Consider the following 57,671-nt stretch of genomic DNA (forward strand, 5'->3'; position numbering starts at 1 on the left):
TATGCGCCCGAGCGCTACACGACCTATGGCCGCCAGGTGCTGCTGGGCCTGAACTACCGCCTGTGAGGACATGACCATGCGACTCACGACAGCGGCACTGGCCGCACTCGTCCTGTTCTCCGGTTGCGGAGGCGCCGGCGGCGGCGCGGCTGTGCCGCCGGCCGCGGCCCCGGTCCCGCCGGCCGCCACGACGCCGCCACCCACGGCGCACCCGGTCGAGCCGGGACCCGCGGTGCCGATCACGCAAGCGGTGCAGATGATCCACGCGCAGGGCGCGAAATGGGTCACGGCCGACGGCACCGAGATCCACCTGAAGGGCGCCAACCTCGGCAACTGGCTGATCAACGAATTCTGGATGATGGGGCAGGGGGCGAACGGCATCGACACGCAATGCCGGCTGGAGGCCGTCCTCGACAAGCGCTTCGGCTATGCGGAGCGCGACCGCCTGTTCAAGGTGTTCCGCGACAACTGGATGAAGCCGGCCGACTGGGACCAGCTCGCGCAGTTCGGCGTGAACGTGGTGCGCCTGCCGTTCATCCACACGCTCGTGGAAGACGAGCAGCATCCGGGGAGTCTGCGCGCCGATGCGTGGCACTACCTGGACGACGCGATTGCCCAGGCGGAGCGGCGCGGCATCTACGTGATCCTCGACCTGCACGGCGCGGCCGGCGGCCAGGCCGGGGAGAAGGAGCAGCACGACGGCTGCACCGGTCCGGCCGAACTGTGGACGACGCCGGCCTACCAGGACCGCACCGTGTGGCTGTGGCAGCAGGTGGCGGCGCGCTACAAGGACCGTCCGGCGGTGGCGGGCTACAGCCTGCTGAACGAGCCGTGGGGTACCGATCCGGCGACGCTGGCCGCCTTCATCGGCAAGGTGTACACGGCGGTGCGTGCCGTGGACCCGAACCACGTCGCCATCCTGCCGGGCCACAGCAGCGGCATCGGCGCGTACGGCGACCCGGCCGCGAAGGGCATGACGAACGTGGCGTTCGAGATGCATTTCTATCCGGGCCTGTTCGGCTGGGGTTCGATCGGCCCGGCCGTGCACCGCGACTGGCTGCTCTGCAATGCGGCGCGGACGACCGGCGTGTGCGAATGGGACAAGCGCATCCAGGGCCTCGAGACGCCGCTCCTCGTCGGCGAGACGCAGCCGTGGGCCAGCATGGGCCTGGAGACGGGCGCACAGGTGACGCGCGCCACCTTCGACACGTACGCCAGGCTCGGCTGGGCCACCACCGCCTGGGCCTACAAGTACGCCAGCAACGCGGGCGGCCACGGCACGGGTACCTGGGGCATGGTCACCAACGCGGCGGGCGACACGATCCCCGCGCTCGACTTCAACACGGCGTCGCTGGCCGACATCGAGAACCTGTTCAGGCGGTACGGGGCCGTGCGCTACGAGCCGCACCGGCCGCTGCGCGACTGGATGACCAGCTCCAATGCCCCCGATCCATTCGCGGGCCTGTAACGACAACGAGGAGACCATCGTGACCACGACACGAACCATGATCCGGCTGGTGTGCGCCGCCGCGCTGTTGCCCGGCATCGCACGGGCTGATACGGCGGACCAGCCCTGGCAGGTGTACACGACCGCGCAAGGCGGCCAGCCCTTCGCGGCGCGCCGGCTCGACGCGCCGCGCGCCGCGAGCCAGCCGCTGGAAACGGAGACGGCCGTCTTCGTCGACACCGGGCACCGCTACCAGGAGGTGTTCGGCTTCGGCGGTGCCATCACCGACGCCGCCGCCGAGACGTACGCGAAGCTCAAGCCGGACGCGCAGCAGGCGTTCCTGAAAGCGTATCTGGACCCGCGCGAAGGCCTGGGCTACACGATCCTGCGCACGACGATCCACAGCTCCGATTTTTCCAGCGGCAGCTACACGTACGTGAAGGACGGCGACCGCGCCCTGGCCTCGTTCGACATCGGCCACGACCGCCGCTACCGCCTGCCGCTGCTGCACCGGGCGCTGGACGCGGGCAAGGCCTACGGCGCGCAGATGCGCGTGTTCGCGAGCCCGTGGAGCGCGCCCGCGTGGATGAAGACGAACGGCTCCATGCTGGGCGGCGGCAGCCTTCGGCCGGAGTACGCCGGCACGTGGGCGCGGTACATCGTCAAGTTCGTCCAGGCCTACGAGAAGGAGGGCATCCCGCTGTGGGGCCTGTCGGTGCAGAACGAGCCGATGGCGAAGCAGACCTGGGAATCGATGATCTTCGCGGCCGAGGACGAGACGCGCTTCCTCGGCGACCACCTGGGCCCCGCGCTGAAGGCGGCAGGCCTGGGCGACAAGAAGATCATCGTGTGGGACCACAACCGCGACCTGCTGCCGCAGCGCGCCGCGCACATCCTCGACGATCCGAAGGCGCGGCCGTACGTGTGGGGTGTCGGCTACCACTGGTACGAGACATGGGCCAAGGGCGAGCCGATGCACCGCAACCTGGCGGCCGTCCACGAGGCCTGGCCCGACGTGCCGTTCCTGCTCACCGAATCGTCGATCGAGAAGTTCGACCCGGGCCAGGTGCAGAGCTGGGCGAACGGCGAGCGCTATGGCAGCGAGATCATCGCCGACCTGGCCGCCGGATCGAGCGGCTGGGTCGACTGGAACATGCTGCTCGACAGCCGCGGCGGTCCGAACCACGTCGGCAACTACTGCTTCGCGCTGCTGCACGCGAGCGACGACGGCCAGCTCGTGTTCACGCCCAGCTATGCCTACATGGGGCACTTCTCGCGCTGGATCCGGCCCGGCGCGCGCCGCGTGGGCGCGGCTGCGAGCCGCAGCACCCTGCAGACGGTCGCGTTCCGCAACGGCGACGGCCGGCTCGCGGTCGTCGTCATGAACCGGACCGACCAGCCGCAGCGCTACCGCCTCGTCGTCGACCGCATGGAAACGGCGGTCGACATCCCGGCGCACGCGATCCAGACCGTGGTGCGCTGAAACCACAGGGAAACCCCTATGAGTCGCAACCTCGTTCCAACAATGCGCCGGACGGCGGCCCTGCTGGCGCTGGCCGGCGGCCTGCTCGCCGGCCAGGCGCAGGCGCAAACGCCCATGCCCGGCACGGTCCAGGCGGAGACGTATGCCAGCATGTCCGGCGTGGTCATCGAACCGACGACGGACACCGGCGGCGGCTTCAACGTCGGCCACACGGACAACAACGACTGGATGCGCTATCCGGTCAACGTCCCGACGTCCGGCGCGTACACGGTGCAGTTCCGCGTGGCGCAGGGCAGCAGGACCTGACGATCTTTTCCAAGGGCGGCGGGTCGCCCACCTCAGGGTTCGGTCACCGCATCCGGTGCGGCTGCGGAGGCGCCCGTTTTCCTGGTCGCGGTCTCGAGCAAATTCAGTACGGCGTCGACCATATTGTCGACCGTGAAGCGCTTGGCGATGGCCCTGGTATTGCTTGCAAGGCGGCGGTGCAACGGGCGGTCCAGCAGCAGGCGTTCGAGCTGGGTGGCGAGATCGCCGCTGTCCCACGCCTTGAACAGGAGGCCGCCCATTTTCTCGCCGTCGCGGATGACTTCGCCGATGCCGCCATAGTCGGGCACCAGTACGGGGGCACCATGGCTCATTGCTTCGGCAACGACGAGGCCGAACGGCTCGCGATTGACGGACGGACAGACCACGCAATGGCTGTGCGCGTACAACGCGTCGCGTGTTTCGATTGAAATCGAACCCGCGTGAAAGACCTTCAGGTCGAGATGGGTGGACAGATCGTCCAGCACCTTGCGGTAGGTGCCGCCTTTCGCCGTCGAGCCGCAGATGACGAGTTGCATCGCCGTGTTCCGCCTGGCCAGCAGCCGGGCTGCGTAAAGCAGCAGATCGATGCCTTTCTCGGCGTCCTGGCGTCCGACATAGGCGACGATCGGATAATGCGGCGACAAGCCAGGAAAGGCCGACTTCAGGCTCGCGAACGAATGTTTGACCTTGCGCTCGGTTTGCACGATGCCGTTGTACACGACCGCGAGCGATTCTCGCGGCACGTCCATCTCCGCGACGATCCGGTCCGCGTAGTCGGCACTGACGACGACGGATGGCCAGGAGGAAGCACGGATGGCCTCGTTGAGCAGGCGGTGGAACTCGTCGAGCAGCCCCAACTGTTTAGCATGCGCGGCGAACTGCTCGTCCCCCTGGAATGTCAGCAGGTAGTCGAACTCGTGCGTGCTCATCCGTTGCGCCTCCAGGGCCAGCGGGCCGAGCGCCGCGAAACTCATCAACACATGGCTGGCCCCATCGCGTGCGAGAAGGCGTTGCAGACGCCGTGCAAGGCCCCGGTCTCCTCCGGGGCGGCCGTAGAGCGCATGGATCAGGTTGCGCAGCAGTCGGTCGACATAACCGCTGCGCGCCTGAATCGTGCGTACGCGCAGGCGTCGCGGCAACAGGAACAACAGACGGCCCACGCACTGGTCGAGGAATCCGGACGGCGTCGCGAAATGGTAGCGCGTGCCATGACACAGCATGCGGTGCGCGATGCCGGGGTCGGCGAGTTCGGCGTTCACTTCCATCATCCAGTAGATCACGACCTTGTGGCCGCGCCGCCATAGCGCATTGGCCAGTGCCAGGTCCCGTACGGTCGAGCCGAGGTAATCTCCGCTGCCCATCGTGACGATGGCAAACGTGCGTGTCGATTCCATCATGGTCTCCCTATGGTTCTGCAAGACGCTAATACGTGTAGGACGCGCCCACGAATACCGATCTGTGCAGCAGGCTGCCGAATTCGCTGTTCGCCGCACCACGGTAATGCGCCGGCACGATCAATAGCTGCAAATGGTCGCCCAGTTCGTATTCCGCGTTGACGATGAACTGGGATGAAACGTCATCGAGATTGCGGATGTAGCGCGCAGTCAGATTGAGTTTGCCGGCGATTTTCGTGTCGAGGAATTGCAGCATCGCGTAGCGGCGCCGCGCCAGCGGAAGGACGGGATCGAGCAATGCGCCCCGGCGCTGCAGGCACGTCTGGATCGGCGCGTCGGGGCAGCCATCCTTGTTGAAGAAATACTCGGCTGTCAGCGTCGGGCCGCTTTCCAGGGTGTACGACGCGCCGGTGAGCAACTGCCGGTTGCGCGGCGCGACCCCTGGGCCGTTCGACTTGCGCCCGGCACTGGCTTCCGCATGCAGCAACAGCGCGTCCGACACGTTCCATCCGGCGAAACCGCCAATGCGACTCCCTTCGCCGGTCGCTTTCGATCCGATCAGCGAAAAGTAGGTCTTGTCGCCAGTGAAGTCCAGTTTGACGGCGCGTGCCTTGCGATAGCGATTGATCGGATCGAGACGGCCCTTGCCGGTGTTGTCGATGAGCGATACCGTGACGGCGGAACTCGCGACGTAAACGGCGCGGGCATAGTCCAGCCCCGGCTGTTCGAGGTTCGGGTTGTTCTTGCCGTTGTTGGCATTGAACGGATTCGATGGCGACACGAGCGAGGAGGGCCCCCACTGCAGGTTTTCCCGGCCATAGCTCAGCGTCAATCGGTCGTGCGGACGGAAGCGGATCGATCCCTCGTTCAGGAACACCTTGTGCTCGATCTTCCGGTCAGGGGACATGCCGGGATAGTCGATACGCGAGCGCGTCCAGTAAAAGCGGGGCCGCAGGTCGAATTCGAATGCGCGCAGCTTCAGGTTGAAATCGGGGCGGAACTGGAACGCGGCCTGGTTGCTTGCAATGCCCAGGCTGTTGTTCGGGTTCAGCGGCGAGGAGAGCGTATCCTGATAGAGCCCGTAAGCAAGGCCGTTGATGCGCGAATAAAATCCATCACTGATTTCCTGGGCCAGAGTCGAAGACTCCGGCGCGGCATATGCCGACCAGGACAAACCCAGGCCCACTACACATAGGGAAAGCCGTTTTCGCATCGTTAGCCTCATCGCATGAAGAGATTCAGGTTGAAGACGTAGTCAGGTATTGCTTCGATGTGTGGATTGGCGAGTTTCAGGTAAGTCACCTCCGTGTTCATCAATTCCCCCCGCAAGGTGATCCGGGACAGAAACGGACGGGTGTTGCCGTTGACCTTGACGGTATTGGCGTAATCCATCCAGGCGGATTTGAATTTCTTGCCCGATACGGTGAAGTATTCGGCCTTGATCCCGAGCAGGCGTTTTTTCGAAACCCAATAGGTGATGCGGTCGTACGTCACCTTGTCGATATTGGCTTTCAGGTCGAAGACGTAGCACTCCTCGCCGTTGACGAGCTCGTCGGGGAGCCGCGTGGCCGCGTAGTTGTCGGCATAGTTGGTGGCCGCGATATCGCCATACGCCGCGTCGCCCATCAGCTTCTGGCGCTGCGAGATCGGTACAGGCCTGCTGAGGCCCGGCTTGTAGAACCACATGTTCGTGTTGAGCATGAGGATCTTGTTGCCCCTGTACTTGGGCGGCTCCAGGCTGACACCGGCGAAATCGAAGGCACGCACCTTGATGTCGTAGACCAGCCGGTCCGTGACCCTGTCGTTCTCGGACGACTCGATGGCGACCCGCCAGGCGAGACCATTCACATTGCCGCGCGCTTCGTCCGCCGCCCTCAGGATGTCGGTGGAAGAGGGCTCGGCGCGACCGGCATACGGCAGCGACAGGAAGATCGCCAGTGCCATGGCCGGCCGAGTCCATCGGGTCAGGTACGGTGCAGTCATCGCAATCTCCTCGTTCTTCAGGCATAGCCCAGCGCATTCGGGATGGGCATGCGCGCGGCCTTGCGGGCCGGCAGGATCGCAGCAACGGTGGACAACAGCATCAGCATGAGCGTGCTGAATACCCAGTACGTGGGGACCAGGTAGATTTGCAGCGGCACGCGGCGCGCCATCTGGGGCGGTATCCACGTAGGCTCCAGCCAGCTCACCGACGTGACGACGAGCAGCGTCAGCGCGATGCCCAGCAGCGATCCGAAGCCGCCCAGCACGACGCTTTCCATCGAGAACAGCCCGACGATGCGGCGGCGCTTGACGCCCAGTGCGCGCAGCGTGCCGATCTCGCGGGTGCGCTCCATGACCGCCATGGTGAACGTGTTCACCACGCTCATCACGACGATCATGAAGACGATGACGAAGCTGACGACGAAGATCACGTCGAACATCTTTTTCGTCTTGGTGTAGAAGGGCGACAGCTCGGCCCACGTCCGGATGTCGACGTCGAGGCCGGATCGCCGCAGTTCCTGCGCCAGGATCGTCCGGAACGCTTCGACATCGGTGTCCCGGTCGAGCAGCAGCGTGACCCGATCGACGCTGTGCGTGTCGTACAGGCTCTGGGCGAACCCGAGCGGTACGATGGTGAGCTTGTCATCGAGCACCTCGACAGGCGAATCGATGAGTTGCACGAGCCTGGCGTCGAGGGCATTGATCTGGCCGCTCACAGTCGGCGACATCGCCACCGCGGTGGCGCCGAGCGGCAGATTCAGGGCCTTGGCAAGGCCATGGCTGACGCCGATGCCATTGACGTCATCGTCCGCCAGCGGTTGGCCGTCGTACTGCCGGATGCGCTTTTGGGTCGCGTTGGCGTATTTCCTGATTTTCTCGACATCGGACGGTACGCGGCCCGTGCCGATGAAGATCGTCGAGACTTCGCCGTTGCTCAACAGGCCGGACACGCCCAGCTGCGCCGTGTTGACGAGGACTTCGGGGTGGCGTGCAGTCACGCCCTCGACGGTCCTGAGCTGGTCCGCGGTGAGCAGGTAGCGCGTCGGGTCCAGCTTCCCCTTGTCGAGGAATCCGGTCTTGAAGATGGTGAGGTGTCCGTTTGCCTCGCCGTAGATGTAATTTTCCTGCAGGTTGTTGAAGATGTAGACCATGAATCCGCCCAGCACGTTCACGGCCACGAAGCCGAGTGCAATCGCCAGGATCGTGAAGAGGGAGCGGCGCGCGTTGCGGAAGAGATTACGGACGGCCAGTTTGATCCAGGTGAGCATGATTAACCTCGGTTGGCAAAGGAGGTAATGTGGTTCCTGCGGTCGTCCTGCACCATGCCGTCATGCAGGACGATCTGCCGGTCGACCCGCTCCAGCAGGCGCTGGTCGTGGGTCGAGAACACGAACGCCGTTCCCTCGGTATGGCTGATCGAGCGCATCAATGCGATGACCTTGAGCGCATTGTCGGAGTCGAGGTTGGCGGTCGGCTCGTCGGCAACCACGAGCATCGGCGCGCCGACCAGTGCCCGGGCGATGGCGACCCGTTGCTGCTGGCCGCCCGAGAGCTTGGCCGGGCGATGGGCCAGATGGTGCTCCAGGCCCATGTCGGTGAGCCGTTTCAGCGCGATATTCCGCGCTTCGCGTGCTGTCGCCTGTCCGACCTGAAGCGGCAGCATGACGTTCTCCAGGGCCGAGAGTACCGGGATCAGATTGAAGCTCTGGAACACGAAGCCGATGGCGCGGTTGCGCAACGCGCTGCAATGATCGTCCGACAATGCGGCCGCGTCCTGGCCCTGGAACAGCACGCTCCCCGAGGTGGGCGTATCCAGCAGGCCGCACAGATTGCAGAACGTGGATTTTCCCGATCCGGAGGGACCCCAGACGGCCACGAATTCCCCGGGGACGATCGAGACGTTGATCGCCTTGAGTGCGTCGATGCGGTTCTCTCCAAGCTCGTACTGCTTGTGTACATTCCGCATCTCGATGAGTGCCGGAACAGCGCTGACGGTCATGATTGCTCCTTGTTGTCGTGCGTGGGCACGGGACTGTCGATCGCCACGATGAAGTCGCCGTCACGCAGCGTCCTGACATCGGCGCACGCGCCGTCCGGTACGTGGCGCATGCGCAGGCCGTGGTCGTCCGCCCATGCGCACGCTTCGACATCCCGGGCCGGACGATGGAGGCCGAGGCCAAGGCGCTTGCCGAACGCTTCCTTGGCACACCACAGGCGGGTGATCCAGGCGGCTCGTTCCGGGGCGCCGTATGCCGCCAGTTGCCGCCGCTCGCCTTCGGTCGTGAAACTCGCCAGCCAATGCGCATCGTGCTCGGCGACGCGCTCGATATCGATGCCGACCGGTGCGCCGGCCGCGATGGCAACCGCGACTCCATGGCTGTGCGCGATACTGATGCGCGGGACGGGCGTCGGGGCCGGCCAGGAGGCGACGACGGGCTGGCCATGCGGATCGTTGCGGATGGCGAACGCCGCGGGATGCAGGTCCAGGTCCGCGTTGGCCGTGCGTGCGCTCCAGGCGCGCGCCGCGTCCTTGGCCGCGACGCGCCCAAGGAGCCATTCGAGCTGACGCTGCGGGTAGTGGGCCTTCGCGTCGAACTCGATCATTTCCTCGGCCCGCAGGTAGTGACGTGCCAGCAGGGCGAGGTCGAAACCGGCGATGGTCTGCGCCGCCAGCCATTGGTAACCGATGTCGCGATCGGGGCCGGCCAGCGACCGGGTCTCGCTGAGCAGGCACCGGCTCGGGTGGCGTTGCAGGGCCACGAGTTCCGGCGCCCATTTGAATTGCCAGGACCGCCAGCCGGCGACGCGGAGCCAGGCGCCGCCCGCGCCGTCGCCGATCTCGACGTCCGCGCTGATCATCTTCAACTGGCGTCCCGTGATCCTGATCGTGACGGGCAGGATGCTGCCTGCGGCCGGCGTCGGGCCATGGAAGTCGAGCCGCCCCAGACCGACAGGGAAGGCGGAGCTGCCGTCCTGCATGCTCCAGACGGCAATGAGCTGGCCGATGGTGTCCAGCAGTCCCGGGTCGCACAGCAGTTGCGGTTGGTCCGAGAAGGTGAACCAGTCCTGCGTGGGCCTGACCCGCAATTGCCCATGCAACCCGTCGGGGCCGACGTGCAGCGGTCCGTGCAGGCACTGGAACCGCGGTCCATGGAACAGGTGGCGGTCCGCATACAGTTGACCGGCGTCGACCGTGGTGCCGGTCGGCGGGAGGATGGATTGCGCTGGCGGCGGCGCCGCGTAACGCGTGCCGAGCAGTACCGTGGAAGCGATCATGCTCTCGTGCGCGGGCCCGGCCAGCACTTCCACCGCAATGCGTTTGTAATCGGCCTGCTCGTGCCCATGCTCGACCTGGCCCTTGACCGTCAACTCGAGTTCGCCGTTGTCCGACACCGCGATCCAGCGCCGGGCCGTGACGTTTTCGAAGCCGAGCAGGCCATAGCCGGGGGTAAGGCATGCCGCCGCCTCGGCCATCAGTTCGAGGCTGCCCGTCATGGGCACTACGGGATAGCATTCGCGGAGTGGCTTGACCCCCGGGGCATGGACGAAGTTATGGTCCGCCAGGAACAGGTCCGTGTCGAGCGCCAGCCGGCGCGCTACCGTGATGCTGGCGCCGGCCTGGTAGTCGAGGATCCGGTCGACGAACGGCAGGACCGGCGCCGGCTGCCGGGGCGCCGCGGTCCCGGTATCGTCGGCGGACGCCTGGTGGGCCGCTGCCTCGAACGCCCGGCCCACGAGCGGCGCGCTGCCCGAGACCAGGTAATGATTGGTGGGTGCCATCAGATCTTCTCCAGTACCAGTCCGCCGAGGGTGAGTCCCGGGCCGTAACCGAGGCAGACGACGCGCGTGCCGGGCGCAATGCCGGGTTCGTCGACGATGCCTTTCAGGATGTGGGGAATCGTGGCCGACGACATGTTTCCGTTCTCGCGCAGGACCGCCTTGGCGACGGCGACCTGGTCGTCCAGTAGCCCGAGTTCATCCTCGATGCGTTCGATGATCGTCGGCCCGCCCGGGTGGATCGCGAATACCAGGCCTGGCTTGGCCTGCTCGAAATCGATGCCGATCCGGCCCAGTAGGTCGTCGACGAACGCGTACACGTGGCGCCTGATGACGACCTCCACCATGTCCGACGTCGTTGTCCGGAACCGGTACGGGCCCGGGACCAGGGTCATGGCGTCCGCGGAATCGGGCAGCAGGCGTTCGTTGAACGCAAGGACGCGCAGCCCCGGCAATGCGTAGTCGCGTGCATGCGATGGGGTGCACAGCGAATAGTTGATGAAACCGTCGGCGTACAGCGACATCGCGGCAATGTTCGCGGCGCTGAACTCCTCGATGTCGTGGTGGCCGGACAGCAGTTCGGTATGCACGATATCCACGCGCTGCCTGGGCGACGCCGTGCCGTTCTGCCCCGATGCGAGGAAGCCATGCGCCATCTTTATCGCGGAGAAAGCGCCATGGCTGTCCACGTGATAGCAATGCGATACGCACGTGGAAAACCATTTCTTTTCCACGACCAGGCGCTCCAGCGGGCTCGGCGCCAGATAGCCCGTGGAGGTCACGTGAATCAGGTCATCCGGCGCAACCGCGGCGTCGCCATACATCTCGCCGAGGCAGTCGCCGACGATCTTCCCGTAATACTGGTGCCGGGTTTTCAGGTCCGCGCCTTTGGTATCCTCCGGGCCGGCGAAGAGTCGCAGGTGCGCGTGCTCGGGATCGGCCAGGAACATGTCGCCATCCATGATGCGGATGTCGGCCAGCTTCGGGAAAAAGACGAGTTGCCGCTGCCTGATCACGGCAGGCGGCACCGCATACTGTTCGAACTTGCCCTGCATGTCGGCCACGGCCTGTTGCTTGCCCTGCCGGGTGGTGATGCCGTGCAGCTTGCAATAGCTGCGTGCCATGGCATATGCGGACACCTCCAGGGCAAGCCGTTGAGGCACCGGCGTGGCGACCCTGACCGGGGTGAAATTGACCAGAACTGGATAGTCGTAGTTGTCCATTGCATGCTCCGCTAGTTCGTCAGCCGCAGGGTCGCGATCTGGCCGATGCTGGACGTAATCACGATTTCGGGCTGGCGACGGGGACCGTGCTCGAGCTCATCCAGGAAATGGCGCTGCCCGGTTGCAGGGGCGATCGGCTGGATCGAACGCGATGCATACAGCCGGCGCAGATCGTCGTTGACCATGCCCGCATCCCACGGCCCCCAGTTGATGGAAAGCGCGTGCAGGTGGGGCCAGGCATGGCTGAGCTGGTCCGCCAGCTTGTTCAATACCTCGTTCGCGGCACTGTAGTCGGCCTGGCCGATGTTCCCGAACCGACCGGCGACCGAGGACAGGAAGACGATGAAGCGCAGGGCGGCAAGGTCCAGCCGTGCCGCAAGCGTCAGCGCGGGCACGACTTTCGTATCGAACACCGAGTCGAAGGTGTCCACGGACTTGTTGAGTATCAGTTTGTCGCTGATCACACCCGCACCGTGGATGACGCCGTCGATCCTGCCCAGGCGCCGGTAGATCTCGTCGAGCAACGCGTTGAACGCCTCGTTGTCCCGCACATCCAGGCAGTGGTATTCCACCGTGCAGCCGCTGTTGCGGAAGGCCGCGAGGTTGGCCGCCATCTCGCGTTCCTTCAGGAGCTGCTTGAGTTCGGCTTCGACCGCCGCCGGCCTGACCTTCTGATGCCGTGACTGGAACCGTTCCGTCAGCAGTTGCCGCAACGCCTGCAGATCCGTCACGTCGCGTGTCAGCTCGTCCTCGTCGCCCGGCAACGGACTGCGGCCGACAAGGACGAGGTGCGGGTGATATTTATCCGCCAGCATGCGCGCAAGGTTCGCGGTAATCCCGTAGGCGCCGCCGGTCACGAGGACCACGGAACCGGGTTCGAGGGCGAATTCCCCGAGATTGTCATGCTCGCGTGCGCGCGGAACGAGATCGATGCGGTAGCGCCCGTCCTCGTCGAACCCCACCTCGATGTCGGGATTCGAACTGAACATCTCGCGCGCGATCCGGGCGGCGAGCTCCGCCGGATCGAGCGCCGGTGCGGCATCGATGCATTTCACCCGGACGTTGGCCCATTCCCGGGCGGCCGACTTCACGACGCCCAGCGTCCCGGCGCTGCCGGCCGCGGTATGCGCGCCACCAGCGAGGCCGAAGCGGCCATCGAACGACGTCACGTTGATCAACCGGCCGGCGCCGGCGTCGGCACTGCGCCGCAGGGCGGGGCCCAGCACTTTCAGGAGCATGAACAGTGCCCGCGCATCGTTCCTGTGGTCCCACGTCGGGCCACCCTCGTCGGCGCCCATCAGGTTGATCAGGGCCCCGGGCGGCGTCTCGTCCACCCGCAGCAGCTCGGCAAGCGGCGTCACGGCGTCGAGCGAGGAAAGGTCGACCTCGAGGCGCGACGCGTCGACGGCCCGCGTGAATGCGCCGGGCACGACGTGACGAACCTGGCAGCCTTGTTCCTCGAGCCGCTCGCGCAACGCGATCGCGAGGGGCGAGACCTTGCTGACCAGGACAATGGGGACGCCGCCCGGCCAGGCGATCGTCGTGTCCGCGTCCAGCGGTGCGTCGCATGCCTGGACGACATAGCTGAGCACGGGGTCGGACTCTGCCGGTGCAGCACGCGACTCCACTTCCTCATCCGGCGACGAAAGTGGAGCCGGCGCTTTTTTTGCCGGGCTCTCCGCTACAGTGGATTCCGCTTCGGGCGCAAGCAGGCGCTCGTACCACGCCACGACTTCACGCAAGGTCTTGAAGCCCGACAGCTCCTCGATCAGCTTTTCTTCGTCGCGATCGCCGACGAGGCTGTGGCGTTGCGACAGATTGCTGAAGATCTCGATGCGCTTGATCGAATCGATGCCGAGGTCCGCCTCCATATGCGCGTCCATGTCGAGCATGTCGACGGGGTAGCCGGTCCGTTCCGACACCGCTTTCAACAGCTCCGCCGAGAATTCGGCGGTCGATGCCGGCCTGGCTTCCTGAGGACTGCCGTGGGGCGCCGCCGACAGCGCTGTCATGGGAGCGGAAGAAGCGGCGAGCGGGACCGCGGCTGGCAGTTCGGGCAGGATGGGCGCCTGCGCGGGCTTGCCGATATGAATGGGGGACGGCGCGGCGCTCGCTGGCGCTGTCGCAAGGCCGGCCACGGTGGCCTGGGGGCGCGGTTCAGGCATGGGATTGACTGGCCGCGTCGACCCGACCGGCAGCACCAGCGGCGGCGCCACGAGGCGCGGACCGATGCCGGCCAGCTGTGCCTGCAGGTCGAGGAACTGGCGGAGGACGTGCTGCTGCTCGGTCTGGAATGCGAGCAGAGATTTCAACGTGTCGTGAAAGTCGCCCATGTCCGATGAGGACCCGGGAAATGCTGGCACTTGCATGGCTGCGTCGCCCGATAAATCGGCGGGCAGGGGTTCTCTGCTGGTCATTGTCGTTCTCCGATGAGTAGTTGTGGCGGTGTCTTGCGATACCTGCACCGGGCGCATGCCCGCCTGCATGTGGGCGGCGGGTACGGACGCAGGCGGTGCCGGGGGCGACGGCTGCGGAGGGGGCGTGCCGGGGCGCGCGGGCGAGGACCAGGGGACGGCCCGGCCGCCGTTCACGCGCCAGACCAACGGGCCGTGCTCGTGGCGCCGGCGCGCTTGCGCCAATGTCTCGTCGAGACCCTGCTCAGCCAGTCCTCGTCCTGAGAACCATTGCCCGAGGTTGATGGGCAATCCCCTGGCTTCCGCCTGCGCCAGCAGCTGTGCGAGTTGTTCCCAGCCGTTCCTTCCCGGGGCGTCGAGCGCAAGCACGCAGTGCGGACGCTCGCCGAGGATGCGACCGACCAGGCCCGTCAGCGTCAGGCCCGGCCCGCACTCGACGAACACATGTGCGCCTGCCGCGTACACCGCCTCGATCTGATCCGTGAAGCGGACCGGTTCGGAGATATGTCGCGCCAGCAGCGAGCGCATCTGGTCGGGTTCGGGCGGATAGGGGGCCGCGGTCAGGTTGGCATAGACTGGCACGCGGGGCGGCGCGAAAGCGACCGGGTTCAATTCATCGGCCAGGGCAGCTCCGGCCACCGCCATCTGCGGGCAATGGAATGCCGTGCTCACGGCGATCCGCCTGGTGCGCATGCCCTGCTGGACCAGGACCGGCAGCGCCGCCTCGATCGACTCCGGCGTACCGGCAATGATGGTCTGGTCGGGCGCATTCAGGTTGGCCACCGTGACTTGCAGACCGTGGCGGGCGATGGCCTCGTTCGCCCGGTCGCCATCCACGTCGAGGGCCGCCATGGCGCCGGCCGGGGCGCTCGTCGCGAGGCGACCGCGGGCGAGCGACAGGTGCAGCAAGGCCTCACGCGTGATCGCGCCGGCCGCGCAGAGCGCGACATATTCGCCATAGCTGTGCCCGGCAACGAAATCGGGACGCAAGCCATAACTGGTAAGAACGTCGAACGCGGCCATGTTGACCATGCCGAGCGCCGGCTGCGCGACCTCGGTGGCGTTCAGGGCTTGTTGCTGGGCATTGCGTTCGGCGTCGTCGAACGCCGGTCGCGGATAGATATAGTCGGCGATGGCGGGCTGGCCGGGATCGTTCGTTGCCGGCTGGGCGAAGCAGGCGTGCAGCGCGGGCAAGTCCGTGACGAGATCGCGCAACATGTTGATGCGCTGCGCCCCCTGGCCTGGAAACAGGAAGCAAACGCCGCCGGGTGCCTCGGTGCTCTCGCGGTAATGCAGGCCGCTCGCCGGATGGATGGGTGTCCTCGAATCGAACTGCGCCAGCGCGTGCGCCAGCCTGCGGCGCAGATCGTCGACGGAGCTGGCCACGACGACCAGGCGGCACGGCTGGCCGCCGTTCGCGCGGCGCAGCACGTGCTGCTCGCGGTACAGCGAAAAGGCCAGTTGCGCCAGGTCGACTTGAGGCGCGCGCTGCAGTTGCTCGAGCAGGTCCTTGACCGCTTGTTCGATGTCGGCGCGGCTGGCGCCGGTAAACGCGAACAGCTCGACGTTGCGGGGCTGCAGGCTGGTCCTGTCGGTCGGCCGGTACGCATTGGCGTACTCGGATAACACCGCGTGGAAATTCGTGCCGCCAAACCCGAAGGCGCTGACGCCGCAGTAGCGCGGGTGGGTGCGGCCGGCATGGAGCCAGGGGCGCGGTTCGCTGTTGACATAAAGGAAGGAGCCCGGTGCAGCGAGCCCCGCCACTGGCCGCTCTACGCCGAGCGTGGGCGGCAGGACGCGGTGATGGAGCGCGAGGGACGCCTTGATCAGGCCCGCGATGCCGGCCGTGACCTTGGTGTGTCCGATCATGGACTTGACGGAGCCGATCGCACACGCGGGCGCCGGCGCCGAACCCATCACGGTCGTGAGCGCGGCGATTTCCGACTTGTCGCCGAGCGCGGTACCCGTGCCGTGCGCTTCGATCAGCGTAACGAGGTGCGGGTCGACGCCGGCGTCCCTGTAGGCGCGCTCGAGTGCTGCAACCTGGCCTGGCGGATGTGGGGCAGTCAGGCTGCGGTGGCGGCCGTCGCTCGCGCTGCCGACGCCGTTGATGAGCGCATAGATGCGGTCGCCGTCACGCTCGGCATCGCTGAGGCGCTTGAGCACGATCGCCCCCACGCCTTCGCTGATTGCGATCCCGTCGGCGCTTTCGTCGAATGGGCGCGAACGTCCGCGCGGCGACAATGCGTGCGTCTGGGCGAAGCACATGAACCCCAGTGCGCTATTCGTGCAATCGACGCCGGCCACGAGCGCCACGTCGGCCTGGCCGTCGCGCAGCTGCCTGAAACCGACTTCGAGCGCGGCGAGCGAGGATGCGCAGGCCGCGTCGACCGTGAAGTTGCTGCCGCCGAGATCGAGCCGGTTGGCCACCCGTCCTGCGATGACGTTGCCGAGAATGCCGGGAAAACTGTCCTCGGTCCACTTCGGCAACTCCTTGTCGAACAGCGTATCGATGATGTGATCGCGGGTTTCCTGGGACAGCGACTCCACCCGTGCGAGATACAGCGGCAGTACGGTACGCAGGTTGTAGAGCGTGCCCAGGTCGTTCATGCCGCCGACGGCCACGATGCATGCCGTGCGGTCGCGTGCGAAGGGCCGCTGGTCCAGGCGCGCATCCTCGAGCGCCTGGCGGGCGACTTCGAGCGTAAGCAGCTGGGCCGGCTCGATCGAACCGAGCGTTGCCGGTGCGATACCGTAGCGCTGGGGGTCGAACGGCATGTCGTCCAGGAATCCCCCCCATTTCGAATACACTTTGTCGGCGACGCCGCGGCGCGCCTCGAACAACTGGGCGGCCGGCCAGCGGTCGTCACTCACTTCCCGGATGGCGTCGAGTGCGCGCATGATGTTGTGCCAATAGGCCTGCAGCCCCTGTGCCTTGGGAAAATGCGCTGCCATGCCGATGATGGCGATCGGTTCGCTGGCTGCCGCGGGCTCGGCGTCTTCGTTGCGCGGCACGTGTTCCTGCAGGAGCCGCATGCTCGCACCGGATACGGCGTCGTGCAGCTCCGCCAGGCTGCAGGTCTCGTCACGCAGCCGCGCGACATCGCCCAGCATGTACAGTCCGTCGCGTCGTTGTGCGTCTTCGTCGAGGGTAATGTAGCGCTGGCTTGCAGGCACATCCGGATCGCCGTTGCGCGCCACGCCTTTCGAGGCGATGCGCAGACGGCCGATGTTCATGAGCTCGAGCGCCATCAGTGTGTCTTCGTCTGACTTGCTTTCCAGGACGAGCTGGCGCCGCAGCGCCTCGAATTCGTCGCAGAATGCGGTCCTGGCGCAGCGGGTGTAGATACCGACGCCCGACTGCAGCAACGCGGTCTCCTTGCACTGCATGGCCTGGCGCTGGAATTCCCCGACGATCGCACCGCTTGCAACGATCTCGTGGGTGAACAGGTACGCGGTACCCATCAGCACACCGACCTTCATGCCCCGCGCGCTCAGTGGTGCGGCAATCAGCGCGACCATTGCCGCCGATAACGCGTCATGAACGCCGCCGGCAAACAGGACGTGCACGGCCTCCGGATCCTTGATGTCCGCGCTGGCCAGGATGCCGACCGCTTGTTCCCACAGCACGAAGCTGCTGCGCGGGCCCGTGTGCCCGCCGCATTCGCTGCCTTCGAACACGAAGCGCCGCATGCCGCTCCCGAGAAAACTGCGCAACAAGCCGGGTGACGGGACGTGCAGATAGGTGACCGTGCCGAGTTCTTCGAGCTCGCGGGCCTGGCCCGGACGGCCGCCGGCGATGATCGCGAACGGCGGCCTGATCTCGCGCAGCACCGCCAGCTGTTCCTCGCGTAGCTCGCGCGGTACGAATCCCAGGATGCCCACGCCCCAGGGCATCGTGCCCATCAGTTCGCGGGTCGTGCGCAGGAGGGCGGCGACCTCGGGACCGCGCAGCACCGCGAGAGCGACGAATGGCAAAGCGCCCGCCGCGGCGACATCCCTCGCGAATGGCGCGACGTCGCTCACGCGCGTCATCGGGCCCTGGGCGATCGGGAAGCGCGTGCCGTGGGATCGTGCGAGCGGGCCGTCGGGCTGCAGTGCCTGCAGGGTGTGCGCCTGCCGCAGCCGGTTTTCGATGGCGTCCCGGATCGCAGTGACGATGCGGCCGACCGTACCGAAGCGCGTTCCGAGGGGCTCCGCGAGACCGATGTCGGCCCCCGCCGGGATGATCGGGTCCCCGGCGTCGAGCAAGCCGTTCAACAGGGCGTCCTGCCATTCCTCGCCCTGTGCAACCATGCGTTCGATCTCGCGCTGGCGGACGCGTCCACTCCGGCTGAAGCAGCGATAAGGCGTGTCTTCGCTGCCGACCAGCGCAGTCTCGCTGCCGTCGATCCCTGACCACGCGATATTCGCGGGCGGGCAGGGTGCTTCGGCCGTCTGCCAGAGCTGTTCGCCGATGACGACACCGCGTGCGCCAGCCAGCATGACGGCCGCCGCCGTGTGCGGACCGATACCGCCCTGGATCCAGTAAGGAATTGCCAGCTTTCCCGCGCACTCCTGCGTCAGCATGAACGCCGAGCGGCGGCACACGTGGCCTCCCGCCTCATTGCCTTTGAGGACCACCCCGTCGAAGCCCGCGTCCTGCGCCGCCTGGGCCTCGGCAAGATCGCATGCTTCCAGCAGGACGGCGCGGGCGATTTTGCGCCCGGTCCTGGCTGCGGCACGAAGGTCCCCGGAACGCACGCCAGCCAACTGCAGGACGGGCGCGCGTGTTTCGAGGCCGATATCCCCCGCCAGGTGGTTGAGGACGTCATGCCTGGCCTGGAGCAGGTCGAATCGGAGTCCCCAATTCGTCGCCTGACTCGACCAACGTACGACTTCGGCAACGGCCGCCGCCATGTCGGCAGGTGGCGTCCTGATGCCGAGGTCGAGGATACCAAGCGCGCCCGCGCGGCTCGCTGCGATGGCAATCTGCGGCGCCAGCCGGAATTGCGGGCTGAGCGCGATAATCGTTGGTAGTTCAGTTTTTACCGCGTTTGACGCATTCATGAGGATCTCCACGGTGTCTCTTCAAATAGGCGGTTGACCGCCCGCTCAGGCATGAGGGATGACCATCAACGCCCCTTTGGAAAATACCTGCCAGAAATTCGTTGGATCATGGCGGACGCGTGAAGATCGGCCGCCCGTGGAACGGCGGGACCTGGCAGGTACCCGGGCCGGAAATGCCAACGATTGATGGGTGCGCATTGATATGCAGACGCCGCCGCCGGGCTCGCGATACACCAGCGCACATGCCGGCGTGCGCGCGTCGACCCTGGCCTCGTCCGGCCAGCCATGGGGCAAATGCATCGGTCCGTCGTCGCAACCCACCACCTGCAGCCTGCCGGCCTCCGGGCGCAGTGCTTCGGTGACGGGCACGAATAGGAACGGAGGCTCGAGGACATCGAACACCGCTGCTTCGAGCTGTGGGCCGAGGCCGGGATCGAACTTCACGTAAGCCGCCCCGGCTTTCAGGATCGCCAGGATTGCGCGCACCTCGGCGATCGAAGGTTCGAGTCTGACGATACAGAAGCATCCCGCGTGCAGGCCACGACGCTGCAAATACAGTGCGAGTTCGTCGGCCTGATGGTCGAGCTCACCATAGGTCAGCAGCTGGTTGCCTGCCTTGACTGCAGGCGCACCAGGGAATGTCTGGGCATTCACTTCAAAGCGGCGCTGCAAGGGAAGTGAATGCAGATTATTTATCGTCACGCATCCGTAATCCGATGGATGCAGTGCCCTGCATAATTTTCTGAGGATGTCTAATTCACTTCTATATTGCGGTGCAGTATACAAAGTGTCGTCATCGAGGAATAATGAAATATTACCCCGGGCCGGTATTCTTGCGAGTTCCAGTCCAACGTGCATTTCTCTCTCCCGGTCATTCCGTGGGCGGTTGGTTCACGACTCTACAGGACGGCTCTTTCATTGCTTGATGGCATGTTCTGGCACGAGTTGTTCTGGTGCGACTTGCACTGGCATGGGGGCGGCGAGCGGCAATTCTCCTGTTTGTTTTTTGTGCTTGACGCTGCGTTTCTTCAGGCTGTTGCTGAGTTCCGAAATCAGTTCCGTGGCCACGAAAATGATCTGATTGACACTGAGGCCGGTATGCAGCATCTCGCGATAGAAAGCGCGGGCCAGCATGCGCGCGAACTGGTTCGGATTTTGCATGATCCCATTCATTAACTGCTTGACTGCCGAGTCATTGGATTGGGCGATCGCCAATTGGGCAAATCTCGAGTTGAGAATATTCTGCAGTTGGATCACCTGAATGGACTTCGTCACCAGCGGTGTGAGAACACTGAAAAGTTGCAGGTCTTCTTCTTTGAATCCGCCCGGCTGCAATGAGAGTGATGCATGGATGACTCCAACGATTTTTCCTTGTAAAACAATCGCGGATACCATGCTTTCGGTAGTGCCGTGGACATCATAGGCGCGCTCCGGATCGGCGGAGGTCTCGCTGACGGTCGCTGCATAGATCACGGGTTTCTGATTCGCCAGCAGCTCGGGCAGTGGACCGAATTGAGGCCCGCTATCGAGTGGCGTCTGCGAAAGATCGCACTCGGCCAGGATCAAGATGCTGCAGCCTTTCGCGGAGAGTATTCGGGCAATGACCTCCGACAGGGCATCGAGACACTCCTTCATGCTCCCTTCGGGCGAGAAGCGAGAGAATTCTTCCCTTAACCGGGAAGCGGTCTTATCACTCAGCATCATGGCATCCTCATAAGATTATTCAGCATCCGACTTATACATCCTGATGATTATTATGTTTTCGATGGTGAATGACGTGGGGCGTGATTACTGTCGTTAATTGAATTCGTGCCGGCTGGCAATAGTTATTCTGGTGATTCCTGCTAACTACACTCATATGTCGTGCGTATGATTGTCGAATCCAGTGCGTGCGCGTGTAATCATTGCCATAAACCTTAATTAGACATTATCACCTGTCGAATGTGGCTGTTTGATTGCAGTCAAACCGGCGGATAAGCTCGGCCGCGCGTAAAGAGACGGCGGCGCGATATTCCAGGACATGTCGTGAAAGCACAACTTTGGTGCGTCGTGTTGGTAATAAGGCGGAAGAATATAACTATTTTTGCTGCGACGCACCATGCATTCGGAGATGACTTGATGGGGGCGGGTCGATGACTGGTTTCAGGTAATGCAGAGCTTGCCAAAAAGCGCAAATCCGGATATGCCATTCCATCCAGGCCGTTTAATGATTCAAGGAATCTAAGTTTAAAGAATTGAAATTATCCGAATGAACCGGCCGACCTTGTGAATTGCGCTTTGCCCGGATGAAGCATGGGATCGTTGAATTCGGCCTTGCGGGCAGTGTTTCGGGAAATTGCTCATTCGTGGACGCGAACGTGGAAGTGGGTTGTGCCTTGATGACCGATCGCTTTCGATCGTCAATGCCGGGCCGCCGCGGCAAGGACATCGGCGGGGCAGGGATCGGGCACGTCCATCGTTACGGGAAGCTGCGCACCTGGATAAGCGAACGGGGGGATGGTCCGTGCGGACCCGCCACAGATGCGCGCTGGTGGCGCCCGGTCGGCACGGCACCATGGTATGAAGCAGCTGGCGGTCTGGTGTGGGTTCTCGCGGCCTTCGACCGCCGCGCGTAGCGGTTGAAGTGGCGCGGCGATCGCCGATACCGTGGAGGTGCGCTTGGCCTTTTTACCGGAATAAGGAGACAGGATAGGTGACGTCTCCTTATTCCTCCGGACTCAGACTTTCTCCAGTATCAGGCCGGACACCGTCAACCCAGGTCCAAAACCCAGGCACAGCACGCGCGTTCCTGGCCGGATGGCTTTTTCGTCCAGAATCGCTTTCATTATGTGCGGAATGGTCGCAGAGGACATGTTGCCGTTTTCATGAAAGACCGACTTGCTGAACGAGACCTGATCTTCGCGCAGGCGCAGTTCGTTCTGGACATGCTCGACGATTTTCGGCCCCCCCGGGTGGATCGCGAACATCATCGAGTCCTTGTCGCGCTCGAAGTCCATGCCGATCCTGCGCATCAGGTCGGTGGCAAAAGCGTAGACATGCCGCTTGATCACAACCGGCACCATGACAGACAGGGTCACCTGGAACTGGTGGTCGGTCGGCATCATTGTGATCGCATCGGCGGCGTCGGGCAGGAGTTGCTCGTTCAGGGCGAGGATGCGCAAGCCCCGCAGGCCGTGCTCGCGCGCGTAACTCTCGGAGCACGCCGAATACTTGATGAAGCCGTCAGCAAACAATGTCATGGCGATGATGTTTTCGATACCGCTGTCCTCGATGTTGTGATGACCGGACAGGAGCTCGGTATGGACGATATCGATCCGCCGTTTGGGTGGAGCGGCACCGGTAAGCGACGAGGACAGGAAGCCGTGCGCCATTTTGATCGCGGGAAACGCTCCATAGCAGTGTTTATGGTAGCAATGGGTTACAGCGGTATCGAACCATTCCTTGTGTGCGACCACCCGTTCCACCGGGCTGGGTGCCAGGTAGCCGGAACTGGTCACATGGATCAGGTCGTCCGGTCCGGTCATCGTATCGCAGTACATGTCCGTGACGCAGTCGTTCACGATTCTTTCATAGCTGAGGTGGCGGGTTTTCAGGTCGGCCCCCTTCGTATCGTCGGGGCCGGCGAACAGGCGCAGATGCTCCTGCGTGGGTTCTGCCAGCACCACGTCACCATCGGAAATGCGGATATCGGTCACTTTTGGAAAGAAGACCAGCTGCCGCTGCCTGATCTGGTCGGACGAGACCGCGTATTTCGCGAATCGACTTCTCATGTCGGCCAACGCCTGGCGCTTGCCGTCCTTGGTCTCGATACCGTGCACCTTGCAATAGCCACGGGCAAGGCCGAATGCCGATAGCTCCAGCGCGAAACGTTGCGACACCGGTTTGGAGACCTGTATGGGTTTGAAATCGACCAACACCGGATTGACATCTGTATTCATCATGGCCTCCTTCTGCTCTCGGGGGATAACGCATTGATCAGGTCCAGGCCTCAGCTTATCGCCAAGTCCGCTGCATAAGGACGCGTATGCGATTTCGTTGATCCGACTCAAAGCTCAGCCATGGGATGTTTTGAAAAGAAATAACCCAGGATCAAAAAATGTTGCTTGCAAAAGTATCGGGTCATCCAACGCTCGGTCGGTTTTGTGTTGTGCGACGCAAAATGTGGGGCTTGAACAACGGTTTTCCGGACTCGGCGGAGGCGCCGCGCTTCGGTTCATGCGCGTGCCGTTCAGAGGGACAACGGGGATGGCGGGCCGGGGCGACGACGCGGTATGCGTTGTATTGCGATCGCAGCAATTTCGGCCAATCATTGATCAAACCAAAACCTTAGCAAGATTGAACGTGCAAGAGTGAGCGTTGTAAATTTTTCTTCTGAAAATTCTCATTATCAACTTTTATTGGGGAAAAAATAATGCGACAAATCAATCTTTCACTTGCACTGTTCGTCATGGCAGTCGTTTCCGGCTGCGGCGGCGGCGATTCCAGCAATACGACCACGGATGCCGGCTCGGTGGGCTCCACCCCGGGCGGAAGCGGCACCGCGAAACCGACATTCGCTGCCCAGGTGACGTTCGGCGACAGCCTGGTCGACGTCGGCAGCTATGCGGTCGGGGGCATTCAGGCATTGGGCGGCGGTAAATACACGATCAATGGAAACAATACGACGGTGAGCCCGGCCCTGGATGGGAAGAACTGGACCGAAGTCCTGGCGAGCCAGTTGAAACTGCCGGCACCGTGCGCGGCCCAGACCGGGCTGGAAGGCGACGCCGCCAAGGGTTTTTCCATACCGGTTACCAACCACGGCGGTTGTTTCGCCTATGCCCAGGGAGGCGCCCGCGTGAGCAACCCGGTGGGGCCCGGCAACAAGCAGACCGGATCCGCGCTGGGACTGCTGACGCTCCCCGTCGCGGCCCAGGTCGCGAACCATCTCGCCGCCAGCGGTGGGAAGTTCAAGGGCGACGAAATCGTCGTCGTCATGGCCGGCAGCGCGGATGCGCTTGCTGAACTGGACAAGTTGAAGGCGGATGCGACTGCAGCCGGCGAAGCTGCCGGCAAGGAGGCCGGCGACAGGGTGGCAAGGAGCGTGTTTGCGCTCTCGCTCACCGGCCAGTTGCTCAAGGCCGGCCTGAATTCCGTGAATGCATTGCGAGCGTCCGATGCATTGATTGCCGAGCTCGCGAACCCGAACCACACCCCCGACAGCCTGGCGCTGGTCCTGGTGGCGGCCTCGCTGCCGCATCCGGGCGATCCCCAGCCCCAACCGGGCGGCACGACGCCCGACTGGCCGTTCCTCATACCCCAGATGATCGCCACGGCGACGGCTGACGCCAAGGCCGCCGCGGCCCCGATTGCTGCCAGTGCCGCGGCGAAGGCCGGCGCCGACTATGCCGACGCAAACGGCCCGCGTGTCGTGGCCGCCATGACAAGCGCCGCGGCCGACCTCGCTGCACTGGTCAAGACCAGCATCGTCGGGAAGGGCGCGAAATATGTCGTGGTCAATAACCTTCCAGACCTGACGATCAGCCCATTCGCGCTAGCGCAGCCTGCGTCGTCCCAGGCACTGATCAAGACGATGGTCACCGCTTTCAACGACAGGCTCAAGGCTGACCTGGCCGGTCAGGCCGGCGTCCTGTTGATCGACGTCGCGAGCGTCAGCCGTGCCCACGCTGCCGACTCGAAATCCTTCGGCCTGACCAGCGTCACCACGCCGGCTTGCGGCCCCAACGCGCTCGGCGCCGTCCTGAATTCGCTTGTGTGCAATGCCAGTAATACGATCGGTGGCGACGTCAGTCATTTCATGTTTGCCGACGGCGTTTATCCGACGCCGTTCGAGCATTCGTTGATCGCCAAGTATGTAGCCGACCAGATGACCCTCAAAGGTTGGCTGTAGGGCCCGCGGCGGCGACGCTGGCCGCTTCGGCGGCCGCGTCGCTGCGTGACAGCTCGTGATGTTGTTCGCGGGTGACAAAACATAGTTCCACAAAGAAACATGTCGTAAGCCGATGCTAATATAGGCACCTGCTCATCCGCGCGATCATGCAAATCTTTAACTTCCTCCTGCTGGCCGGTGCCGTGACGGCGCTGTTCCTGGCCTCAGTCGCCTGGACCCGCCGTCACGCCCCCGGAGCGCCAGCGCTGCTGGCCATGCAGCTGAGCGCGGCCTGGTGGCTGACCTGCTACGCGCTGCCGTTCGCGCGCCTGTGGCCGGACGACGGGATGTTCCTGCGGATGCGCGTCATCTTCCCGGCCGTCGTCGCGATCGCGCCGCTCACGCTGGTCTTCGTGCTGAGCTACACGCGCGGCACGAACAAATGGCCCCGGTCGCGGCTCCTGGCGCTGGCCATCGTGCCTGGCGTCGTGGTCGCAGCCGCGCTGTCGCCACTGCACGACCTGTGCTTCGGGACCTGGCGCGGCGAGTCCACGGACAGCATTTTCCGGATGGGCCCCCTGTTCTGGGTCCATTCGTTGTACAGCTACGTAGTGGTCGCGAAGTCGGTGCTTGCCCTCGTGGCCGCGTACGACCGGGGATCGCGGCACGTGCGGCGGCAGACGCGCATCCTGCTGGGCGCACTGCTCGTCCCGATCATCTGCAACGTGACGTTCATCGCGGGCGTGTCCCCGCCGGATCTCGATCCCACCCCGATCGGCATGGTCGCGAGCGGCATCCTGGTGTCGCTGGCGATCTTCCGCCGCGGCCTGTTCGATCTCGTCGCCGTGGCGCGTGAAAAGATCGGCTCGGCCATCACCGACGGCTTCATCGTGATCGACGCCCAGCGGCGTGTCGTCGAAAGCAATGCGGCGCTCCGGCGCATGTTCGACATCGGCCAGCCGGTCAAGCCGGGCCGCCTGCTCGGCGAACAGCTGGCCGAGCTGGATGAACACGTGGCCCGCCTCGGCAATGCCCCGACGACGATGGAATTCGTGCATGGCGGTGCGCGGCATCTCGAACTGCGCACGTTCGCCATCGGCGACGATGACGGCAACACGATCGGCGCCGTCCTGATCGTACGCGACGTCACCGAAGCGCGGACGACGTCGCTCGCCCTCGAGCAGGCGAACGCGCAGCTCAAGGCCCAGCTGGACACCATCCAGTCGATGCAGGCGCAGTTGCAGGAGCAGGTCATTCGCGATCCCTTGACGGGGCTGTACAACCGCCTCTACCTGACGGACGCGCTGGCGCGCGAATTGACGTGCAGCGCGCGGACCCAGGGCTCGTTCGCGGTCGTCCTGATCGACGTCGATCACTTCAAGACGGTCAACGACGTGCACGGCCATGCGCTCGGCGACGCGATGCTGCGCGCGCTCGGCGCTTTGCTCCGGCAACAGGTCAGGCCGACCGATTCGCCATGCCGGTACGGCGGCGAAGAGTTCGTCGTCATCATGCGCGACGTGACGCTCGACCTGGCCATCGAACGCATCAACGAATTGCGGGTCGCGTTTTCCGCCCTGCGTTTCGCGTCCAACGGCGCCGATGTCGGCAGGTCGTTCTCGGCGGGCGTCGCGCTGTTTCCGCTGCACGGCCGCGACGAGGCGACCCTGCTGGCCGCAGCCGACGCGGCGTTGTATGCGGCCAAGGCCGCGGGCAGGAACCAGGTCTGCGCGGCGGCTGGGTGCGTTTCGAATCCTCGGCCCTTGTCGCTCGGCTGACGTTGCCCGCGGCTGCGCGTCAGCGCAGGTTGACCGCCGCCAGCTTGCCGGCGCTCGTCAGGATATACAAGACCCCGCGCTGCGAGATCGCCAGGTTGCCGCCCTGCGGATAGGTCCACACCACCTTGCGCGTGTTCAGGTCGACCGCCTGCGTCGCGGTGGACGAACTCACGAAGGCAAGGTTGCGCGTCACGATGACGTTCGAGAAGTCATTGTTGCCCAGGTCGACAGTCCACAACAGGTTTCCGTTCGCCGGTGCGTGTGCCTCGAGTGTGCGGCCGTTCGCGCCGAATGCGTACACGGTGCCGTTACCGTAGGCGGCCATGCCGAATGTGTAGCCGTCCAGCACCCACGCGCGCGTGTGGGTGGCCAGGTCGAACGCCATCAACTGTCCGGACGCGACGATCGCCTGTCCCGTACCGGTCAGGACCACCGGGGCGGCCGTGAAATAGGTGCTGTACGGGTAGGGCGCGCCGATGGCATAGGCGCTGCCGCCGTCGGCGGCGTCGAACACCTTCAGGATGTTGTCGGGTGTACTGTACGTGTAGACGAAACGGCCATCGGTGGCCGGGCTCCAGCCTTCCTCGACCGTCGAGGGGACCGTCCAGGCGAACTTGCCCTCCTGGTCGGCATATTTGGCGAGGCCGCCGTAGTAACCGTCGATCGAGTACACGTCGGTGCCGACTACGGTAGGGGCCGAGTAATTACTCCATTGCGAGCTCATCGCGGTTTGCTTGAGCAGCGCGCCCGTCGCCTGGGAATAGACCCACAGATAGGTGTCCTCGTGCCCGGTGGATGTGACGTAGACACGGCCGTTCGCCGCTGCCGGCGGGTTTACGTGGTTCAGGTTGGTGAGCTCGACGTTCCATGCGATCGTGCCCGAGTCCTCGGAGATCGCCAGCAGTTCCCATTGCGTGTTCACGCCCTGGCGGACGATGAATACCCGTCCGTTGTCGATGGCCGTCGATGCGTATCTGCTCTCGGAATTGACCGCACTGGACAGCTGCCAGCGGCGCGTGAACGTGGCGGGATCGAGGCTGGCGTCGACAAATCCCGTATGGGCCGCGTTGCCCTGGTACGTCGTCCAGCTGCCCAGCCCGTTCACCGGGGCGAGCGCGGACAGATTGGTTGGCGACTTCACGTTCACGGTGAGCGGCAGCGTCCACGGCGAGCCGGCCACGGGGCGTTGGCAGGTGCGTACGTCGTCATCGCACATGCGCAACTGCAGGTTACTGTTGTACGTGCCCACCGCGAGGGCGTTGCTGGTGGCGGTCGAGAGCGTGAACACGTAATGGCCGTCCGGCGCGAGCGTCATCTGGTCGGGCGGGGTCACGGTGAGGCTGGCGGGATCGAATACGCCGATACTGGCGACGCGCCTCGCGAGTTCCTTGTCCAGTTGTGCTTCGAAGGTGACGGTGGTCGCCTCGCCGGGATAGGTCGTCACGCTTAGGCTAGGCACCGACAGGGTCAGGCGCGCCGCCGCATCGGTCCTGGATTTGACCTGCACCGTCAGGGGCACGTGCCAGGGCGACCCGGGGAACGGTTTGGCACAGGTGAGCGGTGCATCCTCGCACACGCGCACCTCCAGCGAGGTGGTATGGGTGCCGGCGCTGAGGTTCGGGGCGGTACGGAGCGTGGCGACATAGGACATCGCCGAGGCGCCCGACACCGATACATCGGTCGTGACCACGCCTTTCGTGTCGATGATGCCGATGTTGAAGGACTGGGCAAAGGTGCGGCTCGACGTCGCCGTCACCGATACGGGCATGCTTTCTCCTTCGTACTGGCTGACGGTCGGTGCCGCCGGATCGAACGTAAGCCAGGCCCCGTCCGGATTGCTGGTCCCGGAACCGGACCCGCCGCCACCTCCCGAGCCGCCGCCGCCGCATGCGGCCAGCGTGAACGCGAGCGCGCACGCGAGCAAACCTCGCACATCTACCTTCATTACATTTCCTTGACTAGAATGATTGCAAAAACGACATTTTAATCTGGAAACGTTTTCGGGTGTAAATATATGTAACTACGCCATCACGCCTTGGCCAAAAAACTTCCCAGCGTCGCCAATAGCGTCGCCCCATCTACACCGTCCGGGTCGGCTTCGTCCACGGTAGCCGGCATCACATCCGGGTTATAGCCTTCCCACAGCGGCTGGATCAGTCCCGCGCCGCCTTCCCCGAGCAGATTGCGCACGACGCCGAACGCAGTGCGCGGCAGCTCCAGCGCCGCCCATTCCGCGGTCGCATTGGCCGGCCCCGTCCCGACGGGCACGCCCAGCCGCGTGGCCATCAGCGCCCGCCGCAACTGGCGCAGCTTCTTCGAATAGCCGTCCTCGATCGCGCGGTCGAACGAGACCAGGTCGGCGGCGCCGTCGAACGTCATGCCGCGCCGCCGGAAGTGGCTCGTGCCGACGAGGGAATACACGTCGTCGACGATCACCACCGCACTGCGGATCGCGGTCGCGCGGCCGGGAAAGCCGAGCGGATGGAACACGGCCAGCCGGTCGCTGATGATGCCCGGGAATGTCGAGACGAGCGCCTTGCGCGCCCCGATCGCCTGCTGCACGAAGGTCTCGAAGTTCATCGGCGGGCCGCTGTGCGCGAAATCGGTGTCCCACGGCAGCGCCACCACCACGCGCAGGTCGCGGTGATCCGTCATGCGGTCGATGATCACCTGGGCCAGGTCGAGCATGTGGGCCGGCATGCCGCCGTTGTCGGCGGCCGTGGGCGCGAACTGGGCGCTTTCGATGTAGACGAGCTCACGCGCTTCGCCCAGCGCGCGCCGCAGCGACCACAGGGCGTCGCGCCGGCCGTGCTTCGCCACCCAGTATTCGCGCCGGATCTCGCGCAGCAGCCGGTCGCCGTTGGGCGAGTTCACGGTCGGCGGCGTGCCGCCCGGATTGACGGCGTTCGAGACCGCGTCGACGATGTCCTGCACCGTCGTCGCATCCTCGAAGGCCGATTCCGGTGTCAGCGACAGCTCGGGCGTGTCGCACACGGCCGCGATGGTCTGCAGCGCCGCGCCCATGCTCGTGCCGGCGTTCGGCGCCGCATCGTTCGGCGGCGTGGCCGGTTCGTTCATGTTGTTGCCGGCACCGTACAGGATCCAGCCGTCCAGCAACGTGGGCGCGCCGGGGAAGGGCAGCGGCGGCTTGGCGCGGCGCAGCGCGTGCCACGCGAAGTCGTAGGCCAGCGCACCCGTCACGCGCGCGCCCGCCGCGTGGATGTCCGGACCGGCCGGGTTGCCGGGGTTGCCCTGCGTGTGCTGGGCGGAGCGCGACTCCGGCATCCAGCGCGCGCCCGTCACGACGGCCTGCCACGACAGCGCGCCGTTGCTCGCGCCGGCATCCGGGATGCCCGCCGCGACGATCGTCTCGAAGCGCGCCATCAGCGGCAGGCGCGGACCCACGCGCGGGATGCTTTCGGAGGCGAGGCTGCGCGACAGCGCGGCCAGGGTGCCGCCGTTCGCGGCCGGCGTCGTGCGCGGGAGGCCGAACAGCGGGACCGGGCACCAGCCCCGCATCTCGGGCGGCACCAGCGGCAGGCGGTCGGTGCCGCCGAACGTGTTCAAGGGCGGCGCGGCGGGCGGGTCGACGGGCACGCGGATCCCGCTCCACAGCTTGCGCTGGCCGCCGCGCACCGTCACGACGATGTCCACGTCGATCCGGATGCCGGGGCTGTGCGGATCGCCCGGGCCCAGGCCGAACGGGTTGGTCAACAGGATACTCACGTCGTTCGTGCCGTCCGCCAGCGCCGCGCCGCCGTCGCCGCGCACGAACGACGGCTGCTTGCCGATGCTCGCGATCTCGGCGAAGCGGCGCGCGTACACGCGGATATGCGCATCCTTCGGTGCGGCCGCAGCCTTCACGGTGAAGACGACGTCGGGCGACGTGGGACCGGCCCACGCGGCGCTCGCGCCCTGGCCCGGCGACACGTTCGTGGCCGCACCCGGTCCGGGCGACGGCGGCGGGAAGGCGGGCCACGCGACCGTCGTGCCGGGCGCCGGCGCGGGCGGCAGGCCGAACGCGGCGAACGCGGGCGAGCAGGCGTAGACGAGGCCCGTGCCTGCCGCCTGGAAGCGCGCCAGCACGCCGTCGGCGAGCGCCCACGTGTTGACGCCGTCGACCGCGTAGTCGATCGCGACGCGGTCGCGCACCTTCGGCACCAGGTCGGCCGGCGTCGTGCCGTCGTCGCCGGGAATGGTGTTGCGCGGCGCGGCGTCGCGGTTGCCCAGCAGATGCCACTCGGGGTCGACCACGACCACGCGCAGGAACTGGCGCGCGAGCGTCGGCCCGGTCGTGGCGGGGAACGGCGGCGAGGGCAACGTCGCGGGCAGCGCCGGCATGGACAGCGGCGTGCGGTCCAGCGTGCCGCGCGTGGCGAAGCCGAAGCGCAGCACGCCATTGTCGCCGCTGCCCGCGGCGATGGTCTGGTTGGCGGCCAGCGTGGCATACCCCGTCGCATGGTTGACGGGCGTGGTCGACGGGCCGGGCGAGACGACGTTCATCGCGTTGCCGGGCCGTGTGGGCCGGTACAGGTTGCCGTGCAGGTCGGCGAACTGCACGAGGATCGCGCCGCTCGTGGGCAGCGCGGCGATGGCTGTGAGGCCGCCGGCGTCGCCGAGCGTGCCCGGCGCCTTCGGATAGCGCAGTCCCGGCAGGCCCTGGACCAGGTCCGCGAACATGGCCGCCACGGCCACGGGGCAGATGATCAGGCCGCGCGCATCGTGGAACGAGACCACGAGCGACGCCGGCAGGCTGCCGTCCTTCGGCGGCGGAACCGGATCGCCGGCCTCGACGCGGCGCGGCGTCTCGTCCGGCGGCGACGTCAGCCGGAACAGCAGCGCGACGGGCAGCGGATGCACGAGCGGGCCGCCGTTGGCATAGCGCGCGGCGGCGAGGCGGAACAGGCGTTGCTGCGCATGCGGATGCAGCCGGATCACGCCGCAGTACGCATCGATCGGCTGGCCCTGCGCATCGGTGAACGCGTTGCCGTGGACGTGCCACGTGAGCATGCCGCCGAACGGACACTCCGCATTCGTCAGCGCCAGGGTCAGCGCGACCGGATCGAACGTGGGCGCCGACGTCGTGGACCAGCGCGGCGCCAGCTGCAGGCCGGTCAGGCCGAGCGTTTCGAGGCCGTCGGCCTGCAGGCGGTTCTGCGCCTGCGCAGTGGTGAACTGGGTGATGTCCATGGTAGCCCGTCCTCTGTATTTCGCGACCTGTTATTTCGCGACCTGTTCGGCAAACCGTCCGTCCGGCGCGGTGATCCGCACCGTGACGCTCGCCACCGCGCCGTTGAACGTCAGGCCGTAGCTGGTCGCGCCGTGCGCGCTGTTCAGGCGGACCAGTTGCCACGGCTGGCCGGGCAGCGGCGGCTTGCCGGCCACCGGCACGTCCGCCAGCGCCATTTCGATCACCGTCACCTGGCCGGGCAGCTTGATGATCGGGCCGCGCAGCACGTCGAGCGCCTCCAGCGCCACTTCCTTCCTGGCGAGGATGGCCGCCACGCCGTGCGGCTGCACGACCGGATGCGGTACCGGCGCGATGATCGGCTTTTTCGGCGCGGCGACGGTGACCCTGATCGTGTACTTGCCGCCCGCGCGCGGCGGGATCGGGGCGCTGGAGCGCCACGTGGCGTTGACCACGTTCGGCTTCACGACGTGCATCTCCAGGTCCAGCACGTCAGGCGCGGGATCGACGGGTCCGGACGCCACGGTCAGCACGCGCTCCGTGCCGCGCCCGAGCGGATCGGTCAGGCGCACCACGACGGCCACGCGGTCGTTGACCGAGCCGCGCCTGAGCCGCAGCGCGTACTGCGTGGCGCTGGTGCGCCACGTGCCGCTTATCGGCGGCGCAGGCGGCGCGGCGGGGACGGCCTGCAGCTCGAACGCTTCCAGCAGCAGCGGGTCCGGGGCCGATTTCGACGGGCCGCCCAGGACCTGCGCGTCGACCGTCAGCTTGTGCGGTCCCAGCGCCGTCTTCGGGACGGGCGCGGTGCTCGTGAAATGCACCAGCACGTCCTGCACAGGACCGCCCGGCCACTCGGCCGTCAGCGGCGACAGGTTCGGCGGCCCATCGGGCGGGATCACCACCGACATCGCGTTCGATGTGGGCGAGCGGCCCGGCAGCAGGGCGCGGTCCGGGTCCGGATGTGCCCACGCGATGGCGCGGTACCACACTTTTTTCCAGGAGCCGTCCGGCTGGTCGGCGCCGGTCGCATCGGCCAGCGCGGCGGCATCGTCTTCCAGGCCGTGCACGGTCCAGCCCCCGCCGCCCGCTTCGATGGTGGCGACGGGCGGGCCCATGGTGTCCAGTTCCATCGCGGCCGCTTCGACCCGCGTGCGGAACAGCTGGTAGCGCGCGACGCGGGCGCCGGGCTGGCTCGCGAGGTCCACGTGCACCGCGAACTTCGGCGTCGCGGCCGGCTGGTCGACGCGGCGGATCTCCAGCCGCGGCGGGGCCGGCGTGGCGATGTCCGCCGCCGCGATGGCGACGACGCGCTGCTCGTTGTCGGCCGGGGCGGGCCAGTTCGATTCGACGTTGCCCGCGTTGACCGCGACCATCGTGAACAGATGGATCTCCTTCGTCCCGCGCGGCAGCACGAGGTCGGCCGACGTCTCCGGCTGCGCCTTCGTGTTCACCCGCGTAAACAGCGCGCGAAAATTGTCGGTGGAGGCGGCGAGGCAGTCGCGCAGGAAGGCCAGCCGTTCCGTATAGGTCAGGGTCGGATCGGGCGCCGGGTGGTCGGGATCGCCGACCTTCGCGAGGATCGCGCTCTCGGTCGCCGTGTAGATGAAGTACCCGGTCGCGCCGGCGGCGGGCGCCCACGACACGCGCACATGATGCTCGCCGCGCGCGTCGGCCAGGCTGGCGCGCTTGACGATTTCCGGCGGCTCCGGCGCGGGCGGGATCGGGTCGGACGCGTAGGCGATGTTCGGCCCCGGTTCCGTCGTGGAGCCGGAGACGGGCGGTGCGAGCCAGGCGCTGTCGCGCAGGGGCTGGGCGCGCTCGCGCACGCGCGTCCACACGGCCACGCCGACGTGGCCGATGGCGTTGTAGTCCAGCTGGAAGCCGGAGACGGTGATGCGGTAGCGGCGCACGTCGTCCGCACCGACGGGGCCGGGCGCGACGAGATTGCCGTCGATGTCGAAGTAGTCGACGGTGACGTTGGGCGGCAGCGGCGACAGCTGGTCGCCGCCGAACGGCAGCACGAGCGGCGCGGCAGGCGGCACGGCGAGCGACGTCTGCAGCCCGGCCGGCAAGGTCGTGTCGGGCGGTGGCGTGTGGGCGCGCTGGGGCGCCGCGAACAGGCGGCTGCGCAGTTCGATCTGCTGCGGCCTGCGGACTTCCCAATCCCAGGCCAGCTCCACCGTCAGGGTGCCGGCGCACACGCGGCCCGACGCGGGCACCGCGGCATCCAGCGCGCAGCGCAGCACGCGCGGGCGGTCCAGCGGCGGCTGCTGGTCGGCATGATCGACCGTGCCCCACACGGACCACTGGCCCCAGATGTCCTGCAGCGCGATGCCGTAGCGCAGGGCGAGGCCGGCCGCCGTCAGCGGCAGCACGAGGGAGGAATCGACGGCCGAGTGGCGCGTCGTTTCCTTGTCCTTGGCGTTGTTGGCGAGCGTGATCGGGGCGAGGCCGCCGCTGGGGCGCGGGCGCATGATGGCGTCGGCGCCGACGGCGGGCGTGATGGGGTTGGCGCGGGCGAACGCGAAGCTGGACGTCGTCAGCAGCTTGAAGCGCGGCAGGCGGTCCCACGATACGCGCGCGGCCGCGGTCCACGGCTGGTCGGCCGCGTGCGGGCGGCTGTGCGATTGCACTTGCGCCTGCAGGGCGTTCGGGGCTGGCGGGCGCACGGGCGGCGGCGCGCCGATCGCCAGCGCGGCCATCTCCAGCGGTCCGGACGCGCCGTCCATGCCCTTGTCCCACGTGGCCGTGACCATGAAGTCCATCATGCGGCTGGGGATGGCCACGGCGCCCGGCGTCACCGAGCCGCCGGACGTGACTTGCGCGGCCGGGTAGGCGGTGCCGAAGCCCAGCGCCAGCGCGAGCAGCGGATCGCTGCCGGCGGCGACGAACGTCAGGCCCAGCGGCGGCAGGCTCGCCGTGGACGGATCGCCCAGCGTGCCGCCCGCGCCGCGGGGTCCGGGGATGTCGACGAGGTCGCGCTGGCGCGCCTGCAGCACGGGCGGCATCTTGAGCACTGGGCGCAGGCGGGGCAGCAGGTCTTGCCGCACTTCCTTGACCAGCCCGTCGAAGTCGGGGAGGGCCCACGCCGGCGCCGGATTCGGCCCGAGCGTGCCGGGCCAGCCGAAGGGCGCGGCGCCGCGGCGCAGGCGGTCGCGCGCCGCATCGCCCGGCGTCGTCAGCGCGCCGACCATGCCCTGCTTGTCGGCGTGCCGTCCCACGTCCGACCATTCGGACGGCTCGACCGGCAGGCCGACGATCTCCAGCGGCCGCCACGCGTCCGAGTTCGCGTAGTCGTGCGCCGTGATCCCGCGCACCGAGATCACGCCGACGGGGCCGGGCGACGCGATCGCCACCGCGACGATGGACGTGCCCCACAGCAGGACCTGGCGCTGGCCGGTACCCACGGTCTGGATGATTTCCAGCGCGTCGATCGCCACCGGGCCGTTCAGTGCGGCCAGGTTCGCATTGGCGGCGGTGACGTCGATGCCGACCGTGACGTACACGAGCGGATCGCCCATCCACCACACGATCGTGGCGCCGTCCTGGTTCTGGTACGTGTGGAAGGGAATGTTGCGCAGCTCCTTCTCGGACGGCAGCCGGGCCCACACCGTGAACGGCCCGCCCAGCATGCCGTAGTCCTGGTCCGGCAGCTCGGGCGCGAGCTGCGGGTTGATCGACCAGCGCAGCTGGGCCATCGCATAGCCCTCGATGCCGCGCCGGCGCCATTCCTCCGCCCAGCGCTGGTCTTGCGGATCGCGGGCCCGGTTGATGTGCGCCCAGTTCGTCAGCGCGGCGCGGGCGTAGAAGCGATAGGGGTCGACGACGCGGCTCATGCTTGTTCCTCCCAGGGTGCGTTCAGCAACGAGACGTAGGTGATCTTGACCGGGTCGGCCGGCCACGTGGCATCGAACAGATAAGGCTTGTCGGCGAAGCGTTCGCGCTTGACGCCCAGCGCCAGGCCGTTGGCCCCGCGGCTGCCCGGCTTGAGGACGACGATGGCGCGCTGGCCGCCCGGCGCCGGGATCACGCGCTGGATCACGTCCGGCGCGCCCGGCATCTGGGCCAGCTGCAGCCACGTCACGGGCAGCATCTCGTAGCGTTCGGGCGCGCTGGGCACCGGATCGGTCACCTTGGTTGGCACGAGGCGCGTGCGGTGCAGCGGTTCGGGCGAGTCGACGATCACGGCCACCGGCTGCGGCGGCTGGGCGGGGTCGGCCTGCTCCCACAGCGCGACGACGCGCGGCGCGGTGGGCGTGCCCATCGGCCCGAGGCCCGCCGCGATCATCGCTTCATCGAGCTCGCTGCCCTGCGGCGCGTGGCTCGCGAACGTGGACGACAACGTTGCGATGCGGCCCGCCTCCACGTAGCGGTGTTCGGGGCGCGTGCCGAGGAAAGTGTTGGCGAATTCGCCCAGGGTGCCGTAGGCCGAGGTCGAGAACGAGCGGCGCAGCACGCGCTCGCCCACCGTGTTCTCGGGCGCGTCCTCGTCGACCGACTCGATGTCGACGACGTAGTCCGTGCACGGATCGAGCGGGATCGGCACCGTGACCTTGCTGTGGCGGACCATCTCGGCCTCGAAGTCCACGCACGGCTTGCCGCCATCTTCCTGAAGCACTTCGCGCACGCTTTCTTCCCACGGCGACAGCAGGCCGCCCTTCACGTCGTCCAGGGTGTCCGCGTTGATCGGGAACGGATGCGGCACCGCCGGCGTGGAGGCCGGGCGGCGGAACGACGCCGCCTTGATCCGGACCTGCAGCTTCTTGCCGTAGGCCGCGTACAGGTGGCTCACGTCGTTGGTCGCGAACACGAACGACAGCGGTTCCTGGCCGAACACGTGGCTCTCGCCTTCCTCCGGCAATGTCATCAGCACCCACGGATCGAGCTTCTTCGGTGCTTCGTCGTCGGTGCGGAAGTGGTAGACGCGGCTTTCCGTCGTCGCGTCGATGTCGTCCGTTTCCGCCGCCGTCGGACGGGCGTCCTGGTCGGAGGTCCGCACGGTCCACTCGACCTTGACCTGGTACGCCGTGTCGGGCGCCAGCAGCGCGTGGCCGCAGGCGTCGTCCGACAGCGCGGCTTCGACGGCACCGTGATTGCGCGTCGTCGTCGTCTCGTCCCAGTCGTGGCGCGCGATTTCTTCGGCGTGCATGAATTCAGCCACGGCCAGATAATAGGGACGCATCAGCAGGCGCATTTCTTCCGGCCGGATCGGATCGCGCATGCTCTGGCCGATCTCGATCGTGTGGACCTTGTTCGCGCCCTTGATCTCGACGATCACCGGCAGATATGCCTTGTTGCCCTGCGTGGACGTCGTGCCGCCCAGCGCGGACAGGTAGCCGGCCGCGAGCTGCACGTCGTCGCGCCACGGGCCCGCGGCGCTCATCCACTCGGGCGGCACGGGGCGGGTCGGCACGACGTCGGCCAACGTGACGGCCTGCCCGGCGAGCAGCGTGCCGTCCTTGGCGCGCTGGCGCACCAGCACGTTCTCCTTGCGCACGAGGGTGGACAGCACGAACAGCAGCAGCCGTCCGGCAGCGATTTCTCCGCTGTGGAGGACGATGCCGTTGAAGAGTTCCGGCGGGCGGAAGCCGAGCGCTTTCCACGCCTGCTTCACGGCCTTCTCGTCGGACGGGTTGCCGAGCGCGATCACGCGGCCGTCGTCGTTCAGCGGGCTGGCCAGCACCTTCGCTTCGCAGCGCTGCGGTTCGGTTGGCGACGTGGCCGCGGCGGCCAGGTGCACGGCGGACGTCGCGAGTTCGGCGCGCGACAGCGGCTGTCCGGCCTGCAGCCTGGCGGCCGTCGCGGCCCACGTCAGGCGCGTCGCCGGCAGCGCATCGATGCGGCGGATGCCGGCGACCTGCGCCACCTGGTCGCGGACCGCATTGCGCTGGAGCGCGACCGGGCGTAGCTGCGGACGCGTGGTGGAACCCGGCGTCGGCTTCGTGTCGCGCGGGCAGGGCGCGGGCGTGCCGGTCACGAACGCGGGATCGATGCCGCGCTTGCGGTCGATGAGGTCGATGCCGCAACGCCAGCACTCCGTCACTGCGAGCGTCGTGACGGGCGCGCGCGACCGCACGGTGTCCGGCGGATCGGGCCACGCTTCGCCGTCGACGATCCAGCCATCCTTCGATGGCCCGAGCTGCTCGTAGCGGAACGTCCACAGCACCGACGTGGCCGGCGCGGCCTTGTGGCAGACGGTGCCCCAGCGTTCGCGGACCGTCTCTTTCTGGTACTCGCTGCGCGTGAACGCTTTCGGCGTGGCGTTCGGCGTCCAGGCCAGCAGCGCGAGCTGCACTTCGAGCTGGGCGCTGGCCGGGTCGATCGGGTTCTTGAGCGTCCACCACACGGACGGCTTGTCGCCGTCGCCGATCGGGCCCACCAGTTCCACCTTCGTGATTTCGTAGCGCACCCAGTTCTTGCCCTGCTGCTGCCAGCCGTTCTCCGCCGCGCCGGGATGGTTCAGCGGCGCGCTGCCGAACACCGTGAGCCCGTCGTCGACCGGCGGCACCGACAGCATCAGCACGGGGATCGCGTCGACCGGCACGGCCGGCGTCTGGTCGGTGGTACCGCCTTCGGTCGCCGTGCCGATGGCGCCGTCGACCGGGCGATCCGTGCCCGTGCCCAGCACCAGCGCGGGCGAGCGCGAGACGAGCTTCAGATCGCGCACGAGCGGCGGGGCAGGGAGCTTCGGCACGTTCGTGGCGCCCAGGTGGAAGTCGACGCAACCCTTGATCGTGAAGAAGAACAGGTCCACTTCGCCGCAGATCTCGCCGTCGATCCTGGAGATGCGTTCGCGCCGACCGTCCGGCAGCACGTTCTCGCCGACGTCCACGTCCAGCTCCGCGTAGGCGCTGATGCTGAGGATGAACAGCACCAGTTCGCCGCGCACGTACAGCCGGCCCGCGAGGCGGAACGGGTCGAAGCCGAGCACCGCGTCGAAGCCGGCGCCGATGCGCAGGTACAGCCGTGCCGGCACGCTGCCCCACGTGAACGCGGCGCGCAGGCCGGTGCCGATGGCGAAGCCGTAGACTTGCGGCAGGCCGGCGTCGGGATAGGCGGGCAGGCCGTTCCCGGACAACATCAGGTAGCCGGACGCGTCGATCACGGACAGGATCGTGCATTGCACCGGGTCGCTGCGCTGGCCGAGGTACAGGTGCCAATCCTCGCCCTTCTTGAGGTTGAAGAACGCTTCGATCGGCACGCGGATCTTGATCAGCGGGTCGATCGTGTAATCGGCGACGATGCCGATCGTGAGCGTGCCGCGGCCGGCGTCCAGGTCGATCACGGCCAGCAGATTGCCCTCGGCGTTCTTGTCCTTCAGCGCGGGCATCGGTTGCAGCAGGCGCGCCTTCATCATCAGCAGGATGCGCGGGCCGGGCAGTTCGAGCATGAACACGCCCTTCAGGTTGAACACGACGCTGCTGCCCATCGTGCCGATCGTCGCGCCCACGCCGAACGCCCAGTGGTCCGGATTGCCCTTCCACGCGTCGGGATTGGTCGGATTGCCGCCGGCCCGGTTCTTCAGCCAGTCGAGAGCGATCGTGGGGCCGGTCAGCCCGTCCTCGTCGCGCGCGTAGTGCATCGCGAACATGCCGAGGAAGCCGTAGATGCCGAGGCCCGAGCCGCCGAGCGGAATCGCGACCGGCAGCTCCAGCTCCAGCGCGACGAACACGCCCGTGCGGCCTTCCACGTGCGTCACCTTGAGCACGGCGCGCACGCGGGTGTCGATCGGGACCAGCTGCAGGTCGATGGCGCCGGCGACTTCCTCGCCCAGTTCGAAGCTGCCCTTGCCGACCAGGACACCGGGGATGTTCACGCCGGCGCCGAACGCGGTCAGCTCCACGCCCGCCACGCCGCCTTCCTCGGCGAATTTCAGGCGCACGCGCGCGCGGTCGAACGTGACGACGCCCAGGTCAGCGTTCAGGCCCAGGTCGAATTCGAACGACAGCGGATTGGTACGCGCCACGCGCGCGCCAAGGATCTTGATGAACTGGCCGAGCGGATCGGGCACCGTGATGCCGCCGCCGCTCGTGAGATCGATCGAATAGCCGCGCGACGAATCGAACACGGGGCGGAACTGGAAATCGCGCTCGCCCGGCGTATTCCCGAAGCGCATGCCGATCGCCTTGTAGCGCACGGACAGCGGCGACTCGCGCGGGATGGTCAGCAAGGTGATCCCGCCGATTTTCACGTTCGCCGACACGGCGGTCTCGATGTCGCCCAGGATCGCCACCTCGGTGCCGTTGGCGCGCTTGCGCACAGCGATTTCTCCGCCCCACAGCACGACGCGTTCGACGTTGAAGTAGCCGGCCTGCGCGAGCCCGGTCGCGAGTGCCACGCCGCCGACCGCGAGCACCGCCGGCACCATGTCGCCGGACGCCGGGTTGGCGGGGGCGGCGGCGTCGAGCAGGGGCGCGAACAGGGCCGTCATGCCGAGCAGGTTGCGGCCGAAGTGTCCCTCCGCGAGCAGCGGCTGGCCGGGCAGTTGGCCCGTCATCACGAGGCCGTCCTTGTCGGCAGGGTCCGCACCCAGGTACGCGAGCGCGCTCCAGTCGCCCGTCGCGTTATCGATCTGGAAGACGATGCGCGCCTTGATCACGCCATCCATCGGATTGCTGCCCATGCCGCGCAGGACGGGCTCCATGCCCGGGTCGCCGCCGTTCTGCTGGATGAACTGTTCGGACGGCGTGTTGATGTCGAATTCGCCGTAGACCTCGACCGCCACGAACTCGTCGCGCACGATGCGCACCTTGGCGCCCAGCGCGCGGAACCAGCTGGGCGGCGTCGGCTGCGTCGGGGCCGGGTCGGGCGTGTTCACGGGGATCTGCGGCACCTTGGTTGCGCCGCGCGACACCGTGCCCTTCGTGACGGTGCCGGGCAGCGGCGCGGCCGGCAGCCTGGCATCGGCGCGCCAGTTCGTGCGGCGCGTGTCGAGGTCGGAACTGCCCACCGGCCCGCGGCCGAGGAGGGTGAAGTGGAGGTTCTTGCCCGGTGCCGCGGCGCGGATGATGTGCGCAAACGCTTCCGCGCGCCGGCGCGACAGCAGGAAGTTGTAGTCGACGTCGTTCGGGTCGTCCTCGTTGCTGGCCCAGCCCGTGATCTCGATGGTGGACCCGGCCGGTACGCGGTCCAGGCGCGCCGCGTAGGTGCTGCCCACGGGATTGCCCGTGAACGGGCTTTCCGCCGCATCGGTGGCGGCCGCGCCGGTGCTGGAATTGGCCGGCCTGGTCACGTCGGCGGTCGGCGTGGAGCCCACGGTGCCGGGCAGGCCCGCCACGTAATCGATGCCGGTGGTCGGGTCGTGCTCGGGCAGTTGTTTGTTCGTCGGGCGGTCGAAGCGGAAATAGGCAGTCACCGTCTCCGGGCCTGCGCCCACGGCCGGCGTGGTCGCTTCCACTTCGGCCGACTCGTTCTCGCCCAGTTCGACGGTGCAGTCTGCGCCGGCGGGATAGTCCTTCGCCGGCGCCGCGGGCGGCTTGCGCACCTTCCACGTGGTGGCGGGGTCAGGCGGATCGAGCGTGATCGTGATGCTCGAATGGTTGCGCGCCTTGAGGCGGAACGGGGGCGCGCCGACCGGCGTGCCGTCGCGCGTGATGCTGCCGGTGTCGAACTGCGCCTCCGCGACGATGGGCGTGCCCGGCTTGGTGCTGCCGGTCTTCGGGCCGGCCGCGATGGTCAGCTGGGCCGGCGTGCCGCCCCCGCTGGCCGCACCGACGACGATGCTGCCCGCGCCGTCGCCGCCCAGGTCGACGTCGAACACGTTCGGCATCGATGGCGCGCTTGGTGCGAGCGGGCTGCCGTCCAGCGCGGCCGTGAAGGCGTACGGCGGACGCTGGCCGGACGCGTCGACCACCATGCGCGTGCGTTGCGGCAGCATGGCGGTGGCCGTGTCTCCCGTGCGCGTGATGCCGATCGGCTGGTTGCCGGGACCGTAGAAGCGCGCCGACACGCCGATCGGCGCACCCTGGTTGATGACGGCGACGTCGAAGTCGCCCGTGATGCCGGGCGTGTTCCCAAGCCCGATCAACAGGTTGCTGGCGCCGGCCGACACGGCGATGTCGTTCATCCCGTGCGGCGCCACGAACAGGCGCACGACGGGGAGGTACAGGCCGGTCCAGTTCTCGTCGTAGCCGAACTGCGCCAGCACCTCCGGCGGTGTGTAGCCGTTCGACAGGTCCAGCACGGCGCTGCGGAAGCCGAAGCCCACGACGTTCGAATCACCGATGAATGCGTACGGCGGCGTCATCGTGATCAGTTCGGCGGTACCGAGGTCGCTGCCGTCGTCCAGGCTGGACGCGCCGAGGCTCAGGAGGTTGAAGGCGAGGACCCCGGCAGCGTCCTGCGACAACTGCATGCGCAGCCTGGGCAGGGTGAACGACACGACGGTGTTGGCGGGGTCGCGTTCCAGCAGGCCATCCGACTCGCGCAGCTTCGCGCCTTTCAGCATGGGCGGGCGCAGCACGACCGTCGTGAGCAGCATGTCGAGTGTGAACTGGGCGCCGGGATAGTCGGATACCGGCATGTCGATCGGCAGCGTGTCGAGTACGTTGAACACGTCGGTCGTGGTGGCCGCCACGCCCGTCGCGGCCGCGATGATCGGGGAACCGGTGCGCGGGACGAACAGTTCGAAGGCGATTTGCGTGTCCTGGATGTCGATCCACGGATCGCGCCGGGTCGGATCGTCCTGCGGATGCAGGCCACCGGCGGTGGCGGTGACGGTCAGGCGCGCGTTCGGGAGGTCGAGCACGGGCCGCGCGGAGACGGCGAACTTCGCTACGCCGCGGATCGTCGTGCCCTCGGCCGCGCCGGTTGCCTCGTAGTGGTCGACATAGATGGCACCCAGCGCCGCTTGCCAATCGCCCAGGGTCGTGCCGAGCAGTTGGTAGGGCGAGACCAGGTCGAGCAGCGAAAGAGGGAAGGCGGGCATTGCGGACTCCTTCAGACGTCGATGACCCCGTACGGGCGGCACGCGGCCTCTCGCACGATGAGATTCGAAAATGGCGGCGGTTGTTCTGGAGGTACGGCGCACTGGCCCCGGCCGCGCGAAAGTGGACCGGGAAGAATGTGTTCTTGTTATTGAGGCGGAGTCGACTGGAGATAATTTAAACGCAATTTTGTTAAATCACAAGCGATCGGTTGCAAAATATTCGTAAATATGTTTGTTGCTTATTCGAGTGGGATAAACTGGCGGAGGGCACGGAAAAAGCTTGCGCGGCGGGCAAGAGAGATTGAGCTGCAATTAACATTTATTGCAACTAATGCGTGAAGTCGTCGACGGATCATATCGACGAGATCAGCCTGGCGCCGCAGGCGGTGATATCTTGATCGTATGCGACTCGTTTGCCGTGGTGCCTGCGCGAGTCGGTGCAAGGGTGGATGGAAAACTTACCTTTACATTGAGGGCAATACGTAGAGTCGCCTTCGAGAGCGACCCGCTTGCCGAGCACGGTGAAATCCTGTGCTGCCGAAATGACCTCTCCGCCGTGCGTGGTCTTGTCGCCGAGGCGGATGACACCTCGTCCTTTCTCGTCTTTCATATTGCCCTCGCTTGAATCCGTTACGCGATGCTGCGTGCCGTGTCGGTGTCCTGATTGGCGGCCACCGTGTGGTCGTCGCTACCCAGGAAGACTCGACGGTAACGCCAATATCCCGTGACTTCGCATTTCGGTAGATTGAACCCAGCCAGGGAGTCGTGTACGTAATCGTCAAAAAATGCGGCTAGCGTGTGCGGCGTCGGTTTTGCACGCTGCGCAAGTGCAAACACTTCCCGCGCTTCGGGCTCCAGGAAGGAAGTTGTCAAAACGTCTTTTCTTGCTCCTGTATAAAGAACATCTTTGAGCGCTGAGAAGGTTCTCTTACCCAAGCTCATGGAAGCCGATCGCGTCATTGCAGCGGCGTCATTGATCAGACGATTATTCCACTCAAGTAGAATGTTTTTCTCGGCGCCGTCCGCACGCTTGACCTGATTGCTCATGTCGAAGCGATCATGTATTTGCCACCGCCAGTTGAGGTACGATTGAAGCCACTCGTAAATCGGCCGAGGTGCGAGAGTTACCTGAGAAACGAAATCGGCGAAAGATTTCGCAAGATTGGGATGAATTGCAAACGGGTCGTAACTGCCGGAGATTGTCCGAGGTTTTTTCAACGGAACGCCGGCCGCGACCGCGCAATCAAACATGTGGTTAAGTGGAATTTGAGATAGCTTCATCGAATCGTGTCCAACCGCTACGCCGAGTTCGCCAGGCCGATAACCGCCCCCGACATCGCTGTGCGCACCAGGATAAGCGTGCTGGACCCACCCCGTCTGTAGTTTGCCGTCAACGCCAGTCTCGTCCAAGGGAAAATTCCGTCTTAGCTCATGCATCGCAACCATGTGCACGCAGTTTTGCACGGAGGTCGGTAAGCGTAACGCATCGTTACTGGCCCATGCTCCGTGTCCTCCCGTCGAATTCGTTACCAGTGCAGACACGCCAGACCAAAATCCTGCGGATGCGACCGTGTCGAAAATCCCTACAAATCGAAAATGCAACGGAACACCGGCGAGACGGCCGTCAACGAGGATTTCGTTCAGCCAACTGCAGAATACCCGTGCCTCTGCAGCGCCTCTGGAAAAGCCAAATACGTCGAGGAAGCACTCAATGACTCGGGGTTTCCCTTCCTTTAGTTTTGCCTCCAAATTTTGTGCTTGTCGAATTAGGAATTCGCGGCGAATGTTGTTACTGCCTACGTTCATTTGCAGAAGGCCGCTATGTACGCCGAGTTTGGCGAGGTGCTCTCGATCCATGCTATCGCCTACATTCAAACTATTGCGACATAGCGCGAGAACAGTTTTCTCATCGAACATGTCACTATTGAAGCAGCGATAGTGTAAAGCGTTGAATACCGATAGTAGACCATAAATGACTCGTCCTTCGCAGCCCACTGCGCAACCCGTACCTAGTTTGCTTTCCTCAAGTTCTCCTATTTCTGGAAATTTTGTTCCTACACCTGGAATATAAGAGGCGTTGTACCCAGTGAATGGATCGTCGTTATAGGCGCTGTGTAGCCGCGAAATATTAGTGTCGGCAAGCTTTGGACGGTCACGATCTTGATTGTTGTTGGTTCCGTCAAAAAAGAGGCCTATATTCGAGATTGCCTGGCATTTTTTAAAATCGGGATCATGTTCCGGCAAGACTTTCCTAATATTTCTTATCGGAGCAGTCTGTGTTGGTGATAATGCCACATCAGCTCTTTTCATCGCCAATCTCCAAATTTCTCTTTATTGCGAGCGTCTTCATCTATTAATCTGGCGATCTCATCTGGGGAAAATAGCGCCTTGACTGCGAATCCCGTGGTTGCCTGATGAGTCGCGTGCGTATCTCCGAACTGAATGGGATGCTGCTTTCCGTATGGTCCGAATGCGCTCACAACGATTCGCACGCCACCTTGTGGAAAGAAATGTACCCAGAAGTTCTCTGGTTCATCATAGGCCTCTACTGGTACTTGCGCATGGTATAAGCCAGCGACCTCTTCCGTTTCCGGTAACGCAGGATTGGACGACCTTACGATGTGGCGCACCTCCCAGCGGACGTTCGCTTTCAAACCGGGATACCATTTCCTGGGAAGCATGAGACAGCAAACCATTGACCCTCCACCACCACTCTCGCCGACAGTGCCGCCACTATATTTGTCGACGTAGAATGCCGCGATCCGATAATCGCCTCCCATGTGATGTACGCCTGTCACGGTAACAGGAATGTAGTTGTCTACCTTGTAGTAGTCATAGATAACGACGATGATTGAAAAAAATACTCCCATTAGTAGGAATGAAGTGACGGGATACCAACGTAAGAAATTCGGGATGGCAACTCTCATAATTCGCTTGCCTTAGATGTAGTTAATCGCATTTGATTCCTCGTTACTAGTTTCATTTTGTAGGGGCTGATGTCTTGAGTCACGGGTCTCGTTAATTAATGCCGAAATTTTAATGCGAAACTCAGCGGGTGCGTTTATTGCAAGAAAATTCTGAATTTCAGGGCGGTTTAGAATTTCACATCGGCTTATCAGTGCAGCCTCTGTCAGAAAAAGTAAAATCAATGAATTGGAATTTCCTGCGGCACGCCACGCTTGACGCGCTGCGAGAGCCCACGCGTGTTGTTCCGCCGTATTTCCGGTCAAAGGCAAACCATGACCCATCATTTTTACTTTGGCGATGCAGTGGTCCGGCTCGCTGGCCTCGTCGAGTGCGGCCAGTTGATCGTGAGTCAGGCTAAACGGCGTCGGTGCGTACTCGACCGGTTCGGCAGGCGATAGTGGAATAAGCGTTCCCGATCGGTCATGAACTCCCCAGCGCGAGATCGGGCCCTTAATGGTTGCCCATTGTGCTTTGGTCAGTACGACCGACAGCGGGGCGAGAACCGTGCAGTCTGCATACCTGAGGGTGAACTGTTTATCGTCAGGAGAGACGATAAAAATGAACCGACGCAGATGTTGGGCGATCTGTTCAAAGCCTGGTTCGGTTTCGATAATCGACACGTGCAGCGCGGGTTTGCGCGCGTTCACGTAGCTCATGACCCGGTCGATGTCTCCGGCTTCATACGCGGCGTCGAGGTCAACGAGGAGTGGGCTGACCGCCAAGGCATGATCGGGATAAATCGGCTCAAGCCATAGCGGGCGATTTTTTGAATCAACTTCGGTGTAGCTTGCCGACACTTCCTCCAGCAACCCGTTGTCGATCAAGAGGTACGCGTTCTGATTTCCATTGTTCATTTCGCCTCCACCAGCGGACTGTGCGCGCGTGCCGCCATGAGCAGGCAAGGAATGCAAATGTCATGGTGTGGGAGTTCGTCAGCGAACTGCACTTGTGTCGCCTGCTTGGCAAATGTCTGATGATCGGCGGCGTACGTGTAACTGTTGCCCGTCGTTTTGCCGATGATGCCGTCGGCGCTGATCCGCAGTTCACTGCCGCCGCCATAGAGACAGACCCCTTTCCGGGCCTTGATGTTGATCCAGTCCGTTGTGCTGATCAGCTCCATCACTTTTTTCGCAAGCAGTTCGATGCTCCCGTCCTGCGCTTCGGTTTGCATATCTCCACGCGCAGCAATATGCTTCATGCCGCCGTCGTTCGCATAAACGTTGACTCCATGGGCCGCGTGTGTGGAAGTTTTTCCACCCGTGGTGACGTGCATATCAGCCGCCGTGATGAAGTCGATATCTTTTTCCGCGCCGAGTGCAAGATTCTCGTTGCTCGCCATGATGATCCCCGCCGGCCCGCTGATCGCGACGATAGGAGCACCGCCTGAATCGCTGCCTGCATCCGCGATATTGGACCCGCTGTCCAAATGTCTGAGTTTGTCAACGAGCTGTGCCAACTGCGGCCCATTGGCGGGATCTTTTGCATGGGTTTCCGCGAGCTTCGAGAGTTGGTCGGCAATGTCGCGTAGCCCGTCAGCAAGGCCAATGAGCTTTGTTCGATCCAACTGGTTGCCTCTGGCCCGATCGCTGCCCTCGGAGGTAATGAGCACGCCTTTGCCACCGCGAATCGCCACGGCGTTATCACTCCTGAGCTCGGCACCCTCGCCGCGAGGCTGGCGGCGGTCGTCTCTTGGATGCGTTAGCCAGCCAAGATTCAGTTGCGAAGTGCCATCGTCACTTGAGAGTTGAGCGCTGATCTCGTGTGGCGTGTCGTCAAAGCGGAGCTGGTTCGCGCGCGTGCCGTGGATTTCCTGGCTACGCATACCCGAAAGGAAACGCGTCACCGGCAGATTGGCCCGCTTGCTTAACGGGGGCGGCAGAGCTTGTCCATTGAAGAGCTGGCTGATAATGATGGGCTTGTCGGGATCACCGCCGAGAAAAGCCACCAGAACTTCGGTTCCGACTCTGGGCAGGGTTAGGGTGCCGCATTGAGAATCGCTACCGCCAGCCCAGGTTGTTGCCACCCTTACCCAAGCAGAATCGGCACCAGCACCCGATGGGTTGGTACCGAGGTCGTGTTGACCATCTCTCGGGTATGCAGCTGGAAACCGAATCTTCACACGGCCGTATTCATCGCAATGCACGACGTCGTTTTCCTCTCCGACCACGATGGCAATCTGTAAGCCAGGGTCACGCAGGTCAGTACGCGGGTCGAATGATGGAACGATCGGGACGGAACGTCTAACGGCTTCGAAGCGCATCTGAAAAGGGGCGGCGGCCCCATCTTCGCTTCCAGCGATAAGGGAACCGGAGGCGTCGTGCCAGCCATTGCACACAAACAGCCGGTGTAAGCGGTCCTCCAGGCTTTTTGGCAGGTTATTTCGAGCCCTGACTTCGAGCGACGTGATGACGAAATCGCGCTCGGCCTCCGGATGACGGTCTATCTCCGGGTGATCTTTGATCGTGAAGTATTCGCCGGCGCAGAAATCCCGTACGCTTCCTTCTCCGGTAAATTGTTTTGCGTCCAGCTCTTTACGCTGCATCCGTAGTAAGCCGAGGCGGTGCAGATCCCGATCGTCCGCGCCGACATGCGGCGATTCGACAATGAACTCCTGCATCCTGTTTGCCAGCTGGTTTCCTGAGACGCCTTGGTCGGCCGTGGTGGGAGCCTCGGCGAACATCCTTGGCACGTTTCCTGGCTGCTTATAGTCCCAACTGAAAATGCTCGAGCTGCCCGCCTGGAACTTGCGTACCGCGCGCCAACGCGTCACGGAGTCCCGCTCCTCGGTCGCGGCGTCGCGGTGATAGCGGATGACGCCAGCCGCGTTTCGCGTCAGGTCACTCTGGCAATCGAAAAGTACCAGGGTATGTGCTGATGCGAGTTCGGTTGCCCGGCTTTGTTCTCTCCAGGCCCGATTGCGACCGGGACGAAAGCACCAGGCGACGCCGGAACGTGCCGACAACCGGCGTACGAATGCAGCATCCGATTCGTTGAACTGTATTGTTTGTTCGCGCTCTGCGTATCTGTCGAGCCGGAATCCAGGCGCAAACTCAAAGTCGAAATTACCAGTCAAAGCGCTGTTGAGTTGCGTCCATTCCTTTAACACGACCGTTACAATCTGCGGCCAACTCATTCTCCGGAAGACACGGGTGTTGACGCGCTGGTCCATGAATGCCATGGCGTCGCTGACGACGAGCTGGTAGCTGGCGATCGCGCCATCCGAATCGCCTGCACTGGCTTGCGAGATCAGGCCGCTGACCTTGCGCAATTCTCTTCGGTCATTAACAAATTCAAGTGTGGCCGGCAAGCCGATGAACTCTTTCAATGGAAGAGCGACAGACGTGGCAACGCAATTGACTTGGTATCTAAATCCGCCGCAGACGGACTCCGATCCAGTGACAACCTGTGGAAGCAGAATATCGTCGGTATAGGACTGGCGATGGAAGAGCTTCAGCTGGATGGGACGATGACTCGAATTCAGCCACTTTTTCTCGCGAATGAAGTTGCCCAGTTCGCTAGCGTCTTGCATCGCATCCTCCCATAGTTACCTATTGGAACCAGCGAGCATTCTGGCACTTAACGCAAAGACGAAATTGAGTATTGGCAAAGCCTGTGATTAGGTCGCGAATAGCTTAGCCGTGAATAAGAAAAAACCCGGAAGCCGCACATCGGCTTCCGGGCTGCTTCAGGTCTTCAGGACCGCTCAGAACCTGCGCGCTTCACGCCCCCGCCACGCCATCATCGCCAGCATGGCAACCAGCATCAGCGCCGCCGTCGACGGTTCCGGAACCTTCGTCACGCTGCTGACCGGGGTCGAGGGCGCCGCCACGAGGACCTGTTCGCCGACCGGAGCGAACGGCTGCAGGAACAGGTTGCCCAGGTCGCCGTCGGCGCCCAGGTAGTGCGTCGCATCGAACAGGGCCCAGCCGAACGCCGTGCCGATGTCGCCCGGCAGCATGGTGAAGCTGACGTCGAAGCCGAACTTGCCGCCCAGCTGGATGGCTTGGACCAGGTCACCGCCGCCGCCGGCATTGCCGAACACGAAGGAACCGGGCGCGGTGCCCGTGACCGTGCCCGTCAGGTCCGCCGCGCCGTCCAGCGCGCCCGCCAGGTTGCTCACGATGGCGGTCGCGGCCGGCGCGCCGTCCAGTCCCAGGAAGTACAGCTCCAGGAAAGCCGGCCCCGAACCCAGCGACGCCGTGTCGATGTCGACGTGATAGAGCGGGGTAGCGGCTGCCTGGCCGCAGGTGCCGGTCAGCGCGGCCGCGAGTGCCAGCCAGGATACGAAGTGCTTGAAGCGAAACATGGTCAGGTCCTTTACTGGATGCTGAAGAGGGCCGGCGTGTACGCGATGCCGGCTTTGTTCGGGTTGGAGAAAGTGGTCGTCAAGGTGACGCTCTGGCCCGGGGCCAGGCCGGCGACCGGCAGCGCCATGTACGGCACGCCGTCCTTCACGCCGGTTTGCGTGTCCAGCGTGACGCCGGCCGTCAGTGCCTGCAGGCGGAAATGCAGCGGACCCGTCAGCGTCCGGCCGCCCGTATTCGTGATCGTCACCGACCCCGTGTACTTGTTGGTGAAGCGGTTCACCGTCAGGCCCGAGCGCGCGATCGATGCGAAGGAGGTCACGTCCGCCGATTTGTCGATCGACACCGTCACCGCGTGCGCCTGTTCGGTGTTGCCCGCCCAGTCCTTGCTCCAGTAGCTCACCGTGTGCGTGCCGCTCGTGGTCAGCGTGACGGAGTTGCCCGTCTGCTGCGCGCCGCCGTCGACCGTGTAATACGTCGCTGCGACACCCGAGCCGCCCTGGTTGTCCGTGGCCGCGAAGGTGACCGTCGCGTCCGTGGTCGCCGTGCCTTGCGGCGCGGTGGCCGTCGTCACCGGTGCGGTCACGTCCGCGCCATGCAGCGAGCCGTGCAGGCGAACTTCCCTGATGGTGCCGAACCACGCGTTCGGGTTGTACACACGGATGTAGCGGTAAGGCACCAGGCTCGTGACCGGCAGCGTCTGCCATTCCGCCGTCGACTGCGCCGCCGGGGTCAGCGTGGTCCACGCGGTGTTGTCGTTCGAGCCCTGGAACACGAGGCCGTTGACGCGCGTGTAGTACTTGTCCTGGCTGCCGATGACTTCGGTGCTGGTCAGGCTGACCTGGTTGCCTTCCTTGAAGTCGAAGACCACCCAGGCACCCGTGCCCGAGCCGCCCGAGCCGTTACGGAAGTCCGAACCGGTGCCCAGGTTCGCGTCGAACAGGGTCTTCACGATCGTCAGCGTCGTGGCGGCGTTGCGGTTCGTGGTCGAATCGATCAGCGTTGCGATGGTCGGAACGTTCGGGATGAGGTCGCTCTCGTCGACCAGGGTCAGCGAGGTCTTGTCAGTCGTTTCCGTGACCTCGTAGCCCGTCTTGCCGGCTTGCGTGAGGTAATTGATGGCGAACTTCACCGTACCCGGCTGCGTCCCCTGGGGCAGGGTCGCGGTGGCCGTGTAGTTGATGTTGTCCGTCGTCGCGACTGTAGCGGGCAGGCCGGCGATGGTGACCGCCACATTACTGATCGCTTCCTTGGCCGTGAAGTTCAGTTTCGCGGTACTTCCGGGCACAACCCTGTTGCGCAGCGCCTGGACCGAGGTGAGCGACGCGGATGCGATGCGGTTGGTGGACTCCACGGTGCCATACAGGCGCAGCTCGGCCACGTTCCCATACCCATTGTTGGGGTTGGTCATGCGAATGTAGCGGTACGGCGTCGGATCGGTGATCTTCAGGCTCTGCCAATCCGACGTGTTCGCCGCGGCCGTCGAGATCGTCGTCCAGGTCGCATTGTCGTTCGAACCCTGGAAGATGGTGCCGGTCGTACGGCCGGTGAACTTGCTGTCCTGAAGAGCGATGACATCGGCTCTGGACAGCGCCACGGTTCCGCCGCCCCGGAAGTCGAACTCGAGCCAGCCATTGCTCCCGCTGCCGTTCAGGCGCAGGTCCGTCGCCGAGGCCAGGTTGCTGTCGAACAGGCGGTTGGCGTTCGAGATCACATCGGTCGCATTGCGGCCGTTGGAGTCCGTCAGGGTTGCGATATCGATCACGTTACCGATGTAATCTTTCTGGTCCGCGATGAACAGGTTCGTGGAATCGGTCGAGAACATCACGGGTTCCGCGTCCACACCGGCGCCAGTCTTGTAGTTGGCCAAAAACTTCACCGGTCCGGTCGCCGTGGTGGGCTTGACGACCAGTGTCGCGGTCCAGTTCAGGTTGTCCGTGGTCGTGATGGTTGCCGGCTCGCCCTGGATCGTTGCGGTCACATTGTTGACCGGTTCGGAGGACTGGAAGGAAAGCTTGATCGTGTTGCCGGACACAACGCGGTTCTTTACAGCCTGGTCCGACGTCAACGAAACGCTGTTCAGCTTGTTAACCGTTTCATAGCGGGTACCGAAGAGCCTGAACTCGCCGAGCTCGATGATGTTGTACCACGTGTTCAGGTTGACGGTGGAAAGCTTGAAGAAGCGATAGCGCTGGCCGCGCAGGTCCTCCTGCACGTCCAGGGTCTGGCGCGCCTCGCTCTGAATCGTTGCGTCGGGTGTGAGTCGCGTCCAGTGCTCGTTGTCGTTGGAGCCAAAGGCCGCGACGCCACTGGCGCGTTCCGGGAAGCTGGTGCGCGGCTCGAACTGGAACGCGCTCGCCGCCACCTTGAAGCTGGGACCGAAGTCCAGCGTGAACGTGAGATTGTTCTCCCTGGCGATGAAGTACGGGATGAAGGTGATGGGATCGTCGTCGACCCCGGTAGCGGCCCAGTCACCGAAGTTCGTCACCAGGTTCGAATTGAAGAACAGATTGGTGTAGTTCATGCTGCCGTCCTTCAGCAGCGGGGTCAGTTCCTGGAGTCCGGCGACCGCGTTACGCAAAGTCGCCAGTTTCTGGAAGTAGGTGGTGTCGTTGCCGGACCCGACCGCGGCCTGCATGTCCGCATAGGCAGCCTGGTAGGCATCCCTGGTCGACGTCACGTACAGCGTGTCCGGTTTGAATTGCGCGGCCACGACCCCGACGGTCGCCTGCCGGTCCGCACCCACGACGACCGTCAGCCGCTTGGTGGTCACCGTCGTCCCGTCCGAAGCCTCGACCACTAACGCGTACGTACCGGCCTGCGTCGGCAACCAGGAGAATGCGCCCGTGCTGGTGTCGAACGACGCGCCTGGCGGCAGGTTGTCGATGTTGTAGGTCACGACGTCGCCCGCAGCCGGATCGGTGGCCGAAAGGTCGATCGTCGTCGGGACGGTTGCGCCGGCATACGTGTACAAGGTCGTGTCGGCATTGCCGGACTTGAACACCGGCGGGCTCAGCATAGTGCTCGACTGGGCATTGATGTGATCGATGTCGACCGTGGTGCCGTTGCCGGTCAAGGTAACCTGGAGGAAATCGCCAAGGTTGATGGGTACCACCAGGTAGCGCCACTCGCCCCGGGTGTTCGGCAACGCGATCGGGTTGGCATAGGTGTCCAGGGTCATGGTGGCCGGGCCATTGGTCCGGAAGCGGAAGCCGATCGACGTGACGGTGCCGCCGTAATAACTGTACACGGCATAGCGCGTGCCTTCCGGCGTGGCCGTGCTGCGCACGAAGCTGGTCGAGCCTTCGGTCTGCGTCACCGAAGAACCGGTGAGCGGGGAGTAGCGGTCTTCCACTTCGCGATACGGATCGATGACGGAAATGCCCAGGTATTTGCTGCCCTCCGCCTCGGCTGCCTTGGGGATGCCAATCCAGAAGTCGCCGCCACCATCGGCGCCATCCCAGTTGTAGGCCCTGCGCTTGGCGTAGGCCGTCGTGTAACTAGGGGCGATCTGTTCGAGGTTCAGGCCGCGGACATACTTGTAGTAATAAAGCGCTTCCCAGGTGTTCTGCGTCAGCCGGCCCCGGCCCGATGACGACACGGTCGGATACATCGCCCGGACGCTGCCATCGGGGTTGACACTCATGGCGACTGGAACCCACGGGATGTCGTAACCGATATTCCATTTGCTGAACAGGTCATGAACAGCCAGCAGACGATCATCGAGGAATTCATAGGGGCCGACGGCGTTCGACTCGGTCGAAGGCGTACCTGTCACCGGATCGACCTTGGTACCTTGCGACATGATCATGCGCGCCAGGATTTCCGAGTTGGTGAGGTCGCCGGCGCCGTGGGCCTGATCGCGGCCCATTTCCACGTGCTGGATCTGGGGCGGTATCGCTTCGCCTGTGGCGTCATTCTTCGTCACCAGGCGGAACAGCCTCTCGATGGAGCCGGTCCATGCAGGATCGGGCGCATCCTTGTTGACGGTGAACCACTCGACCGTCTGATTGTACGAATCGCGATCGCCCATGAAGATCGCACCGGACATCTTCGCGATGGTCGTGTACAGATGCTGGTTCATGAAACGGCAGTTGCAATTGTCGTCGGTCAGGATTGTCGGCACGAAGAGGTTGGCCGCGATCTTCTGTGTGTCGTCATCCGTCCACGCGAGCGTCGGGTCCTGGGTGCTGGAATAACGCATAATTTCGGCCGCGCCGACCATCCGCTGCATCGGGATTCCGGTATGGATGTGCGCATCGGTGTAATACGCGTACTTGGCCGGATCCATTTGCTCGTACAGGCGCATGATGCGCATGACGTTGGCCCGGTAGACCGGATCGCCGGTCACGTAGTAAAGGATCGCCTGGGTGTAGGCGGTCAAGGCGTCCGACTTGAAAATGCCCTCGGCACCCTGCGATTCAATTCCGAGAATGCGCGGCTTGGTCTGGTCCGAGGCATTGACGTTCGCGATGTTGGGCGTGCGCTTGGCGCTGGCCGACTGGAGCATCATGTTGAAATGTGTATACCAGGGCTCTTTCTTCGCCAGAACCTGGGCCCGCATGTTTTCCAGCTGCGCCTTCGTGAAGCCGACGCCGGGATGCTTGAATCCGCTTGCATCGATCGTTTCGGTGAGGACCGGCTGGTAGCTGGTCACCATCGTGTCGATCGGATCCGCGGCCATCGCGAGCTGGCCCGGGAAGGGCACCAGCGTCGTCGCGATACCGACTGAAAATGCCATGCAGACGGCGCGTCTTAACGCATGGTTCAATTTGATTGTTCTCATGTCTGTCCCTCCATTTTTTAATCTCTTCGTGTTTAGGTTACCGATAACATTGTTGACCGGAGACGGACCGGAAATGCAGGGCGCGGCAGCACCCGCTTGCGTAGCCGAACCGGGCCGCATTGGTTTTTTATATATGAAGTTCTTATAAACGAGTGCCGTATCGAAGAACGTTCGGCGCAGTCTCACCGTACGTGTGCCTGAAACAATGCGGTTCCCGACTCGTTCGGGTCACGATCAAGTCGCCACTTGCACAGGGCGGGATTGTACGTTATCGATACCGTACAATTGTAGGCCTAATTTCAGCAGGCGCGAACATATTTTTTGCCGCGCTGGCGATGCTCATGCCGGCTGGATGAATGAAAAAACCCCAAAAGCCGGACAACGGCCTTTGGGGTCCGATTAAGACTGCAGGACGTCAGGACCGCTCAGAACCTGCGCGCTTCACGCCCCCGCCACGCCATCATCGCCAGCATGGCAACCAGCATCAGCGCCGCCGTCGACGGTTCCGGAACCTTGGTCACGCTGCTGACCGGGGTCGAGGGCGCCGCCACGAGGATCTCTTCGCCGACCGGTGCAAACGGCTGCAGAAACAGGTTGCCCAGGTCGCCGTCGGCGCCCAGGTAGTGCGTCGCATCGAACAGGGCCCAGCCGAACGCCGTGCCGATGTCGCCCGGCAGCATGGTGAAGCTGACGTCGAAGCCGAACTTGCCGCCCAGCTGGATGGCCTGGACCAGGTCACCGCCGCCGCCGGCATTGCCGAACACGAAGGAACCGGGCGCGGTGCCCGTGACCGTGCCCGTCAGGTCCGCCGCGCCGTCCAGCGCGCCCGCCAGGTTGCTCACGATGGCGGTCGCGGCCGGCGCGCCGTCCAGTCCCAGGAAGTACAGCTCCAGGAAAGCCGGCCCCGAACCCAGCGACGCCGTGTCGATGTCGACGTGATAGAGCGGGGTGGCCGCCGCCTGGCCGCAGGTGCCGGTCAGCGCGGCCGCGAGTGCCAGCCAGGATAAGAAGTGCTTGAATCGAAACATGGTCAGGTCCTTTACTGGATGCTGAAGAGGGCCGGCGTGTAGGCGATGCCGACTTTGTTCGGGTTGGAGAAAGTGGTCGTCAAGGTGACGCTCTGGCCCGGAGCCAGGCTGGCGGCCGGCAGCGCCATGTACGGCACGCCGTCCTTCACGCCGGTTTGCGTGTCCAGCGTGACGCCGGCCGTCAGTGCCTGCAGGCGGAAATGCAGCGGACCCGTCAGCGTCTGGCCGCCGGTGTTCGTGACCGTCACCGTGCCCGTGTACTTGTTGGTGAAGCGGTTCACCGTCAGGCCCGAGCGCGCGATCGATGCGAAGGAGGTCACGTCCGCCGATTTGTCGATCGACACCGTCACCGCGTGCGCCTGTTCGGTGTTGCCCGCCCAGTCCTTGCTCCAGTAGCTCACCGTGTGCGTGCCGCTCGTGGTCAGCGTGACGGAGTTGCCCGTCTGCTGCGCGCCGCCGTCGACCGTGTAATACGTCGCTGCGACACCCGAGCCGCCCTGGTTGTCCGTGGCCGCGAAGGTGACCGTCGCGTCCGTGGTCGCCGTGCCTTGCGGCGCGGTGGCCGTGGTCACCGGTGCGATCACGTCCGCGCCATGCAGCGAGCCGTGCAGGCGAACTTCCCTGATCGAGCCGAACCACGCGTTCGGGTTGTACACACGGATGTAGCGGTAAGGCACCAGGCTCGTGACCGGCAGCGTCTGCCATTCCGCCGTCGACTGCGCCGCCGGGGTCAGCGTGGTCCACGCGGTGTTGTCGTTCGAGCCCTGGAACACGAGGCCGTTGACGCGCGTGTAGTACTTGTCCTGGCTGCCGATGACTTCGGTGCCGGTCAGGCTGACCTGGTTGCCTTCCTTGAAGTCGAAGACCACCCAGGCACCCGTGCCGGAGCCGCCCGAGCCGTTACGGAAGTCCGAACCGGTGCCCAGGTTCGCGTCGAACAGGGTCTTCACGATCGTCAGCGTCGTGGCGGCGTTGCGGTTCGTGGTCGAATCGATCAGCGTTGCGATGGTCGGAACGTTCGGGATGAGGTCGCTCTCGTCGACCAGGTTCAGCGCAGTGCTGTCCGTCGTCTCGGTGACCTGGTAACCCGGCTTGCCGTCCTGCGTGACGTAGTTGATGGCGAACTTCACCTGTCCCGGCTGCGTGCCCTGGGGCAGGGTCGCGGTGGCGGTGTAGGTGAGGTTGTCCGTCGTGTCGAGCGCGGCGGGCAGGCCGTCGATTGTCACCGCCACGTTGCTGATCGCTTCCTTGGCCGTGAAGCTCAGTTTCACGGTATTGCCGGGCACGATACGGTTACGCAGCGCCTGCGCCGAGCTGATCGACGCCGTGGCGATCTTGTTGGTCGACGCCGTCGCACCGTACAGGCGCAATTCGGTCATGTTGCCGAACCAGGCGCCGGCGTTGGTCATGCGAACATAGCGGTATGGCGTCGTGTCGGTGATCTTCAGCGACTGCCAATCCATCGTGTTCGCCGCGGCGGTCGAGATCGTCGTCCACGTCGTATTGTCATTGGAACCTTGTACCAGGGTGCCGGCGATGCGGCCCGAGTACCGGTCCTGCAGGCCGATGACATCGACCCGCGACAGTGCCACGGTGCCACCGCCCCGGAAATCGAACTCGACCCAGCCATTGTTGCCGCTGCCGTTGAGGCGGTAGTCGGTACCCGTCGTCAGGTTATCGTCGAACAGACGGTTGACGTTCGTGACCACATCGGTCGCGTTGCGGCCGTTGGAATCCGTCACGGTCGC

Annotated in this window: 30 protein-coding genes (2 of these 30 running past the window's edge); 6 read left to right on the forward strand and 24 right to left on the reverse strand. The window is 64.8% G+C overall.

Annotated features, from left to right (window positions below; translation table 11 throughout):
- The 4 genes in view from ACEN9G_RS25290 to ACEN9G_RS25305 are tightly spaced (at most 19 nt apart) and all read left to right on the forward strand, a layout consistent with a single transcriptional unit that may run on beyond the window.
- Positions 1 to 66 carry the 3' portion of a TonB-dependent receptor gene (locus ACEN9G_RS25290; RefSeq protein WP_413339435.1) on the forward strand. 2,649 nt of this gene lie to the left of the window's left edge, so 66 of the gene's 2,715 nt are visible here — the last part of the coding sequence; its start codon lies off the left edge, out of view; its stop codon occupies positions 64 to 66.
- Positions 67 to 76: 10 nt separating this feature from the next.
- Complete coding sequence (locus ACEN9G_RS25295; RefSeq protein ID WP_483127138.1) at positions 77 to 1,468, forward strand: glycoside hydrolase family 5 protein; 1,392 nt, start codon at positions 77 to 79, stop codon at positions 1,466 to 1,468.
- A gap of 19 nt (positions 1,469 to 1,487) precedes the next feature.
- Positions 1,488 to 2,930, forward strand: a complete 1,443-nt coding sequence (locus ACEN9G_RS25300) for a glycoside hydrolase family 30 protein (protein WP_483127139.1) — start codon at positions 1,488 to 1,490, stop codon at positions 2,928 to 2,930.
- Between the two features lie 18 nt (positions 2,931 to 2,948).
- The gene (locus tag ACEN9G_RS25305; protein ID WP_483127140.1) at positions 2,949 to 3,236 is read left to right on the forward strand and encodes a carbohydrate-binding protein; all 288 of its coding nucleotides are present in this window, start codon (positions 2,949 to 2,951) and stop codon (positions 3,234 to 3,236) included.
- A gap of 32 nt (positions 3,237 to 3,268) precedes the next feature.
- Here the strand turns inward: ACEN9G_RS25305 and ACEN9G_RS25310 are convergent, their stop codons facing one another.
- From ACEN9G_RS25310 to ACEN9G_RS25360, 11 genes are all read right to left on the reverse strand, one after another.
- Positions 3,269 to 4,630 carry a glycosyltransferase family 4 protein gene (locus ACEN9G_RS25310; RefSeq protein ID WP_413340228.1) on the reverse strand — a complete coding sequence of 454 codons (1,362 nt, stop codon included), beginning with the start codon at positions 4,628 to 4,630 and terminating at the stop codon, positions 3,269 to 3,271.
- Between the two features lie 28 nt (positions 4,631 to 4,658).
- Positions 4,659 to 5,843 carry a hypothetical protein gene (locus tag ACEN9G_RS25315; protein WP_413340226.1) on the reverse strand — a complete coding sequence of 395 codons (1,185 nt, stop codon included), beginning with the start codon at positions 5,841 to 5,843 and terminating at the stop codon, positions 4,659 to 4,661.
- Positions 5,844 to 5,851: 8 nt separating this feature from the next.
- Positions 5,852 to 6,613 (reverse strand): outer membrane lipoprotein-sorting protein, encoded by a 762-nt coding sequence (locus ACEN9G_RS25320; RefSeq protein WP_413340224.1) that lies wholly within the window; start codon positions 6,611 to 6,613, stop codon positions 5,852 to 5,854.
- Positions 6,614 to 6,630: 17 nt separating this feature from the next.
- On the reverse strand, positions 6,631 to 7,881 hold the full coding sequence (locus ACEN9G_RS25325) for an ABC transporter permease (RefSeq protein WP_413340222.1): 1,251 nt from the start codon (positions 7,879 to 7,881) through the stop codon (positions 6,631 to 6,633).
- A 2-nt stretch (positions 7,882 to 7,883) separates the two neighbouring features.
- Entirely contained in the window at positions 7,884 to 8,612 is a 729-nt protein-coding gene (locus tag ACEN9G_RS25330) for an ABC transporter ATP-binding protein (RefSeq protein WP_413340220.1), read from the reverse strand.
- Positions 8,609 to 10,393, reverse strand: a complete 1,785-nt coding sequence (locus ACEN9G_RS25335) for a 4'-phosphopantetheinyl transferase superfamily protein (RefSeq protein WP_413340218.1) — start codon at positions 10,391 to 10,393, stop codon at positions 8,609 to 8,611. The genes ACEN9G_RS25330 and ACEN9G_RS25335 overlap by 4 nt, the downstream gene beginning before the upstream one ends.
- Positions 10,393 to 11,613 (reverse strand): 3-oxoacyl-[acyl-carrier-protein] synthase III C-terminal domain-containing protein, encoded by a 1,221-nt coding sequence (locus ACEN9G_RS25340; RefSeq protein ID WP_413340216.1) that lies wholly within the window; start codon positions 11,611 to 11,613, stop codon positions 10,393 to 10,395. Before ACEN9G_RS25340 ends, ACEN9G_RS25335 begins: the two co-directional genes overlap by 1 nt.
- A gap of 11 nt (positions 11,614 to 11,624) precedes the next feature.
- On the reverse strand, positions 11,625 to 19,088 hold the full coding sequence (locus ACEN9G_RS25345; protein WP_483127141.1) for an SDR family NAD(P)-dependent oxidoreductase: 7,464 nt from the start codon (positions 19,086 to 19,088) through the stop codon (positions 11,625 to 11,627).
- 33 nt (positions 19,089 to 19,121) lie between these two features.
- Positions 19,122 to 19,934 carry an AMP-binding protein gene (locus ACEN9G_RS25350; protein ID WP_413339393.1) on the reverse strand — a complete coding sequence of 271 codons (813 nt, stop codon included), beginning with the start codon at positions 19,932 to 19,934 and terminating at the stop codon, positions 19,122 to 19,124.
- Between the two features lie 57 nt (positions 19,935 to 19,991).
- A complete protein-coding gene (locus ACEN9G_RS25355; RefSeq protein WP_483127142.1) occupies positions 19,992 to 20,780 on the reverse strand; it encodes a GAF domain-containing protein in 789 nt (262 codons plus the stop codon).
- 1,013 nt (positions 20,781 to 21,793) lie between these two features.
- On the reverse strand, positions 21,794 to 23,017 hold the full coding sequence (locus ACEN9G_RS25360; RefSeq protein ID WP_483127143.1) for a 3-oxoacyl-[acyl-carrier-protein] synthase III C-terminal domain-containing protein: 1,224 nt from the start codon (positions 23,015 to 23,017) through the stop codon (positions 21,794 to 21,796).
- Between the two features lie 470 nt (positions 23,018 to 23,487).
- Between ACEN9G_RS25360 and ACEN9G_RS25365 the strand changes: the two genes are divergently transcribed.
- Both ACEN9G_RS25365 and ACEN9G_RS25370 read left to right on the forward strand, forming a co-directional pair.
- Positions 23,488 to 24,966, forward strand: a complete 1,479-nt coding sequence (locus ACEN9G_RS25365) for an SGNH/GDSL hydrolase family protein (RefSeq protein WP_413339387.1) — start codon at positions 23,488 to 23,490, stop codon at positions 24,964 to 24,966.
- Between the two features lie 146 nt (positions 24,967 to 25,112).
- The gene (locus ACEN9G_RS25370) at positions 25,113 to 26,723 is read left to right on the forward strand and encodes a histidine kinase N-terminal 7TM domain-containing diguanylate cyclase (RefSeq protein WP_413339385.1); all 1,611 of its coding nucleotides are present in this window, start codon (positions 25,113 to 25,115) and stop codon (positions 26,721 to 26,723) included.
- A gap of 19 nt (positions 26,724 to 26,742) precedes the next feature.
- Here the strand turns inward: ACEN9G_RS25370 and ACEN9G_RS25375 are convergent, their stop codons facing one another.
- From ACEN9G_RS25375 to ACEN9G_RS25435, 13 genes are all read right to left on the reverse strand, one after another.
- Positions 26,743 to 28,668 carry an outer membrane protein assembly factor BamB family protein gene (locus ACEN9G_RS25375; RefSeq protein WP_413339383.1) on the reverse strand — a complete coding sequence of 642 codons (1,926 nt, stop codon included), beginning with the start codon at positions 28,666 to 28,668 and terminating at the stop codon, positions 26,743 to 26,745.
- Between the two features lie 83 nt (positions 28,669 to 28,751).
- Positions 28,752 to 31,913: a phospholipase D-like domain-containing protein gene (locus tag ACEN9G_RS25380; RefSeq protein WP_483127144.1), complete on the reverse strand. Its 3,162-nt coding sequence runs from the start codon at positions 31,911 to 31,913 to the stop codon at positions 28,752 to 28,754.
- A 30-nt stretch (positions 31,914 to 31,943) separates the two neighbouring features.
- Positions 31,944 to 35,747 (reverse strand): hypothetical protein, encoded by a 3,804-nt coding sequence (locus ACEN9G_RS25385; protein ID WP_495605467.1) that lies wholly within the window; start codon positions 35,745 to 35,747, stop codon positions 31,944 to 31,946.
- Positions 35,744 to 42,838: a hypothetical protein gene (locus ACEN9G_RS25390; RefSeq protein WP_483127146.1), complete on the reverse strand. Its 7,095-nt coding sequence runs from the start codon at positions 42,836 to 42,838 to the stop codon at positions 35,744 to 35,746. Before ACEN9G_RS25390 ends, ACEN9G_RS25385 begins: the two co-directional genes overlap by 4 nt.
- 352 nt (positions 42,839 to 43,190) lie before the next feature.
- Positions 43,191 to 43,448: a PAAR domain-containing protein gene (locus tag ACEN9G_RS25395; RefSeq protein ID WP_413342009.1), complete on the reverse strand. Its 258-nt coding sequence runs from the start codon at positions 43,446 to 43,448 to the stop codon at positions 43,191 to 43,193.
- A gap of 20 nt (positions 43,449 to 43,468) precedes the next feature.
- On the reverse strand, positions 43,469 to 45,148 hold the full coding sequence (locus tag ACEN9G_RS25400; protein WP_413342007.1) for a T6SS phospholipase effector Tle1-like catalytic domain-containing protein: 1,680 nt from the start codon (positions 45,146 to 45,148) through the stop codon (positions 43,469 to 43,471).
- Positions 45,145 to 45,765, reverse strand: a complete 621-nt coding sequence (locus tag ACEN9G_RS25405) for a DUF3304 domain-containing protein (RefSeq protein ID WP_413342005.1) — start codon at positions 45,763 to 45,765, stop codon at positions 45,145 to 45,147. Before ACEN9G_RS25405 ends, ACEN9G_RS25400 begins: the two co-directional genes overlap by 4 nt.
- Before the next feature lie 12 nt (positions 45,766 to 45,777).
- Positions 45,778 to 46,659, reverse strand: a complete 882-nt coding sequence (locus ACEN9G_RS25410) for a DUF4123 domain-containing protein (protein ID WP_413342004.1) — start codon at positions 46,657 to 46,659, stop codon at positions 45,778 to 45,780.
- The gene (locus tag ACEN9G_RS25415; RefSeq protein WP_413342002.1) at positions 46,656 to 49,334 is read right to left on the reverse strand and encodes a type VI secretion system Vgr family protein; all 2,679 of its coding nucleotides are present in this window, start codon (positions 49,332 to 49,334) and stop codon (positions 46,656 to 46,658) included. Before ACEN9G_RS25415 ends, ACEN9G_RS25410 begins: the two co-directional genes overlap by 4 nt.
- Before the next feature lie 174 nt (positions 49,335 to 49,508).
- Entirely contained in the window at positions 49,509 to 50,111 is a 603-nt protein-coding gene (locus ACEN9G_RS25420; protein WP_483127147.1) for an NF038129 family PEP-CTERM protein, read from the reverse strand.
- An 11-nt stretch (positions 50,112 to 50,122) separates the two neighbouring features.
- Complete coding sequence (locus ACEN9G_RS25425; protein ID WP_483127148.1) at positions 50,123 to 54,850, reverse strand: discoidin domain-containing protein; 4,728 nt, start codon at positions 54,848 to 54,850, stop codon at positions 50,123 to 50,125.
- Between the two features lie 470 nt (positions 54,851 to 55,320).
- Positions 55,321 to 55,923, reverse strand: coding sequence for an NF038129 family PEP-CTERM protein (locus ACEN9G_RS25430; RefSeq protein ID WP_483127149.1), 603 nt, complete (start codon positions 55,921 to 55,923; stop codon positions 55,321 to 55,323).
- Between the two features lie 11 nt (positions 55,924 to 55,934).
- Positions 55,935 to 57,671, reverse strand: partial view of an OmpL47-type beta-barrel domain-containing protein gene (locus ACEN9G_RS25435; RefSeq protein WP_483127150.1) — the end only. The gene runs 2,976 nt beyond the window's last position; only the last 1,737 of its 4,713 coding nucleotides appear in the window; its start codon lies beyond the right edge, outside the window; its stop codon occupies positions 55,935 to 55,937.

The sequence above is a fragment of the Massilia sp. Masssp94 genome (assembly GCF_059491305.1).

Coding starts and splice junctions, on each gene's coding strand:
- ACEN9G_RS25295 (WP_483127138.1), top strand. CDS start 77: ATGCGACTCACGACAGCGGCACTGGCCGCACTCGTCCTGTTCTCCGGT.
- ACEN9G_RS25305 (WP_483127140.1), top strand. CDS start 2,949: ATGAGTCGCAACCTCGTTCCAACAATGCGCCGGACGGCGGCCCTGCTG.
- ACEN9G_RS25310 (WP_413340228.1), bottom strand. CDS start 4,630: ATGGAATCGACACGCACGTTTGCCATCGTCACGATGGGCAGCGGAGAT.
- ACEN9G_RS25315 (WP_413340226.1), bottom strand. CDS start 5,843: ATGCGAAAACGGCTTTCCCTATGTGTAGTGGGCCTGGGTTTGTCCTGG.
- ACEN9G_RS25320 (WP_413340224.1), bottom strand. CDS start 6,613: ATGACTGCACCGTACCTGACCCGATGGACTCGGCCGGCCATGGCACTG.
- ACEN9G_RS25325 (WP_413340222.1), bottom strand. CDS start 7,881: ATGCTCACCTGGATCAAACTGGCCGTCCGTAATCTCTTCCGCAACGCG.
- ACEN9G_RS25330 (WP_413340220.1), bottom strand. CDS start 8,612: ATGACCGTCAGCGCTGTTCCGGCACTCATCGAGATGCGGAATGTACAC.
- ACEN9G_RS25335 (WP_413340218.1), bottom strand. CDS start 10,393: ATGGCACCCACCAATCATTACCTGGTCTCGGGCAGCGCGCCGCTCGTG.
- ACEN9G_RS25340 (WP_413340216.1), bottom strand. CDS start 11,613: ATGGACAACTACGACTATCCAGTTCTGGTCAATTTCACCCCGGTCAGG.
- ACEN9G_RS25350 (WP_413339393.1), bottom strand. CDS start 19,934: ATGCACGTTGGACTGGAACTCGCAAGAATACCGGCCCGGGGTAATATT.
- ACEN9G_RS25355 (WP_483127142.1), bottom strand. CDS start 20,780: ATGATGCTGAGTGATAAGACCGCTTCCCGGTTAAGGGAAGAATTCTCT.
- ACEN9G_RS25360 (WP_483127143.1), bottom strand. CDS start 23,017: ATGATGAATACAGATGTCAATCCGGTGTTGGTCGATTTCAAACCCATA.
- ACEN9G_RS25365 (WP_413339387.1), top strand. CDS start 23,488: ATGCGACAAATCAATCTTTCACTTGCACTGTTCGTCATGGCAGTCGTT.
- ACEN9G_RS25370 (WP_413339385.1), top strand. CDS start 25,113: ATGCAAATCTTTAACTTCCTCCTGCTGGCCGGTGCCGTGACGGCGCTG.
- ACEN9G_RS25375 (WP_413339383.1), bottom strand. CDS start 28,668: ATGAAGGTAGATGTGCGAGGTTTGCTCGCGTGCGCGCTCGCGTTCACG.
- ACEN9G_RS25380 (WP_483127144.1), bottom strand. CDS start 31,913: ATGGACATCACCCAGTTCACCACTGCGCAGGCGCAGAACCGCCTGCAG.
- ACEN9G_RS25385 (WP_495605467.1), bottom strand. CDS start 35,747: ATGAGCCGCGTCGTCGACCCCTATCGCTTCTACGCCCGCGCCGCGCTG.
- ACEN9G_RS25390 (WP_483127146.1), bottom strand. CDS start 42,838: ATGCCCGCCTTCCCTCTTTCGCTGCTCGACCTGGTCTCGCCCTACCAA.
- ACEN9G_RS25395 (WP_413342009.1), bottom strand. CDS start 43,448: ATGAAAGACGAGAAAGGACGAGGTGTCATCCGCCTCGGCGACAAGACC.
- ACEN9G_RS25400 (WP_413342007.1), bottom strand. CDS start 45,148: ATGAAAAGAGCTGATGTGGCATTATCACCAACACAGACTGCTCCGATA.
- ACEN9G_RS25405 (WP_413342005.1), bottom strand. CDS start 45,765: ATGAGAGTTGCCATCCCGAATTTCTTACGTTGGTATCCCGTCACTTCA.
- ACEN9G_RS25410 (WP_413342004.1), bottom strand. CDS start 46,659: ATGAACAATGGAAATCAGAACGCGTACCTCTTGATCGACAACGGGTTG.
- ACEN9G_RS25415 (WP_413342002.1), bottom strand. CDS start 49,334: ATGCAAGACGCTAGCGAACTGGGCAACTTCATTCGCGAGAAAAAGTGG.
- ACEN9G_RS25420 (WP_483127147.1), bottom strand. CDS start 50,111: ATGTTTCGCTTCAAGCACTTCGTATCCTGGCTGGCACTCGCGGCCGCG.
- ACEN9G_RS25425 (WP_483127148.1), bottom strand. CDS start 54,850: ATGGCATTTTCAGTCGGTATCGCGACGACGCTGGTGCCCTTCCCGGGC.
- ACEN9G_RS25430 (WP_483127149.1), bottom strand. CDS start 55,923: ATGTTTCGATTCAAGCACTTCTTATCCTGGCTGGCACTCGCGGCCGCG.